Origin of the sequence: Aeromonas sp. FDAARGOS 1408 (assembly GCF_019048665.1) — a bacterium.
In the GTDB taxonomy this organism is placed as follows: domain Bacteria; phylum Pseudomonadota; class Gammaproteobacteria; order Enterobacterales; family Aeromonadaceae; genus Aeromonas; species Aeromonas dhakensis.
This window is the reverse complement of the sequence record NZ_CP077394.1, coordinates 3711956-3769135: the sequence shown is the minus strand read 5'-3', so window position 1 is coordinate 3769135 and position 57180 is coordinate 3711956. Positions and strand designations below refer to the sequence as shown.

Genomic DNA, 57180 nt, shown 5'->3' with positions numbered 1-57180 from the left:
ACCCAGCTGGTGGTGGAGGCTTCCCGTTTTGCCCATATCACGCAGGCGGTTGCCGGTGCGGCGTGTCCGGTTCCCGGCCCCATGGCCGGCTGGAGCGACAATCAGCGCACCCGTGGCCGCCTGGTCACCCCTTCCACCGGTATGAGCATCTCCCTCAATAACGCCAGCAGTTTCGTGATCCGTTTTGATCAGATGGGCAGGCCGCTCGGGAGTTGTGCCACGGGCTGTACCTTGCGGGTCAGCGATGGCCAGGAGACGGGCGGCATCAAGATAGAGTCGGAGGGCTTCATTCATGAGAGCCCCTGATCGCGGTTTTACCCTGATTGAACTCATCGTCGGCATAGTGCTGCTGGCGGTGGCCTTGACCGGCATCCTGGGTCTGCTCGTCAACCAGGCCCCCAGCGCGGTGGATCCGGTGCAGCAGGTGCGGGCGGCTCAGCTGGCCCAGCGGTTGGCCGGCGAGATCCAGCAAAAGTCGTTCGACGAGCAGTCGGATCACAACGGTGGCCGTTATCGCTGTGGCGAGACATTCAATGGCCAGTTTTACGGGGATTGCAGTTGTCCAGTTGGTGTGACTTGCACCCAGAAGCCTCCTGCTCCGGCGATTACTGGTTGGCAGACCAGCCAGTATGGCCCCGATGGTGAGCCCTCTCCCTATGCCTATAACGACGTGGACGATTTCGATACCGCCGGCAGCTGGCAGGATGCCAGCTTCTACACCCAGAGCGGCGGCATCATCGCCAGCGACGAGTATCGCAACTATCAGGTCAGGATTGCGGTGAGCCCGGTCGACTTCAGCGATGGCACCTTCAAGAGCTGTGCGTCCCCCTGTTCGGTGGGCAAACGCATCGATCTGCAGATCAAACTGCCGGATGAGAGCGTGCTCGACTTCTCCTTCTATCGGGGCAACTACTGATGCGGACGGCGGGCGGTTTTACCCTGATCGAACTGGTGATGGTGATCCTGCTGCTGGGGATCATGGCCACCTTCGCCAGCCAGTTCATCGGCATCGGCAGCCAGATCTACGGGGATGCCAGCAGCCGCGAGCAGCTGATGAGCGATGCCCGCTTTGCCATGGAGCGGCTCAACCGCGAGGTACGCAATGCGTTGCCGGGTTCCGAGCGCATCGAGACCCTGGACGGCAGCTGGAGCGACAGCGGCCCCTGCCTGCGCTTCTGGCCCATCAGCACCTCCAGCCGTTACATCGCCCTCAACCGGAATGTGTCCGGCAGCACAACCACCCTCGAATTGGTGATGGCCACCCCCGCCTCGGCCGTCGATCCCTTGAGCCCGGATGCCAGTGCAGTCGCGGTGGGGGATCTGCTGGCCGTCTTCCCGCTGCCCGATGCCAACCAGCCTTCGCTCAGCAATGGTTGCGAGTACGGGCGCTGCGTCGCCAGTGTCACCGAAGTGCTGGCGCCGGTCTCGGGGGCACAGACCCTGCGCTACGCAGCGACCGAGAGTCTGGCCGGCCTCTCCCCTGGTAGCCGGGTCTACTTTGCCCGCGAACAGGTACGCTATTGTGTGCAGGCGGGGTCCATGTACCGCGCCAGCATGGCGCTGAATGGTGCAAGCGCGGCCATGCCGCTGGGGATCCTGATGGCCGACTCCCTGCGGGCCGGCTCTTTCTATCGGGAGGCCACGGCCTTCAACAGCGAAGGGGAGTTCGGTGTGCGGCTGGTGTTCGAGCGCAAGGGGGAAGCGGTCACCTTCAACCACAAGCTGGGGGTGTTCAATGTTCCCTGAGCGGCGCCAGAGCAAGAAGATGGGGGGCAGTGCCCTGATGATCGCCCTGTTCGTGATCGTGGTGATGGCCATGCTGGCGGCGGTCATGGGGCGTTTTCTGCTCGACAGCAGCGAGAAGAACACGGTGGAGGTGCGCAGCGTGCGCGCCCTGCTGGCGGCCCAGAGCGGGCTGGAGCTGGCGCTCTATCGACTGTTCCCCAACCGGACGGCGGCCCAGCCCCAGCCACCGGCACAGTGCGAGCCCAGCAGGACGATCAGTTTCGCCGGCAACCCCGGGCTGGTGGATTGTGAGGCGGTGGTGCAGTGCCGCACCCTGGCGACCAGCTACAACAACGTGACGAGCACCGGCTATCGGCTCGAGAGTGTCGGCACCTGCGGTTTGCGCAATGACCTGACCAGTGCCAGTCCAGACTTCAGGGTGAGCCGCACCCTGATGGTCGAAGCGTATGACGGAGGCTGATGATGAAATGGTTGTGGGCGCTGGCCCTCTTCACTAGCCAGGTCTGGGCCTTCGATCCCATCGATACCGGCACCTTCTTTCCGGCCGTGGTGCAGGGTCATCATGACGACAACAACGATGTTTGCCACCAGATCAGCGGCTATCAGCTGAGCCAGCTCAACAACGCCAAGATCAACGGTACCGGCGGGTTGCCGCTCAACTTCTGCTCCATCCGGCCGGATCAGAACAATACTCCCCGTTGCGATAACGGAGCGGGTGGCTACAAGGTCTGCGCCGTCACCGGCAGCGATATCCGCGGCCTTGCGCTGACAGGCAACAACAAGTTCCCGACCATAGCTGCCAGCAATGACCTGACTTGCTCATCAGGCGCTCAAACTGCCTCCAACGCTGCCTATCGCACCATGAAAGTGGACGGCTGCACCATGACCTTCCCCAGTCGCAGCTCGTATCAGATCAAGACCCTGACTCTGCTTAACAAGGCGACTCTGATACTGGGGGACGGTGACTATTTCATCGACAAGTTGAATATCGACAACGTGACCATTCGCCTCTCCGGTAGCGGCACAACCCGGATCTTTGTCAATCAGGACGTCACTCTGCTCAATACGGTCAGCGTCAACAGCAATGGTCAGGGGAGCCTTGTCTGGGTTAACTACGGCAACATGGTGCTCGATAACGCCACCACATTTTATGGCTATCTCTACACCGACGGCCGCTTGACCATGAACAACAACGCCACCGTCTATGGCAGGGTGACGGCCGGTTACCTGAGCATGGACGCCCAGTCCAGCATCAACGACTACTCGGTGCCGCCGCCGTTGACCTGCTTTACCGACGGTTTCGACAGCGGCCAGATCAACCCGGACAGCTGGGTGGTGGCCCAGCGCAACAACAGTACCCTGCCATCGGTACAGAATGGCCGTCTGCGGCTCACCCAGAACGTCACCGATCAGGCCACCTCGGCGACCTTCCAGCGCCTCTTTCCGGGGGCCGGCAACCTGGTGACGATCGAATTCGATCAATACGCCTACAAGACCTCTGGCACGAGCGGGGCCGATGGTATGGCGGTGGTGCTCTCCGATTCGACCCTGACGCCGCAGCCGGGGGCCTTCGGCGGCCCGCTGGGCTATGGCTACAAGACCGGGATCAGCGGCTTTGCCGGCGGCTGGCTCGGGGTCGGGCTCGATGAATACGGCAACTATGCCAACGAGGGGGGAAGTGCCAACCTGGGGTCGCGGCCGCAGGCGGTCTCCATCCGCGGCTCTGGGTCTGGCACCTCAGGCTACAACTATCTCGCCGGTACCGGCAGCTACCTGAGCCCGACCGTCGACAGCGGCACCAACGGCAACCGGCCCCATCGCTATCGCATCACGGTCGACTCCCGGGTGGCCGGCAGCTCGCTGGCCACGGTGGAGCGGGATACCGGGGCTGGCTACAGCTCCCTGATCGGCCCCCTCAACATGGCGAGCCAGGCCGGTCAGGCGGCGGTGCCGGCCAATTTCCTGCTGTCGCTGACCGGCTCCACCGGCTCGGTGACCAACTACCACGAGATTGACAACGTGCGGATCTGCGCCCTGCGATCCAGCCCGGTGGGCACCCAGATCGATCACTTCGAGTTCGATCACAGCGGCAATGCGCTGACCTGCAACCCGGAAACCCTCACCATCCGTGCCTGTGCCAACCCGGATTGCAGCGTGCTGATCACCGATCCGGTCAGCGCGACCCTGCTCCCCACCACGACGACCAGCGGCGGCTGGGTCGGGGGCAACGTAGTCAACTTCAGCGGTGGCAGCACAACATTGCAGCTCAGAAACACGACGGCAGGCGCGGTCACCGTGGGGGTCAGCGGTTCGACGCCCTCGACCAAGCCGCTCAGCACCACCCTCTGCCGCTCGGGTGGCGGGGCGCTGAGCAGCGCCGCCTGCACCCTCACCTTTGCCGACAGCGGCTTCATCTTCGATGTGCCCGACACCTACTCGAACCAGCCGCAGACGGTGGCCATCAAGGCGGTCAAGAAGAGCGACGTGACCAAGCAGTGCGTACCGGGGTTTGCCAACCAGAGCAAGAGCATCAAGTTCTGGAGCAGCTATGTCTCGCCCGCCAGCAACATCTACAACAGCAGAATGAGCGTCAACAACAGCGTGATCGGCACCAGCCAGGGCAGTGCCACTGCGCTCTCCCTCAGCTTCGATGCCCAGGGGCAGTCGAGCATGACGGTCACCTATCCGGATGCCGGCAAGGTTCAGCTGGATGCCCGCTACGACGGCACCGGCAGTGAAGCTGGCCTGGTGATGCTGGGCTCGGATTCGTTTGTGGCGCGGCCGGTGGGGCTCTGCATCACGACCGCAGCGGCAGCATGTACGGGCAACTATGCCAGCTGCCCGATCTTCAAGAAGGCGGGGGAATCATTTCAGGTCGACATCAAGGCGGTGGCCTGGGAGTCAGCCAACGACGGCGACATCTGCACCGGCAATCTCGCAACCCCCAATTTCTCGCTCAGCGGCATCGCCCTGAGCAATACCCTGGTGGCGCCGACGCCGGGCAGTACCGCCAGTCTGGGTAAAACCAGTTATGACCATGGCGCTGCGGCCAACGGGACGACCAGCATGGAACAGAGCGTCAGCGAGGTGGGGGTGTTCAGGCTGACGGCGACCCCGCCGACCAATGGCTACTTCAATACCACAGTCCCGCCGAGCCAGAGCCAGCCGGTGGGCCGCTTCATCCCGGCCGACTTCGAGCTGGTGAGCGGCGACATAGTACCGGCCTGCGATCCCTTCACATATATGGGGCAGCCCTTCGGGGTTGCGCTGGATGTGCGCGCCCGCAACCTGGCCGGTGCCCAGACGTCGAATTACACGGGGGATTTCGCCAAGGGCAGTGCGTTTATCACTGCGGCCAACAACAAGGATGGCAAGACCTTGTCGAGCCGCCTGCGCAGCCTGCAGCCGCTGCCGTGGCTCGATGGACGAGCCGCCTTTACCGGCAGCAGCGAGTTTGTTCGCGTGTCAGACTCCCAGCCGGATGGCCCCTACAAGTCGCTGCTGTTTGGCCTCTACATGCGGGATAACGATGGCGACAGAAGCCTGATCGCCATGCCCAATTTCAACGATGGGGTGATGGGTGACTGCAGTGGTGGCAGTTGCAACGCCCGCCTGATCGACACAGTGCCGATGCAGGTCTATTTCGGCCGGCTGCTGGCGAAGACCGAGACCGGGGTGGCATCGGCCGCCTTGGCCGTGGCGCAGCAGATGCAGTATTACGAGGCCGGTGGCTGGCAGCAAAACAGGCTGGATCAATGCACCCTGCTGTCGCTGGCCAATCAGGGCTTCAGCTTCTCGGGCGCAGGCCAGAGCCTCGATACTGCCAACAGCGAGCTCAACATAGGGGGCAATCGCAAGATAAAACTGGGGCTGGGCAGCTCGCCACCGGGCGGCATGGCGGCGGTGGCCAAAGATGGCGAGATCCTGCTGCAGTTTGGCAAACCCGAGATGGCGGTGCGCATTCCCTACCGGGTGGAGCTAGCGAAACAGCCGACACAACCACTCTGGCTGTCGGATCCCCAGACCCTGCAGGGGGAGGCCATTTTCGGCTCAAGTCGCGGTAATGACAGAATTATTTATCGGCGCGAAGTGATGCATTGAGCGGGGCTGCGGGGGCGCTGGCTGGCCGCCGACCCCCTATCCCCTTGTTTATTAGCGTTTGCCGGCTTGTGCGGGTGAGTGATGACTCGCATTTTTGTCGCGCCCGATGGGCTGGCGACAGTTTGAGCGCTTGCCGATTGGGGTGGGCATTGGTAAAGTTAGCCGGTTTTCTGCACCTCCAAATTCTTAGGATTTCCCGTAGCCATGTTCAAAAAGCTCAGAGGCGTCTTTTCCAACGATCTGTCGATCGACTTGGGAACTGCCAACACCCTGATCTATGTAAAAGATCAAGGGATCGTCCTTAACGAACCCTCAGTTGTCGCCATTCGCCAAGAGCGCGGGAACGCCAAATCGGTCGCTGCTGTCGGTCATGCCGCCAAGCAGATGCTGGGTCGTACCCCGGGTAACATCTCCGCCATTCGCCCGATGAAAGACGGCGTGATCGCCGACTTCTACGTGACCGAGAAGATGCTGCAGCACTTCATCAAGCAGGTTCACGACAACAACTATTTCCGCCCCAGCCCGCGTGTGCTGGTGTGCGTACCGTGCGGCTCCACCCAGGTGGAACGTCGTGCCATCAAGGAATCCGCTCTGGGCGCCGGCGCCCGCGAGGTTTACCTGATCGATGAACCCATGGCTGCCGCCATCGGTGCCGGCCTGCCGGTCTCCGAAGCGACCGGCTCCATGGTGGTGGACATCGGTGGTGGTACCACCGAAGTGGCCATCATCTCCCTGAACGGTGTGGTTTACTCCCAGTCCGTCCGCATCGGCGGCGACAAGTTCGACGAAGCCATCATCAGCTACGTGCGCCGCAACTACGGCAGCCTGATCGGGGAAGCCACCGCCGAGCGCATCAAGCACGAGATCGGCTCCGCCTATCCGGGCGAAGAGGTGCGCGAGATCGAAGTGCGTGGTCGCAACCTGGCCGAAGGTGTGCCGCGCAGCTTCACCCTGAATTCCAACGAGATCCTGGAAGCGCTGCAAGAGCCGCTGTCCGGTATCGTCTCCGCCGTGATGGTGGCGCTGGAGCAGTCTCCGCCCGAGCTGGCTTCCGACATCTCCGAGCGCGGCATGGTGCTGACCGGTGGTGGTGCCCTGCTCAAAGATATCGACCGTCTGCTGATGGAAGAGACCGGCATCCCTGTGGTGGTGGCCGAAGATCCGCTGACTTGCGTGGCCCGTGGTGGCGGCAAGGCGCTGGAGCTGATCGATATGCACGGTGGCGATCTGTTCCACTACGAATAAGACCCAAAGCCGGCCAGCGTGCCGGCTCTTTTTTGACGACCCATGAAACCCATTTTTGGTAGAGGCCCTTCGCTTCAGTTACGGTTGTTTCTCGCCGTCATCATCTCCATTGCTGCCATCGTAGCGGACTCTCGCTTCGGTGTGTTCAGCCACGTCCGCGTCTACCTCAGCTCACTCGTCAGCCCGCTGCAATACATGGCCAATGCGCCAGGCACCCTGCTTGACACCATGTCGACCCAGGTGCAGACCCGGGCCGGCCTCATCGAGCAGACCAAGCAGCAGGAACAACAGCTGTTCACCTTGCGCTCGCGCCTGCTCAAGATGGATCATCTGGAGCACGAGAACCAGCGCCTGCGCGAGCTGCTCGGTTCGCCGGTGCACAAGGAGTCCCGCAAGATGGTGGCCGAGCTGCTGTCGGTGGATTCCGACCCCTTCAGCCATCAGGTGCTGATCAACAAGGGGGCGCTGGACGGTGTCTACAACGGCCAGCCGGTGATCAACGATCAGGGGGTGATAGGTCAGGTGCTGCACGTGGGTTCCACCACCAGCCGCGTCCTGCTCATCACCGACTCCAGCCACGGTATCCCGGTGCGGGTGCTGCGCAACGACTTGCGCGCCATTGCCTCCGGCAGCGGCGAGCTCGACAAGCTGGAGCTGCGCAACCTGCCGCGCAACACCGACGTGCAGGTCGGCGATCTGCTGGTCACCTCGGGCCTCGGCGGCCGCTTCCCGGAAGGGTATCCGGTGGCGACCGTGACGCGTTCCGACTACGTGGAGGGCAAGCCCTTCGCCCAGGTCGAGGCCAAACCACTGGTGGCGCTGGACCGCCTGCGTTATCTGCTGCTGCTGTGGACCGACAAGAAACCGGAAGTGCATGACGATGAAGAGGCCCCGGCTACTGCGCCGGCGCCTTCTGCTGCGGGAGCGACGCGCTGATGTTACAACCCGCCAGCGGCAGGATCTGGATCTGGATCTCGATCCTGCTGGCTTTGAGCCTGTCGATCCTGCCGCTTCCTTTCCAACTCGAACCCTTCCGGCCTGACTGGCTCGCCATGGTGCTCATCTACTGGGCACTGGCGTTGCCGCACCGGACCAACGTCGGTACCGCCTGGGTGGCGGGCCTGCTGCTGGACGTGCTGCTTGGCAGCACCCTCGGCGTGCGGGCCATGGCGATGGCCATCACCACCTATCTGGCGGCGTTCCAGTTCCAGAAGATCCGCAACTTCTCCCTCTGGCAACAGGCGCTGATCATCGGCTGTCTCTCGCTGGTGGGCAAGGTGACCATCTTCTGGGCCGAACACCTGTTCAGCCGGGCCAGCCTCAATTTCGCCTACTTCTGGTCGACCCTGAGCACCATGCTAATATGGCCCTGGGTCTTCCTGGTCTTGCGCAAGGTGCGCCGGCGCTTCAATATCAAGTGAATGTGAGTAAAAACAACTAATTGTAACCGTACCTCATCTCATCAAGCGATTATGAACAAGCACAACGAACTGCAACTCTATCTCGCCTCGGGCTCACCCCGCCGCCACGAACTGCTGACCCAGCTGGGTTACCGTTTCGAAGTCCTCAAGCTGGATGTGCCGGAACAGCGGGAAGAGGGTGAAAAGCCCCAGGATTACGTGTGCCGGCTGGCCCGCGACAAGGCGATGGCCGGCGTGGCCGCCGCGCCCACGGCGCTGCCGGTACTGGGGGCCGACACCATAGTGGTGCTGGGTGACCGGGTGCTGGAGAAGCCCTCTGATCTGCTCGATGCCAAAGACATGCTGGAGGCGCTCTCCGGCAAGGTGCATCAGGTGATGACGGCGGTGGCACTGGCCACTCCGGAGCGCTGCGATGTGCGGCTGGTCACCACCAACGTGGCCTTTCGCAAGCTGGACGAGGCCGAGATCGAGGCTTACTGGCGTACCGGCGAGCCGTGCGACAAGGCCGGCGCCTATGCTATCCAGGGCATTGCCGGCAAGTTCGTCAGCCGCATCGAGGGGAGCTACAGCGCCGTGGTCGGCCTGCCCCTGCTGGAAACGGATCTGCTGATCAAGCATCATCTGGAACAGATCCGCTAATCCCGTCGCCGCCGTGGTCAGCGCCGCCGCCTCGCTGGCCGGCATGACATTCGAACAGGGCGGCCAGAATTTGAAGCCATCACAGGCAAGGCATAGGTCGGTGACAACCGCCGGCTGTTTCTTACTGCGTTACTCACCGGTTGCGCGCCGGTTTGGCTGCCAGAATTTAAAACTAGAAAGGCAAGGTAACTTATGTCGGTAGAACTGCTGGTAAACGTCACCCCCTCCGAAACCCGGGTCGCCCTGGTCGAAAACGGTCTGCTGCAGGAAGTGCACGTGGAGCGTCAGGCCAAGCGCGGCATCGTCGGCAACATCTACAAGGGCAAGATCAGCCGGGTGCTGCCCGGCATGCAGGCGGCCTTCGTCGACATCGGCATGGACAAGGCCGCCTTCCTGCACGCCTCCGACATCGTCCCCCACACCGAGTGCGTGGCGGTGAAGGAGAAGGAGCAGTTCCAGGCCGGCAACATCGCCGAGCTGGTGCGCCAGGGGCAGGACATCATGGTGCAGGTGGTGAAAGATCCGCTAGGCACCAAGGGGGCCCGCCTCACCACCGACATCACCCTGCCGTCCCGCTATCTGGTGTTCATGCCGGGCAGCGCTCACGTCGGTGTCTCCCAGCGCATCGAATCCGAGGCGGAGCGCGAGCGCCTCAAGCGCACCGTGGCCGGCTATGTGGACGAGCTGGGCGGTTACATCATCCGCACCGCCGCCGAAGGGGTGGGCGAGCAGGAGCTGGAGCAGGATGCCGCCTTCCTCAAACGCCTGTGGCGCAAGATCCTGGAGCGCAAGCAGAAGTACCCCCCCTGCAAGATCCTCTACGAGGATCCCAGCCTGGCCTTTCGGGTTGTGCGCGACTTCGTCGGTGCCGAGCTCGACAAGATCCGGGTGGACTCGCGCCAGAGCTTCGATCAGCTCAAGCGCTTCACCGAGGAGTACGTGCCTGAGCTGGCCGGCAAGCTGGAGTACTACTCCGGCGAATCCCCCATCTTCGATCTCTACGATGTGGAGAACGAGATCCAGCGCGCACTGGAGCGCAAGGTGGAGCTCAAATCCGGCGGCTACCTCATCATCGACCAGACCGAGGCCATGACCACGGTGGACATCAACACCGGGGCCTTCGTCGGCCATCGCAATCTGGAAGAGACCATCTTCAACACCAACGTCGAGGCGACGGCGGCCATCGCCCGCCACCTGCGCCTGCGTAACCTCGGCGGCATCATCATCATCGACTTCATCGACATGCAGTCCGAGGATCACCGCCGCCGGGTGCTGCACAGCCTGGAGCAGGCGCTGTCGAAGGATCGCGCCAAGACCAACGTCAACGGCTTCTCCCAGCTCGGCCTGGTGGAGATGACCCGCAAGCGTACCCGCGAGAGCCTGGAGCATGTGCTCTGCTCCGAGTGTCCCGAGTGCAAGGGGCGCGGTCGGGTCAAGACGGTGGAGTCGGTCTGCTTCGAGATCCTGCGGGAGATCATCCGGGTCAACCGCGCCTACGACGCGGATCAGTTCACCGTCTATGCCGCGCCAGCCGTGGCCGACTATCTGCGGGGCGAGGAGTCCCACAGTCTGGCGGAGCTGGAAGTGTTCATCGGCAAGCAGGTCAGGGTGGTGAGCGAGCCCCTCTGCGGGCAGGAGCAGTTCGACGTGGTGATGATGTAATTGGTCTATCGCTGGCTGAGTCGGGGCTGGTTGGCCCTCGGGGTCTTCTTCGTGCTGCTGGCCATCCTGGTCAGTCTGGTGCGCGTTGGCGGCCCCTTGCTCAATCAGCACAGACAGGCGCTGCTCGATACCCTGCTGGCCGACAGCAAGCTGGAGGCCAGCGTCGATCGCATCGGGCTGGACTGGACCCAGCGTGGCCCGGCCCTCGAGCTGCAGCAGCTGGTGATCGCGCCGAACTCGGGTCGCTTCGCCCTGCGCCTTGGCAAGGTGTGGGCCCACCTCGATTTCTGGCGCTCCCTCAACGAACTCAAGCCGGTATTTGGTCAGCTGATCCTGAGCGATGGCGACATAGCGCTGGATTTGAGTCAGCCTGCGGAGCCGGAAACCGGCGACGGCAGCGACCAGCAGCAGGCCCTGCTGCGCTTTCTGCTGACTCAGCTCTCCACCTTCGATATTCACGACACCCGCCTCAGCCTCACCACGGCGCTGGGGGAGGTGCGGGCCCTCGACATCGCCCAGCTGCGCTGGCAGAACCGCGGCAAGCGCCACCAGGGGGTCGGCAAGGCCTATCTCATCAACGGGGTGGGCGAGAGCACCCTCGATCTCATCGTCGATGTGGATGCCCCCCAGGTGCGGCTCGACCGGCTCAAGGGCCAGCTCTATCTGGGGGCCCGTCAGCTCGACATCAGCCCCATGCTGGCGCGCACCCATGCCGGGGAGCCCAAGGTGAGCGGCCAGCTCGACTTCCAGCTCTGGAGCGAGTTCAAGGCCGGTCAGCTGGGGGACTCGCTGCTGGCGTTTGGCGACAACTACCTCATCTGGCAGGATGAAAAAAAACAGGGTGACCTGCACCGGCTCGGGCTGCAGGGGGGCAAGATCCAGCTGCGCCGGGACGGCAAGGAGTGGCAGTTTGCCAGCCACGACGTCACCTTCAAGCTCGACGGCAAGCCCTGGCTGCACAGCCGGTTGCAGCTCGAGCGAGTCGGCGATCGCATCCAGGGCTATGTGCCGGCCATCGATCTGGACCAGATCGCCAACCTGAGCCAGCTGGTGTCGGGGATCTATCCCGAACTGACCGAGACCCTCAAACGCACCCGCCCGACCGGCAAGATAGAGGATCTGATCCTGCAGGCGGATGCCGGCTGGCAGGGGCTCTCCGTCAGCGGCCAGCTCTCCCACATCAGGGTCAACGCCTGGCACGACGTGCCCGGCGTGCGCGACCTCAACGGCGAGTTCTGGCTCACCCCGACCGGCGGCAGTGCCCGGCTGCAACTGGCAAACGATGCCATAGATCCGGCCCGTCACTTCAAGGAGCCGATCCCCGTTGACCGCTTCTCGGCACGGCTCGACTGGTGGCAGGCGCCGCAGGGCTGGGTGCTCTATGGCCAGGATCTGGTGCTGGACAACCCGGATTTGAGCCTCGCCAGCCGCTTTCGGCTCGAGCTGTTCGAGCACCCCTTCCTCGCCCTGACCGGCCGCATCGACGTCAAGAATGCGGCCAACGCCGATCGCTACTATCCGCTGCAGGTGATGGACAAGAGTCTGGTGGACTACCTGAGCGGGGCCATCAAGGGGGGCAAGGCCAAGGGGGCTGACCTGCTCTGGTATGGCGAGTTCCGCGACTTCCCCTATAGCAAGGGCGAGGGCATCTTCCAGGTGGCGGTGCCGCTCAAGCAGGCCTCCTACGAATTCTTCCCCGGTTGGCAACCGCTTACCGACCTGCAGATCGATCTGCTGTTCCAGAACGCCAGCCTCGACATGAACAGCCGCGCCACCCGGCTCGGCAAGGCCAGCTCCGACTCGGTGCACGCCTGGATCCCGGATCTCTACCCGGGGGCCCACCTCTACGTGGATGCCAAGGTTGAGGGCGAGGGCAAGGCCATCAGCGACTACCTGCAGGACTCGCCGCTCGGCGGCTCGGTCGGTCAGGCGCTGCGGGAGGTGGAGATCCGCGGCCCCATGAAGGGCTCGGTGAAGCTGGATATTCCGCTGGATGGCGAGAGCGAGGTCAAGGCCAGCGGCGACGCCCTGTTCAGCAACAACAAGGTGCGGATCACCAGCCTGGATCTGCCACTGGAGCAGGTGCAGGGGCGGCTCGAGTATGACAACGAGCAGACCCGCTTCAGCAACCTCAAGGCGAGCCTGTGGAACCAGCCGCTCACCCTCGACTATCAGGGCCGCCAGCAGCCCAATCGCTATCAGGTCGATCTCAAGTTCAAGGGGCAGTGGGACAGCCGCCGCCAGCGCCAGGACATCCCGGGGCTGGCCATCCTCAAGGGACGCAGCAACTGGGCCGGCAGCCTGGGACTGACCCTGCCGAGCGATCAGCCGTTCAGCTTCCAGCTGGCGCTCGACTCCAACCTGCAGGGCATGGGACTGGATCTGCCTGCACCGCTCGCAAAGGCGGCCGACAGCCGGCTGCCGCTCAAGGTGACCGCGCGCGGTCGCGATGGCAGTGCCGACATTCGCGCCGTGCTGGGGGCCGATGTCGACATGCAGAGCCGGCTGGTGTACGGCGACGGCGTGCCCTACCTCAGCCGGGTGCGGGTGGACGTGGGTCAGCCCGGTGCCCGGGTGCTGCGCGATCGGCCCATGTTGCTCGCCATCAACCAGCAGCAGGCCGACGTGGCCGGCTGGCTGGCCCGTCTCAAGCAGTGGCTGCCGGCCAGCACGGCGCCGAGCGGTAATGCGGTGGTGGGCCCCTCTTTCTTGCCGCAGGAGTGGTGGGTGGACGGCCAGCTGGCCCGCGCCGACATCGGCAGCGCCAACCTCAAGGCGGTGCACTTCACCGTGGGACCGGTCAATCAGGCCACCGAGGTGATGATCGACAGCCCGGACGTGATGGGGGTGGTGCGCCTGCCGGTCTCCGATCGCCAGCCCATCGATGCCAAGTTCGCCCGTATCTACTGGTCCGGCAAGAGTTCGGATCTGAGCCCGGATCCCGATGCCAGACAGGACAAGGCCATCATGGATGCCATCCCCTGGCTCACCTTCAGCTGTGTGGATTGCCGCTTCGGTGAATTGCCGCTGGGGGAGGTGAAGGGGGAGCTGATCCCGGGGGCCGACAAGCTGAGCCTCAAGGGGCTGGAGATGCGGCTGGCGGGCAGCCAGCTGAGCGGCAGCGCCGAGTGGCTGGCCGGGGCGGACGGCATGCAGACCCGTGCCCGCGCCCACATCAGCAGCAACAACAGCGAGCTGCTGCTCAAGCGGCTCGGCTACACCTCGCCCATCGGCGATGCACCCGGCAAGATGGCGCTGGACTTGAGCTGGCGCGACGTACCCTACCGGCCGAACCTGCCGACCCTGGCCGGCAAGGTCGACTACCAGCTGGAAGGGGGCACCCTGCGCGAGGTCAACGACAAGGGGGCGCGACTGCTCTCCCTGCTCAGCCTCGACTCATTGCTGCGCAAGCTGCGCCTCGATTTTCGCGACGTGTTCGACAAGGGCTTCTACTTCGAGTCCATGTCGGCCTCCGCCAGGATCAAGCAGGGGGTGGTGGAGAACGACGACTTCTACATGAAGGGGGCGGCCGGCAACCTGCGCGGTGAGGGCATCGCCGATCTGGTACGCTGGCGGCTCGACTACGAGCTGAGCTTCTCGCCGAACCTGGGCGGCACCCTGCCGGTGGTGGCGGCCTTCTCGCTGACCCCCATCACCGGGCTCTACGTGCTGGCCCTCTCCAAACTGCTGGAGCCGGTGGTGGACGTGGTCACCCGCATCGATTTTCGGGTCTCAGGCCCGCTCGACGATCCCAAACTGATCGAGGCGGGGCGCAACCGGGCCCGCATCAAGCTCAACCAGCAGCAGAAGGAGGCGGTCGACGCCGTGGCCCCCAACCTGCCGGCGCAGGAAGTAACCCCCTTCCTGCTCAGCCCCAAGCACGCCGGCCCCGCCCAGCGCTGAGCGGGCGGCCCGGCACCATCACAAGGAGTGAGCCATGATCCGACATATCCTGCTGATCGCCTTCAAGCTGGGCACCCAGATCGAACAGATAGACGCGGTGCGCGCCGCCTTTCTCGCCATTCCCCATCAGGTCAGCGGCGTGCTGGCGGTGGAGTGGGGGCGGGACGACAGCCCGGAGGGGCGGGCCGAGGGCTTCACCCACAGCGTGCTGATGACCTTTGCCGACGAGGCGGCCCGCCAGCGTTATCTGCCCCACCCGGATCACGATGTCCTCAAGGCCATCTTCCGTCCGGTGCTGGAACGCATCATAGTGCTGGATTACACCCTGCAGGCCGGCGATGCGGTCACGCTAGGGTCGCAGTCATGATGGACGAGGCTCGTTGGGCCAAGATTCCACCGCTTCAGTTCGCACTGCTGCAGGCAGTGGTGGAACATGGCAAAGCCCATCCCGCCATTGCTGCCGGGGTGGTAGTTGGCTCGCTTGCCAAGGGCACGGCTGACCGGGTATCCGATGTCGATGTCTTGTTGCTGGCAGAGCCGGGTTTTCATCAGCATGGGGAAGCGCTGGTTCGTTCCATTGTCGGTGAACGTGCGGTGTTCCACTGTTGGCAAGGAAGACATGAAGATGTCTGTTCCTACTGGCGTTATATCTTCCTGGATATGTCCAGCATCGAGATCCATATCCTTGATCGCGATGCCGGTTTTCCGCTTGCCAAGCCTTACTTGCCTCTTTTTGATAAAGCCCATTCGCTATCGGCACTGGAGGTCGCGGGGCCTGCTCCCAGCCATTGGGATTTCCCTGCCTACATGGGAGACGGTGATGGTCTGGTGTGGGAGCTGTTCGACTGCCTCAAATGGGCGGAACGGGGCCAGCGGGGATTAGTCAGGCATCATCTGCGTAAACTGTTGGCAGAGATGGATAAAGACCCGAATATTGTGGATCGCGAGTAACGTGGACAAGGAGAGAACCATGTGGTTAGCCGCAATACAGCTGGTATCAGGCCGTCACTGGCAGGATAACCGGGAGCAGATCGCCGCCGAGCTGGCCCTGTTGCCCAGGGAGCGGCCGCTGCTGGTACTGCTGCCGGAGAACTTCGCCCTGTTTGGCGAGCGACAGGGCTATCTGGACGGGGCCGAGACCATAGGTGAGGGCCCGATCCAGCAGCAGCTGGCCGAATGGGCCCGTGACTACGGCATCTGGCTGGTGGCCGGGGCCATGCCGACCACCATCGCCGGTTCCGACCATATCCACACCAGTACCCTGGTGTTCGATCCCAGCGGCGAGCGCAAGGGCCACTACCACAAGATCCACCTGTTCGACGTGGACGTGGCGGACAATCACGGCCGCTATCGGGAGTCGGAGACCTTCAGCCCCGGCGAGGAGCCTGTGCTGGTGGACTCCCCGTTTGGTCCCCTCGGCCTCTCGATCTGTTATGATCTGCGCTTTCCCGAACTGTACCGCCGGCTGGCCCGCGCCGGCGCCCGCGTGCTGCTGGTGCCTGCCGCCTTCACCGCCGTGACCGGCGAGGCGCACTGGGAGCCGCTGCTGAGGGCCCGCGCCATCGAGAACCAGTGCTACGTGGTGGCCGCCAATCAGGGCGGCACCCACGAGACGGGGCGCCAGACCTGGGGGCACAGCATGGTGATCGACCCCTGGGGCCGGGTGCTGGCCAGCCTGGACAGCGGGCGCGGCACCGTGCTGGCACCGCTGGACCAAAGTCTTATGGACGAACTGCAACGCACCATGCCGGTGCTGGGTCATGCCCGTCTGCTATGAACATGTGCAGGTTCGATTCGCCCTGTGGCGGGGGATCGGACGCTTGCAAACCCGATGGTGGGTTGGACGTCCGCTGACGTTTCGCCAAGTGAACCCAGGGTCGGGGATTTAACCGTTACGACATCTCGCATCGAGAGTGGAGAGAAAGATTGAGTCTATTGAGCCAGGTTAGTGCCTCCCTGTTGGCCCCGAACGATCTCGACGAAGGGCGCCTGCAGCAGCTGCTCGGCAGCCTGATGAGCCATCAGGTGGAGTTCGGCGACCTCTATTTCCAGCGCAGCTGGCACGAGTCCTGGATGCTGGAGGACGGCATCGTCAAGGATGGCAGCTACAACATCGATCAGGGGGTGGGGGTGCGCGCCGTCAGCGGCGAGAAGACTGGTTTCGCCTACTCGGACGAACTGAGCCTGCTGGCATTGCAACAGTCGGTGACCGCCGCCCGTGGCATCGCGGCCGCCGGTGCGCAGGGCAAGGTGAAGGCGTGGGCCAGAACCTCGGCAAACCTGCTCTACCCGGCGCTGGATCCGCTGCAGACCCTCGACAAGCAGCAGAAGATCGCCCTGCTGGAGCAGATGGACAAGTTCGCCAGAAGCCTGGATCCCGCCATCAATCAGGTGATGGCCTCCATCAGCGGTGTCTATGAAGAGGTGCTGGTGGCCGCCACCGATGGCACCCTGGCCGCCGACGTGCGCCCCCTGGTGCGCCTCTCGGTGACCGTCATCGCCGAAAAGGGCGAGCGTCGCGAACGCGGCAGTGCCGGTGGCGGTGGCCGCTTCGGCTACGACTATTTCCTCGAACTGGACGGGCTGGAGAGCCGGGCGTTTGGCTATGTGCGCGAGGCGGTGCGCCAGGCGCTGGTCAACCTCGATGCCATCGATGCGCCGGCCGGCACCATGCCGGTGGTGCTCGGTGCCGGCTGGCCCGGCGTGCTGCTGCACGAGGCGGTGGGCCACGGTCTGGAGGGGGATTTCAACCGCAAGGGTTCCTCTGCCTTTGCCGGCCGCATCGGTGAGCAGGTGGCCTCCAAACACTGCACCATCGTCGATGACGGCACCCTGCCGGGTCGGCGCGGCTCCGTCTCCATCGACGACGAGGGGACACCGGGCGGCTACAACGTGCTGATCGAGAACGGCATTCTCAAGGGCTATCTGCAGGACAAGCAGAACGCCCGTCTAATGGGCGTGCCGCTCACCGGCAACGGGCGCCGCGAATCCTACGCCGCCCTGCCGATGCCGCGTATGACCAACACCTACATGCTGGCGGGTCAGTACGATCCGGCCGAGATCATCGCCTCGGTGAAGAAGGGCATTTACGCCCCCAACTTCGGCGGCGGTCAGGTGGATATCACCTCCGGCAAGTTCGTCTTCTCCGCCTCCGAGGCCTACCTCATCGAGGATGGCAAGATCACCGCGCCCATCAAGGGGGCGACCCTGATCGGCAACGGCCCCGAGGCGATGAGCCAGGTTTCCATGGTGGGCAAGGATCTCGCGCTGGATCGCGGGGTCGGGGTCTGTGGCAAGGAGGGGCAGAGTGTGCCGGTCGGTGTCGGCCAGCCCACCCTCAAGCTGGATCAGCTCACCGTGGGCGGCACCCAGTAAGGGCAGTGAGCGGTACTCCCGTGATCGTCAAACCCCGGCCAGGTGCCGGGGTTTTGCTATCAGGGGTCATGGGAAACAAAAAGCCCCGGCAAGGGCCGGGGCTGCAGATGCGAAGCTCGGTCAGTTGACTGAAATGGCGCGGGCGTCGATGAAGAAGCGCGCGTTGCCTTGTTGGTCGACCCTGATCTGGGCAACCAGACGATCGCTCTGTTTGTACTCCCACCGGCTCTTGATCCGGGTCAGAGCGGGGCTGGCGGCACCGACCACGTTCAGATATTCATGAAACAGGCTGTAGCTTCCAATCTCGGTCAGCATCTTTTCCATTTGCACATCTCCTGAAGTGAGTGGGTGTCCATCCACAAACCTACCAAGCACACTCTGAATCGAATCTGTATAAAAAACAAACTAACTCATTTGTGTGTCAGCAACATGATCAGGCGCAAGATCAGAGCCGATTTTTGCGCATTTATGACACCGTTTTCAGTCAGGGCTGGCGCGGATCCTGCAATTGATCAAGGGTGCCGGATACGTGTGGCAACGCGGGTGCCATTTGTACCGCCGGCGCACTGTGGAACACCGGATCCTGCGCCACCTCCTTGATGCCGTTGATGCAGAACTGCATACCCATGCAGACCAGCAAGAAGCCCATGATCCGGGTCATGGCGTCGATGCCGGTGGCGCCCAGGATCTTGCAGACCGGATCCGCCAGCTTGAGCACGCCCCAGCTGAGCAGGCTCATCAGGGCGAAGGCGGTGACCATGGCGGCATAGATGGTGAAGCGGTTGTATTCGTCCGGCAGCTCGGCGATCTGGGCGGCGCCGCTGATCACCAGCGCCATGGTACCCGGCCCGCACATGCTGGGCATGGTGAGCGGCACGAAGGCGATGCTCTGGTTGATGTCGACTCCGTCCGCCTGGCTGGGGGCCGGGAACAGCATGCGAAAGCCGATGAAGGCAATGATGAGACCGCCGGCCAGGCGCAGGCCGGGAATGGAGATCCCGAACAGATCCAGGATGGAGGAGCCGATGAAGAAGCTGACACAGAGGGTGGCAAACAGATAGATGGCGGCCAGGTTGATCTGGCGGCGCACGTGTTCGCGCGACATCCCCTTGCTCAGCCCCAGCAGCAGGGTGGCCGTGGTGGGCGGGTTGACCATGGGCAGCAGCGCCAGCAAGGCGAGAAATACGACCTGAAAGAACATCATGAACCTCGAATGACTGGGGGGCGGAGTAGTCCCGGGCCGTCGAGGGGCCCGAGAGGGAGGCTATCTTATGTCGGCCGACCTGAACACAGGCGGTATGAAAAAAGCCCCGCACTGGGCGGGGCTCAGGAGGATTCAGGCGGCCTGCGGCGCGCTCTGGCGCTGACTGCGCTGCTGCAGCCAGAGCCACAGGCCGATGGCAAAGCCCAGCACCGACAGGCTGACCACATAGTGGGAGGGGGCCAGCATGTCGCTCTTCATCCACAGGGTCACCAGCATGGGGGTGAGGCCGCCGAAGATGGCGTAGGCCACGTTGTAGGAGAACGACAGCCCGGAAAAGCGCACCACCGCCGGGAAGGCGTTGACCATGACGTAGGGCACGGCGCCGACGATCCCTACCGCAAAACCGGCCAGGACATAGAGCGGCACCAGCTGGCTGGTGTCACTCGCCAGCCCGTGATAGAAGGCGTAGCTGGCGCCAGCCAGCAGCAATGAACCCAGCATGAAGGTGGGGCCGCTGCCGAGGGCATCGATGAGCCGGCCATAGACGATGCAACCCAGCGTCAGGGCCAGGATGGCCAGCGAGTTGGCGGTCAGTGCATCGGCCGGGCTGATGCCGTGCACCTTCTGCAGGTAGGTGGGGGTCATCAGGATCACCACCACTATGCCGGCGGAGAGCAGCCAGGTGAGCAGCATGGAAATCACGACGCTGCCCTTGTGGCTGCGCAGCACCGTCTTGAGTGGCAGCTCTTCCGCCAGCGCCTTGTTGGCCTGCATCTCGGCAAAGACCGGGGTCTCGTGCAGCCAGCGGCGCAGGTACATGGCGACGATGCCGAACACCCCGCCAAGCACGAAGGCCAGACGCCAGCCCCAGTCGCTCACCTCGCTCGGGCTCATGCCGCGGTTGATGGCGGTGGCCACCAGGGAGCCGAGCAGGATGCCGGCCGTCAATCCCGCGGTGAGGGTGCCGCAGGCGACCCCGATCCGGCGGGCGGGTACGTGCTCCGCGACGAACACCCAGGCGCCGGGCACTTCACCCCCGATGGCGGCCCCTTGCAGGATCCGCAGCAGCAGCAACAGCAGGGGGGCGGCGATGCCGAGCACGGCGTAGGTGGGCAGCAGGCCGATCAGCAGGGTGGGCAGCGCCATCATGATGATGCTCAGGGTGAACATCCGCTTGCGGCCGATGAGATCGCCAAAGTGAGCCATGATGATGCCGCCCAGCGGACGAGCCAGATAGCCAGCGGCGAAGATGCCGAAGGTCTGGAACTGGCGCAGCCACTCGGGAATGTCGGCGGGGAAGAAGAGCTCGCCGATCACCACGGCGAAGAAGACGAAGATGATGAAGTCGTAAAATTCGAGGGCACCGCCCAGCGCCGCCAGGCTCAGGGTCTTGTAGTCCTGTCGGTTGAGGGGACGGCTGTGGTCGTAAGCTTGCGTGACTGTCGTCATATCCTTATGTTTCCCATCGTCTTTTTAGTTATTGTTCCCCATCCTTGCAGGGGACACGCTCACTACCGAGGGTATGCTTTTGCATCCCGACCTGTAAATCGCACAATTCGCAACACTGTCTTGCAGCTTTTTGGTGCGGCAAGGCGAGGGCGGGCAACGCGCCTGGGGCGAATGACAACCAAGGTGCGCCGGCTGGCCGCCAGTGCCCGGCCACCGGATTGCTGGAGATATCATGACGAAGACCAAGGTGCTGCTCTCCTGGAGCAGCGGCAAGGACAGCGCCTGGGCGCTGCACACACTGCGGCAGGATCCTGCCATCGAGGTGGTGGGCCTGTTCACCACCCTCAACCAGGCGTTCGAGCGGGTGGCCATGCACGGGGTGCGCAAGCAGTTGCTGCTGGCGCAGGCCGAGTGCGTGGGATTGCCGCTGACCACCATCGACCTGCCCTGGCCCTGCAGCAATGAGGATTACGCCCGCATCATGACCGACTTCATCGCCGACGTGGTGGCGCAAGGGATCCGCCACATGGCGTTCGGCGATCTCTTTCTCGAAGACGTGCGTGCCTATCGGGAGCGGCAGCTGGCGGGGACGGGGATCACGCCGTTGTTTCCGCTGTGGGGCAGCAAGACAGGCGAGCTGGCGCACCAGATGATGGCGGCAGGGCTCAGGGCCAGGATCAGCACCCTGGATCCGCGCAAGCTGCCTGCCACCCTCGGCGGGCATGAGTTTGATGCGGCCTTGCTGGCGGCGCTGCCCGACGGGGTGGACCCGTGCGGCGAGAACGGCGAGTTTCATACCCTGGCCTGGGATGGCCCCATGTTCCGCCAACCGCTGGCCATCCGGACCGGCGAGACGGTGGAGCGGGACGGCTTCGTCTTCACCGATCTGCTGCCCGCCACCACCTAGTCGCGGTTGGCCTCCCGCTCGCCCTTGTCGTCGTTGTAGCGCAGGGCGATCTCGTGGAACTGCTGGTGGATGGAGGCAAAGGCGTCCGTGATGTCGGGGTCGAAGTGGTTGCCCCGCCCCGCCAGTATGATGGGCACCACCTCCTGGTGGGACATGGCGGCCTTGTAGCAGCGCTTGCTGATGAGGGCGTCGTACACGTCGGCCAGCGCCATCAGCCGGGCCGAGAGGGGGATCTCGTCGCCGATCAGACCGTAGGGATAACCGGTGCCGTCCCACTTCTCGTGGTGGTAGCAGGCGATCTCCTTGGCCAGCCGCAGGAATTCCACCTCCACCCCGAGCGCCTCCTCGGCGTGGACGATGGCCTCCTTGCCGAGGATGGAGTGGTGCTTCATCTGGGCAAACTCCTCTTCATCCAGCTTGCCGGGTTTGAGCAGGATGCGGTCCGGTACGCCGACCTTGCCGATGTCGTGCAGGGGGGCCGACTTGAACAGCAGATCTATGGTCTTGGGGGTCAGCTCGGCATGGAAGCGGGGGTGATCGCAGAGGGTCTCCGCCAGCAGCCGCACATAGTGCTGGGTACGCAATATGTGGTTGCCGGTCTCGTTGTCGCGGGTTTCGGCCAGCGAGGCGAGTGAGTGGATGGTGATGTTCTGGATCAGCTCGTTCTCCCGGGTGCGCCGCTCCACCTCCTGCTCCAGATAGGCGTTCTGATCGTGCAGCAGATCCCGCGCTGTTTTCAGCTCCAGGTGGTTTCTGACCCTGGCCAGCACGATGGCGGGGGAGATCGGCTTGTGGATGTAGTCGACGGCCCCGAGTGCCAGGCCGTGCGCCTCCGCGCTCTCCTCCACCTGGGCGGTCAGGAAGATCACCGGGATCTCCCGCGCCTGCGGCATCTCCTGCAGTGCCTGCATCACCTGGTAGCCATCCATCTGGGGCATCACCACGTCGAGCAGGATCAAGTCCACCCGGGGGCCGGTCGATAGGATCTCCAGCGCCCGCTGGCCGCTGATGGCTATCTTGACCCGATAGTGGGGGCTGAGCAGGGCGCTGAGCAGGGAGAGGTTCTCCGGCGTGTCGTCGACCACCAGCAGGGTGGGTTTGGTATCTGGATCCAGCAAGTTGAGCATGATGGTGCCCTCACTCTTGGTTGAACAGATCGGGTCTGAGGGCCCGGACTTGTTGCAGATGAGCCAGTGCATCGTCGAAACGAAAACGGCTCATGGCCTCACCGATGGCTGGCGCTCTCTCCCCCAGCAGGGGAGTGAGCCGGGCCTGATGGCGCTGAAACAGGGTGAAGGCTTCGGCATCATCCTCCAGCAGCAGCCCGGTGAGCCGGTTCAGCAGGGGAGCGGTATCGATCTTCTCCTGTTCTGGCTGCTCGGGTACTTCGTCTGGCAGCAACTGCAGCAGCCCCTGCGCCAGTTGTGCTTGCAGTTGCAGCCCCTGTTCTACCAGTGGCAGCAGAGCGGCAGCCTCGTCGCCCCGGGTGATGGCGTTTTCCAGTGTGGCCGCGATCTCCTGCAATGATTCGGCGCCCAGGGTGGCCGCTATTCCCTTGAGGGTATGGGCATGCCGGTGTGCCTCTTCCCGTTCGTCTGCCTGCAAAGCGGTCAGCAGGCTTGCCATGGGTTGCGTACCCTGCTGGGCGAAGCGCAGCAGCAGATCCTGATACCAGCCCCAGTTGTTCATCAGCCGCTGCAAGGCCCGCTCGGCATTGAGCCCGAGCTCGCACAGCTGTGGCAGCAACGACGATGCCGGGGGCGGTTGCGACGTTTTGAATCTGGCCCCGACCTCGCGGCTGAAGGAGGTTGCCCAGCGTTGCAGGGCGTCATAGAGCTTGTCGGGATCGATAGGCTTGGCGATGTGATCGTCCATGCCGGCGGCGAGGCAGCGCTCGCGATCGCCGGCCATGACGTTGGCGGTCATCGCCAGGATCGGAATGTGTTGCCCGGTTCCCTCCTGCTGGCGCAGTTGCCGGGTGGCGGCCAGCCCATCCATCACCGGCATTTGCATGTCCATCAGGATCAGGTCGTAGAGGGCCTTGGTCGCCATATCCAGGGCGATGGCACCATTGCTGGCCACGCTCACTTTGGCGCCGACCGCCTGCAGCAGCTCCAGCGCCACCTGTTGATTGAGCTCGTTGTCTTCCGCCAGCAGGATCCGCAGACCGTCGAAGCGATAGTGATGGGTCGCCTGATGCTTGAAGGAGAGGGTCGCGGCCTGTTGCCCGAACAGGCCGATGACGGTATCGAACAGCACGGAGGCGCAGACCGGCTTGACCAGTACCCGATCAAAACCGGCAGCATCGGCCTCGCGAAAGATCTCCTCGCGCCCGTAGCCGGTCACCATGACCCGGTAGGGGCGCCGGCCCGCACCTCGGGCGATGAGACGACGCCCCGTCTCGATGCCGTCCAGTCCCGGCATGCGCCAGTCCAGCAGCACCACCTCATAGGGGGTTCCCTGCTGCTCGGCATCCGCGATCATCTGCAGGGCTTGTTGGCCGGACTCTGCAGTGTCCACCACAAAGCTCATGCCGCGCAGCAGGGCGGCCAGTATGGTACGGGCACTGGCGCTGTCGTCGGCCACCAGCATGCGGCGGCCGCGTAGATCCAGGCTCGGCAGATAGCGGGATCTGCGCCTGCCGCGGCCGAGCCTGGCGGTGAACCAGAAGGTGCTGCCCTGGCCCGGCTCGCTCTGCACGCCCACCTCGCCCCCCATCAGGCCCGCCAGCTTGCGGCAAATGGCAAGGCCAAGCCCGGTGCCGCCGTACTTGCGGGTGGTGGAGCTGTCCGCCTGCTGGAAGGACTGGAACAGCCGCTGCTGCTGCTCCTGGCTCATGCCGATCCCGGTATCCTGCACCGAGCAGTGCAGCAGCACCTCCTGCGGCAGCTTCTCCAGACAGCGGACCTTGACCAGGATCTCTCCCTGCTCGGTGAACTTGACCGCGTTGTTGGCGTAGTTGATGAGGATCTGGCCGAGACGCAGGGGATCGCCATAGAGCAGGGTGTCGAGCTGGTGGTCGACCTCGAACAACAGCTCTATGCCCTTGGCTTCTGCCTTTTCACCCACCAGGGTGGCGAGGTTTTCCAGCACGTGGTCGAGATCGAACTCGATCCGTTCCAGATCCAGCTTGCCCGCCTCGATCTTCGAGAAATCCAGGATGTCGTTGATGATGCCGAGCAGGTGCTGCGCGGCACGCTGGATCTTGCTGACATAGTCGAGCTGCTGCGGATCGAGCCGGGTCTGCAGGGCGAGGTGGGACATGCCGAGGATGGCGTTCATGGGGGTGCGGATCTCGTGGCTCATGTTGGCGAGAAATTCGCTTTTGGCCCGGGTCGCGCTCTCCGCCAGTTCATAGGCCTGCTCCAGCTCCTGGTTCTTGGCCTGCATCACTGCAAACAGCTCTTCCCGAGTCGGTTCGGCGAACTGCTGCTGCATCTGTTGTTGCCGCCCGGCATCTGGCCAGTGCGGCAACCGGCAGACCAGGGCGAGGAGATTGTCGGCGTGCACCTCCAGCCGGATGCTGCCCGGATGCATGTCGGCAGGGGCGGGGGAGAGCGGGACATCGGCCGTGAGGGTGAGCCATAGCTCCTGCGCCTCTGGTTCCAGCCACAGCTGCAGTTGCAGTGGATCCGAGGTCGTCATCAGCTGGCGCACCAGCTCTGAGGTTGCCCCTGCCAGCGGGGCAACGAAGGTCGGCGATTTGTCGAGGCAGGTGAGCACCTGGATCACCTTGCGCCGGGCGGTGAGGGCCGCCGCAGGGCCGGACAACAGGGTTTCACCGATCAGTTGCCGCATCTACTTCTCCTCTGCCGGCAGCACGCGCAACACGATGCAGCTGGCATCGTCGGTGCTGCGGCCGCTGTGGGCGATGACCTGGTGGGCCAGCGTGGCGGGCTCGGCGGCAAGATCCAGTGCGCCGTCGCGCAGGTTGAGGGATTCGCTGATGCCGTCCGAGTAGAGCATCACCACGTCTCCGGCGACGAGGGGCTGGCGCTGCAGCAGGGGGGTGGGGAAACGCTCTCCCAGCACCCCGTCGCGGGAGATGCCGCGCCAGGGGTCGTGACCGCGCAGACAGATGCGAGTATTGCCGATGCCGGCATAGCTCAGTTCACCCCGCTCGCCGTTGACCAGCGCCACGCCGGCGGCGGCGCCCCGGGTACCGATGCAGCGCTGGTGCAGCAGTTGCAGCAGACGGGCGGGTTCCTGTTCACGGGTCTGCTGCAACGTCGCCTCCAATATCTGTACCAGCTGGTTGGCAGAGGCGCCGTGACCGCTCACGTCGATCAGGACCAGCGACACCCCCTCGGGCCCCGGCCGGATGAACGCCAGATCGCCGGAGACCCGCTCCGGGTAGCAGGGGCGGTTCTCGCTGGCCCATGCCAGGCCAAGGCCGGCATGCTGCTGCCCCGTGCACGAGAGGGGAGAAACCGGCCTTGGCTCCACGGGGGCCGCACCCAGCCACTTGCGGGCCTGCACCAGGGTACCCCCCTCCGGCGGGGTGCTGATGGTGAGTTCAGACATCATGCGCTGCACGCCGGGCAGCCCCAGCCCCAGGGTACCCGAGGTGCTGTAGTGCTCCTGCATGGCTTGATGTATGTCGGGGATGCCGGGGCCCTGATCGCGGGCGATGATGTCGATGCAGGGGCGTCCTCTGGGATGGTGGAGGGTGAGGGTGATCTCCCCCCGTTCGGCATACTTCAGGATGTTGCTGCCAAGCTCGGAGACCACGGTGGAGAGCATGGTGCGATCCACCTCGGAGAGGTCGGCGATGAAGGGGAGGCGACGCACCGCCATCACCGTCAGGTGCAGATCGATGTCGTGACGCAATGGGTAGCGGGCCTGCTGGGTGCTCAGCTCCTGCTCCATGGTGCCTACTCCTCGCCCTTGAGGGTACGGGCATGGGCGAAGGCGTCGTCCATGTCGAGAAAGCAGCGCAGCGGCCCCGGCTCGGCGTCGGCCAGCGCCAGGAAGGCGGCGATCCCCGCATTCAGCCCTACCAGCAGGCAGACGGCTCCCAGCAGGCGACACACCTCGGCCAGTTTGCGAACCTGCCGAAACTCGTGGTGATCGAGCAGCATGACCCCTGAGAAATCGAGCAGCACCGCGTGCTGGCACCCCTGCACCAGCCGCAGGGAGAGTGCCTGCGTCAGTTGCTGCATGCCTTCGTCACCGAGGTCTGGCCGCATGCTGACGACGATGCAGCCAGCCACGTCGGCGATGCCCAGATCGTTGTTGAGCAGCATGATCGGTGCTCCTAGAGGGTGGATCCGACCCGCTTGAGGGCTATCTCGAACGCATCCCGCAGGGTCGCCGTGGTGCGGATGTCACCGACCGAGACACCCAGTTCCACCATGGTACGGGCGATGGCTGGCGAGACGCCGGAGATGATGGCCTCGCACCCCATGAACTGGGTGGCCTTGGTGATCTTGATCAGCTGATTGGCGACGCCGGTGTCCACGGTGGCGACCCCGGCGATGTCCAGCACGAAGACCCGGGCCCGGGTCTCGGCTATCTTGGTCAGCGACTTGTTCATCACGTCGGCGGTGCGCATGGAGTCGATGATCCCCACCAGCGGCAGCAGCAGGATCCCGTCCCAGATGGGGGTCACCGGGGTCGACATCTCCTGCAGCGACTTGTGCAGCTCCTCGCGCACCCTGGCGGCCTCTTCGGCCTCCTCCATGGCGCGCTTGAGCTGATGATGCTGCTCCACCTGAGCCGTGATGTCGGTGGCAAACTTGACGATCTTGCTGGGTTTGCCGGTCAGATCCAGCACCGGGTTGTAGGATCCCTGGATCCAGACCTCCTGCCCCTGCTTGCCGATCCGGCAGAACTCTCCCGCCAGGTATTCGCCGCGGCGCAGGGTCTCCCAGAAGGCGCCATAATCGGCCGACTGGGCATAATCAGGGTCAACCAGCAGCCTGTGGTGTTTGCCTTTCAGCTCATCCAGCTGATAACCCACGATCTCGAGAAAGCGCGGGTTGGCATCGAGAATGGTGCCATCCAGCGAGAACTCCACCTTGCCCATGACCCGGCTCAGGGCGTTGAGCTGCCCCTCGAAATTGGCGTTGAGCTGTTTCTGCTCGGTCAGATCCATGCTGTATTCGATGATCCGGCTCAGCGCGCCCTGTTCGTCCAGCAGAGGGCTGCAACTGCCCCGCAGCCAGATGTCCCGGCCGTGCCGATCCAGCCGGTGAAACTCTCCCTCCTGCTCCCTGCCCGCCTTCAACGCCTCCCAGTGGGCGGCATGGGCAGGCGAGTCGAGCACGTCGTGCGGCAACAGCATGGCGTAATGCTGGCCCTTGAGCTCGCTTAGCTGATAGCCCATGATGGCGAGAAAACGCGGGTTGGCGTCCAGGATCTGCCCGTCAGGAGAGAGTTCGAGTCTGGCCATCAGCTGGTCGATGGCATCGAGCCTGGCCTGGGGTGAAGAGGGAGTCGCTGTGTTCGGGTGGGCAACGGCGGTGTGCACGTCCATGGCATCTCCAATAAAAGGCGCAATTGACTTGAATGTCACTAGAAAGCGTACAGCAGTTATAGCCCACCGGGGCGAGAGCGTGGGACAAGAAGTGCCGAAAGAACCTGTCTGTGGGTGGGCCTTGGGCCTGGGGGCTTCGTCATGAACCTCCTGTATCGCGACTACCCCCAGGGTGCACTCACGTCCCTTCACTATCACGAGGGCCCGCAGTTTTGCTACCTGCATCGGGGCGGTGGCGTGATCAGCAGTGAGGGGACAGGCGTGCTGCTGGTGGCGGGTCAGCTCTGTCTGATCCCGGCCGGACTTGCCCATGAGTTCAGGGTGCTGCGCCACTCCCAACTCAGTCTGGTCTATCTGGATGACCTGGATGGAGGGGGCGAGTTGACGATCCGCCAGGTGAGCCCGCTGCTGGTCGGCCTGTTCGAACGGCTGGCAGACATGGCGGAGCCGGGCCTCAGGGATGCCTATCTGACGGTACTGGCAGCCGAACTGAGACAGACGCCGGCGGCAACCGGATTCATGTTGAGCGCGGGGCTGGATGTGCGGCTGCTGCGGGTGCTGGAGCAGGTCTGCAGGCGCCCTTCCATCGAATACGGGCTCGCGGAACTGGCTGCCGGTTCAGGCGCCTCGGTGCGCACCCTCAACCGGCTGTTCAGCCAGCAACTGGGCTGCAGCTTTCGACAATGGCGGCAACAGGTGGTGATGGGTCGGGCCCGCCAGTTGCAGCAACAGGGCCAGCCGCTGTCGCGGATAGCCCTTGAGCTGGGATACGGGGATTTCAGCGCCTTTTCTCACGCCTTCAATCGCTGCTTGCGGGAACCGACGGGGCCGTGAGGCGGGAGCCGAGATCCCGGTCGGCCGGCTCCCCCGCCAGCAGGCAGGTCAGTTCATCGGTGTGGCTCAGGCGTTCGCCCTGAAAGGTAAACAGGGCGCTCACCTTGCACTCGATCCGTGCGCCGTCGTGACGCCAGGCCCGCACCCGATGCAGGGAGTGCACCCGGTTTCCCTCTGCCAGCAGCGAAACAAAACGGATCTCGCAGCGGGCCAGGCTCTGGCGCAGGGCCAACAGGTGTTGTTCAAAGGCGGCGCGATCCAGCCGCTGCTCATCCACCAGCTGGACATAGTCCGGGCAGAACCAGTGATCGAGTTCGGCCGGGGTGAAATCGGGGTCGCAGATGACCCGGTTGAGGCAGGCTTGCAGCCGTTGCTTGTAATCCATGATGGGCTCCTGAGTGGATGGGAGCGGCCAGTATGGGGCCTGTGGTCTGCTCCGACCTTGGCATCTACGCCATCCTGTTTGGCGATTGCGCCAAAATGGGGGCTTGCGGTGGTGATGCGTGCTACCTGGCCCTGTTTTGTGGCGGGTTTCACGGTTTCCTGTGCCGGCATGGGGCAGGATCGGCCCCCTGTTTCCTTCATGTGACGAGTCGTATCATGTCCGCATTGCCCCGTTTTGCCCTGCTTGCCTCCCTGGTTGCCGCCAGCCTGACCCTGCCTGCCGTGGCCGTCGAAGCTCCGGTCAGCCCTGCCGGTGTCACTGCGGTGACCCTGTCCCAGCAGGCGCCCATTCACTGGGTGTCGGTGGAGCAGATAGCCAGGAGCCTGGATGGGTTGCCGCCGATGGCGGTCGGTTTTGACATCGACGACACCCTGCTCTTCTCCAGCCCGGGGTTTTATCGCGGCAAGCAGGAGTTCTCCCCCAACGACGAGAGCTACCTGAAGAACCCGGCCTTCTGGGAGAAGATGAACAACGGTTGGGACGCCTTCAGCGTGCCGAAAGAGGTGGGCAAGGCGCTCATCGCCATGCACCTCCAGCGCGGCGATCACATCTATTTCGTTACCGGCCGTTCGGCCACCAGGACCGAGACCGTCAGCCAGACCCTGCAGCAGACCATGGGGATCCCCGTCGATCGGCTCAACCCGGTGATCTTCGCTGGTGACCAGCCGGGTCAGAACACCAAGGTGCAGTGGCTCAAGGAGAAGCAGATGAAGGTCTTCTACGGCGATGCCGATGGCGACATCAAGGCCGCACAGGAGATCGGCATTCGCGGCATCCGGCTGCTGCGCGCGGCCAACTCCACCTACCGGCCGCTGCCGCTGGCTGGCGCGTTGGGGGAGGAGGTGATCGTCAACTCCCAGTACTGATGTTTATCCCTGCATGAGAAAAGGGGCCGGATCCTGTCAGGATCCGGCCCCTTTTTTGGGCGTCTAGCGGGCGGCGAAGGTGTTGCAGCTGGCGGGCTTGCCGCTGTCGAAGCCGCGCTTGAACCAGGCGTAGCGCTGGGCCGAGCTGCCGTGGGTGAAGCTGTCCGGGATCACCCGGCCCTGGCTCTGCTGCTGCAGACGATCGTCGCCGATGGCCTGGGCGGCGTTGAGCGCCTCCTCCAGATCGCCGGTTTCCAGCACCTGTTCCCGCTCCATGTAGTGGCCCCAGACGCCGGCAAAACAGTCGGCCTGCAACTCGAGTTTGACCGACAGCTTGTTCTGCTCGGCCCGGCTCAGCCCTTGCTGCTGTTCACGCATCTTGCGCTCGATGCCGAGCAGGTTCTGCACGTGGTGGCCCACCTCGTGTGCCACCACGTAGCCCTGGGCGAAGTCGCCGTCAGCCCCCAGCTTGTCGCGCATCTCCTGATAGAAGGAGAGATCGATGTAGACGGTGCGATCCGCCGGGCAGTAGAAGGGGCCCATCACCGACTGGCCCTGGCCGCAGCCGGTCCGGGTTGCGCCGCGATAAAGCACCAGTTTGGGGGCCTGATAGCGGCTGCCGCTCTGCTGGAAGATTTCGCCCCAGGCATCCTCGGTGGAGGCAAGCATTACCGAGGTGAATCTGGCGAGGGGATCCTTGGCCGGTTGAGACATCTCCTGACGCTGGGGCTGGTTCTGGGTGGTCGGTTCGCTGAGCAGGGGGGAGAGGTCCACCCCGTAGTAGCCGGCCACCATGACCACTACCAGCAGGATCAGACGCCCCTTGCCGCCGATGGGGATGCCGCCCCCGCCGCCCTGCTGGCGCCTGTCTTCCACATTGTTGCTCTCACGGCGATCTTGCCAGCGCATATGCTTGCTCCCCTGCTGTCCGGTGGCAGTAATGATAATGGCTGGCGGGGTGGCTTGCCTAACGGGAGCAGGCCGGCGACCGGATCGCCGGCGGCGGGCGTTTATTCGGCCCAGGGCATCTCGGGCAGGGAGTCCAGAAACTGGCCGTAGCGATCGAGGTTGAAGGGGCCCTGATCCGCTTCCATCGCCATCAGTTCGGCCCCCAAGGCACAGGCGATATATTGCAGCGCCTCTTCACGGGGAGTGCCCTTCATCACCAGCCGCATCAGGGTCGCCTTGACCTGCAGCGGGTGGCCGTCGCTCAGCTGGTTGTCGACCATCTCCAGCAGGGTTTGTTCGTCGAAGAACTCGGTGGGTTCGCTCATGTGCTGTGCCTCGTCATGTCATAAAGGATGCCAGTATAGCGAGATAGCTATTAACGCATTGAAATATTTCGATAAAAACATTCGGTAGGGGCGGTTTTTGTTACCCATAATTAATGTGGGTTTGCTGTCGGCAAACGACAACCATCATAAAATCGCATGGACGGATATCAATATGCCCACCATAGACTCACTGTTATCCAAGCCCCAGAACCTGCCCAACGTGCCGGAAGTCATGCGCGAACTGGTGCAGACCTTCAACGAGAAAGAGCCGGATATCCTGCTGATTGCCAAGAAGATCAACAAGGATCCGGTGATCTCCGCCAAGCTGCTGCGGCTGGCCAACTCCGCCAAGTTTGGCGGCAGTCGCCAGGTCGCCACCGTCAACGAGGCCGTGGTGCGGCTCGGGGTCGACGTGGTGCGCAACATGGTGCTCGCCTGTGGCCTGACCGGTTCCATCAATGCGGTGCCCGGCATCGATCTCAAACATTTCTGGGGCAAGGTATTCGACGTGGCCGAACTGGCCAGACGGCTGGCCAAGCTCAAGGGCATGAAGGGGGAAGAGGTATTCACCTGCGCCCTGCTCTACGACATGGGGCGGCTCATCATGCACGTGGGGCTGCCGGAGAACATGGTGAACCACATCAAGGATCTGGAGCCCAGCAAGGGGCGCGCCAAGGCCGAGGAGCTGGTGGTCGGCTTCAACTATGCCCAGACCGGGGCCGAGATGGCCAGGCGTTGGCAATTCCCCTTGAGCATCTGCCATGCGGTGGAGTATCACTACAACCCTCTGCTGGCCAAGGAGTTATCTGTCGAGGCCGCCCTCATCCATCTGGCCATCGCCCTGGCGGCGCAGTCCGACGTGGGGGAGGAGGCGCCGCCCGAGTGGCCCACCCAGGTGGCCGAGCGGCTCGGTCTCTCGTGGCCCGATTGCGCCGCCGTGTTCGTCGCGCTGCGCGAGCAGGGCAACGGCTATGCCGGCTTGCTGGCGGCCTGACGCCACCCATTTCATCGACCAGGGCCGCACCGCGGCCCTTTTTCATGGTGACGGCCTTGCCAATGAGCAGTTGCGGGGGCAGTCTTGGGGCCTGTCTCTTCTAAGCGAGCCCTTGTCATGATCCTCTCCGAGCGCCTGGAACTGCGTGAACTGGCGGTTGCCGATGCCCCCTTCATTCTCGAACTGCTCAACGATCCCGACTTTCACCGCTACATCGGCGATCGGGGCATCCGCACCCTGCAGGATGCTGAAAACTACATCCAGCAGGGGCCGGCGGTCAGCTATGCCCGTCACGGTCACGGTCTCTACCTGGTGGCAAGGCGCAGCGACGGCGCCAAGCTCGGCATCTGCGGCCTGATCAAGCGCGATACCCTGCCTTGTGAAGACATAGGCTACGCCTTCCTGCCCGCCTGGCGCGGTCAGGGTTATGGCATCGAAGCGGCGCAGGCGGCGCTGCAGGACGGTCGGGAGCGGCTCGGCATCGAGCGAGTGGTAGCCATCGTCACCTCGGGCAACGCGCGTTCGGTGGCGCTGCTGGCCAAGCTGGGGCTGGTGCAGAGCCGGTTGGTCAAACTGGCCGAGGATACGGATGAGTGTCTGTTGCTGGAGGCTGAAGGGAGAGAGGCTTGCCCGCTCTGAAGGGCTGTGGCATGGCTGGCAGGATATCAGCAGGGCCGGGGGAGTGAGGCAAAGAGGCCGCCGTGAGTTGCGGCCTGTCTGCATCGGGCGCTGCCGGTGGGCAGGCAGGATCAGTTGAGCTCTTCGATGGAGAACTCGCCGGCAATGCCGTCACAGGAGACTGCGAAGCCGCCGCTGAAACGGGTGCTGAACTGGATCAGAAACGCATCATAGTCGTGCTCTTGCACGGGCAGGTTGATGGGCTTGCTGCGACGCAGGGGTTTGCGAGTTTGTACGCTTTTCATCATGGTATTTCTCTATATAAATTAAGTTTTTGCTCCTTGTATTGGCAAATGTCAGGTCGATGGGCGCGGTCAGCAAAATAGCGGACGAGCGCGCAGGAATACCCAGCCCGGTTCAGGGGCGTCTGCACTTTCAAGGAATGCGCCAAGGACCACGCGGATGCATGATGCTACTTGGGAGTGGGCAGATCGGGTCTGCACCGTGAGAGCCGGGCAACGCAGGCGGACAGCCTGAACGGTTCTCAGGGCGAGTAAATCAGAAGAAGGTTATGCGGGTACTGACAGGATTCATCGTGAGGTGAAGCATTGCAGGGCAAACATAAACAGGGCTGATTAACTAGCCGGCGCGCATTCTCTCCTCGACATGGGTAAAAAGCAAACAATTATTTGCAGTTTTTCCTTCACGGCCGTCTGTCGGCCACAAAAAGGGCTCCCTAAGGAGCCCTTTTTTTCATCATCAGGTGACCATCAGCCGATGGCTCAGTAGTCGCCGCAGGCCTTCTTGGCTGCGGTGATCATGGGGGTGATGGTCATGCCCTGTACCACGATGGAGAACATCACCACCGAGTAGGTCATCACCAGGATCACCTGCCGCAGGTCGACGCCGTGCTCCGGCAGCATCATGACGCCGGAGGGGAGCGCCAGCGCCATGGCCATGGCCAGCCCGCCGCGCAGACCGCCCCAGGTGAGGATCCGCACCGAAAACTTGTTGTAGCTGCGGAACTTGCGGAAGGCCACATAGGGCAGCGACACGCTGATGAAGCGGGCGGCCAGGCAGAGCGGCACCGCGATGACCAGCAAGATCCAGTCTTGCCAGGCCAGATCCAGCAGCACCAGCGCCAGACCGATCAGCAGGAACAGCAGGGCGTTGAGGAACTGGTCCATCAACTCCCAGAAGTGATCCAGGTGATGGCTGCTCTGCTCGGAGAAGCCGCTGTGACGGGTCCAGTTGCCGATCATGATGCCGGTCACCACCATGGCCAGGGCGCCGGAGACGCCGATCATGTTGGCGAAGGCGAAACCGGCGGTCGGGATGCAGAGGGTCAGCAGCAGTTCCAGCGAACCGTCATCGGTGGCGCTGATCATCACGTGAGCGATGAGACCCAGCACGGCACCGAACAGGATGCCGCCGAGGGCCTCATGCAGGAACAGGCCGGCCACGCTGCCGAAGGTGGGCTCGACGCCGCCAAACGCCACGGCAAACACGGTGGCGAAGATGACGAGGCCAACACCGTCGTTGAACAGCGACTCCCCCTCGATCTGGATGGCGATCTGGGGTGGTGCCTTCATCTTCTTGACGATGGCCAGCACGGCGATGGGGTCGGTGGGGGAGATCAGGGCACCGAACAACATGCAGTAGACCAGCGGCACGTCCCAACCCAGCAGTTTGGCGATGAACCAGAAGCCATAGCCGATGAGGAAGGTGGAGAGCAGGGTCGCCAATATGGCCAGAATGGTGATTTCCCACTTCTGGCTGCGCAGGGCTTTCAGGTTGATCCCGAGACCACCGGCGAACAGCAGGAAGCCCAGGATCCCCTTCAGCAGGAAATTCTGGAAGTCGATGCTCTCCATGGTCTTGACGGCCAGGGGTTCCAGGTTGAACCAGCCCAGCTTACCGAACAGCACCATCAGCGCGGAGATCAGCATGGAGCCCGCAGTGATGGCGATGGTGGTCTGGATCTTCACAACATACTGATTGGCAAAGGCGATAAAGATCGCCAACGCTGCCAGGAAGCAGAGTGTGTAGTAGACGCTCATAGTTATTTTTCTCTTTAGTAAACAGCAAGCACGTATCCCTATTGAGGACGGGCATAGGGTACTCTTGGGTTACATGTTACTCATTACCCATTTGTGAGTATATAGAGCGCCAATATAGACAGATAGACGGCTAGATTTCCATTTGATTTGTTTGCTGTTAGGATGCTGTTTACGCAGTTGCATGGATGTAAGAGGAACGAGCGGTGTCGAACAAAAAGTCGGATGTGACAAACAAGCTGGAAGCCTGTCTCAAGGAGCGGATCCTGATCATCGACGGGGCCATGGGCACCATGATCCAGGGCTACAAGCTCGGTGAGGCGGACTACCGGGGGGAGCGGTTTGCCGACTGGCATACCGACATCAAGGGCAACAACGATCTGCTGGTGTTGAGTCGCCCCTCTGTCATTCGCGAGATCCACGATCAGTACTGTGCCGCCGGCGCCGACATCCTCGAGACCAACACCTTCAACGCCACCCGCATCGCTATGGCCGACTACGAGATGGAAGATCTCTCGGCCGAGATCAACCGCGAGGCGGCCCGGCTGGCCCGCGCGGTGGCGGATGAGTGGACCGCCAAAGAGCCCCACAAGCCGCGCTTCGTGGCCGGGGTGCTGGGGCCCACCAACCGTACCGCCTCCATCTCGCCGGACGTGAACGACCCCGGCAAGCGCAACGTCACCTATGACCAGCTGGTGGCCGCCTACACCGAATCGACCCATGCCCTGATCGAGGGCGGTGCCGACATCATCCTGATCGAGACCATCTTCGATACCCTCAACGCCAAGGCGGCCGCCTTCGCGGTGGACCTGGTGTTCGAGGAGCTGGGCTACAGCCTGCCGGTGATGATCTCCGGCACCATCACGGACGCCTCCGGCCGCACTCTCTCGGGCCAGACTACCGAGGCCTTCTATCATTCGCTGCGTCACGTCAAACCCGTCTCCTTCGGCCTCAACTGCGCGCTGGGGCCAGATGAGCTGCGCCAGTACGTGGAGGAGCTGTCTCGCATCAGCGAAACCTTCGTGAGTGCCCACCCCAACGCCGGCCTGCCCAATGCGTTTGGCGAGTACGACCTCGATGCCGCCGAGATGGCGGAGCATATCCGCGAGTGGGCGCAAAGCGGCTTTCTCAACCTGGTGGGTGGCTGCTGCGGCACCACCCCGGCCCATATCCGCGCCATGGCGGACGCGGTGGCGGGCATCAAGCCCCGCGCCTTGCCGGACCTGCCGGTGGCTTGCCGTCTGTCGGGCCTGGAGCCCCTCATCATCACGGCGGACTCCATGTTCGTGAACGTGGGTGAGCGCACCAACGTCACCGGCTCGGCCAAGTTCAAGCGGCTCATCAAAGAGGGTCTCTACGACGAGGCGCTGGACGTCGCCAAGCAGCAGGTGGAGAACGGTGCCCAGATCATCGACATCAACATGGACGAGGGGATGCTGGACGCCGAGGCGGCCATGGTGCGCTTCCTGAACCTCATCGCCGGCGAGCCGGATATTGCCCGGGTGCCGGTGATGATCGACTCCTCCAAGTGGGAAGTGCTGGAGGCCGGTCTCAAGTGCGTGCAGGGCAAGCCGGTGGTCAACTCCATCTCCATGAAGGAGGGAGTGGACAAGTTCATCGAGCAGGCGAAACTGCTGCGCCGCTACGGCGCCGCCGTCATCGTCATGGCGTTCGACGAGGTGGGGCAGGCCGATACCCGCGCCCGCAAGTTCGAGATCTGTCAGCGCGCCTACCGCATCCTGGTGGATCAGGTGGGCTTCCCGCCGGAAGACATCATCTTCGACCCCAACATCTTCGCGGTGGCGACCGGCATCGACGAGCACAACAACTACGCGGTGGACTTCATCGACGCGGTGAAGGACATCAAGGATAACCTGCCCCACGCCATGATCTCCGGCGGTGTCTCCAACGTCTCCTTCTCGTTTAGGGGCAACGAGCCGGTGCGCGAGGCGATCCACGCCGTCTTCCTCTACCACGCCATCAAGAACGGGATGGACATGGGGATCGTCAACGCCGGCCAGCTCGCCATCTATGAAGACATCCCGGCCGAGCTCAAAGAGAAGGTCGAGGCGGTGGTGCTCAACCTCAATGACAACGCCACCGAGGAGCTGCTGGCCATCGCCGAGAAGTACCGCGGCGCAGGCGCCCAGGCCGAAGATCCGCGGGAGCAGGAGTGGCGCAGCTGGCCGGTGGGCAAGCGGCTGGAACACGCCCTGGTCAAGGGCATCACCGACTTCATCGAGGAGGACACCGAAGAGGCGCGCGCCCAGGCCGAGCGGCCGCTGCACGTCATCGAGGGGCCGCTGATGGACGGCATGAACGTGGTGGGCGATCTGTTCGGCGCCGGCAAGATGTTCCTGCCCCAGGTGGTGAAGTCGGCCCGGGTCATGAAGCGGGCGGTGGCCTACCTGCAGCCCTATATCGAGGCGGAGAAGTCCGGCGGCTCCAGCAACGGCAAGATCGTGCTCGCCACCGTGAAGGGGGACGTACACGACATCGGCAAGAACATCGTCGGCGTGGTGCTGCAGTGCAACAACTTCGAGATCATCGATCTCGGGGTCATGGTGCCTTGCGAGACCATCCTCAAGACGGCGCGGGAGGTGGGGGCTGACATTATAGGCCTGTCGGGCCTCATCACCCCGTCGCTGGACGAGATGGTGCACGTGGCCAAAGAGATGGAGCGCCAGGGCTTCAAGCTGCCGCTGCTCATCGGCGGCGCCACCACCTCCAAGGCCCACACCGCGGTGAAGATAGAGCAGAACTACTCCGAGCCCGTGGTTTATGTCTCCAACGCCTCCCGCGCCGTGGGGGTGGCCCAGAGCCTGCTCAGCCCGGATCTCAAGGAGGCGTTTGTCGCCCGCATCGACAAGGAGTACGAGATTGCCCGCGAGCAGCATGCCCGCAAGCAGCCGCGCTCGCGCCCCATCACGCTGGCGGAGGCCCGTGCCAACCGTCATCAGCTGGACTGGGTGGGCTATCAGCCACCAAAGCCCCGGGAGCCCGGCGTGCAGAAGTTCGAGAACGTACCCATCTCCGTGCTGCGCCCCTACATCGACTGGACGCCGTTCTTCCTCAGCTGGGAGCTGGCGGGCAAGTTCCCCCGCATCCTGGAAGATGAAGTGGTGGGGGAGGAGGCGACGCGCCTCTTTGCCGACGCCAACGCCATGCTGGATCAGTTGGAGAAAGATCAGAGCGTGCGCTGCGCTGGCATCATAGGCTTGTTCCCCGCCAACGCCGTGGGGGACAGCATCGAGGTCTACACCGACGAGTCGCGCACTGAAGTGAAAAAAGTGCTGCACCACCTGCGCCAGCAGAGCGAGAAGCAGGGTTTCCCCAACTACTGTCTGGCGGACTATGTGGCGCCGAAGGAGAGCGGCAAGCCCGACTGGATCGGCGCCTTCGCGGTGACCGGCGGCATCGGCGAGGAGGCCATCGCCAAGGCCTACAAGGCGGATCACGACGACTACAACGCCATCCTCATTCAGGCGGTGTGCGATCGTCTGGCAGAGGCGTTTGCCGAATACCTGCACGAGCAGGTGCGCAAAGTGCACTGGGGCTATGCCCCGGACGAGGCGCTCAGCAACGAGGAGCTGATCCGCGAGAACTATCGCGGCATACGCCCGGCACCCGGCTACCCCGCCTGCCCGGAGCACACCGAGAAGGGGAGCATCTGGGAGCTGCTGGACGTGGAGCAGGCCATCGGCATGCAGCTCACCGAGTCCTACGCCATGTGGCCGGGGGCGGCGGTGTCCGGCTGGTACTTCTCCCACCCCGACAGCAAGTACTTCGCGGTGGCCCAGATCCAGCGGGATCAGGTGGAGGACTACGCCGTGCGCAAGGGCATGACCCTGGCAGAGGCCGAACGCTGGTTGGGGCCGAACCTGCACTGAGGCGTCGGCCCGATTGATCCTCGCTGAAGGGGGTGGCATCCAGACACGGGAGACAGACCAGTCTGGTGCCGCCGTTTGACAAGCGGGTGACAGCGGGATGGCAGCGCACGTTTCTGTGTGGTTTGTCTTGTTGTCAGGAGAAACAATTGGCGTTGTCTTGGCGCTGTGGCACTTTATACTCTCCCGCCCCATCCTGCCCAGGCACTGCCTCCTAGCGGAATTGTCATGAAGATCGCCATTTTATCCCGTGAGCCGAAAAACTACTCCACCCGCCGTCTGGTCGAGGTGGCGCAGGCGCGCGGTCATCAGGTCGAGGTGCTCGACACCCTGCGCTGTTACATGAACATCGCCTCCCACAACCCCTCCATCCATTACGAAGGACGGGAGCTGGAGAGCTATGATGCGGTGATCCCGCGCATCGGGGCCAGCATCACCTTCTACGGCACCGCCGTGCTGCGCCAGTTCGAGATGATGAACACCATGGCGCTCAACAGCTCGGTGGCCATCTCCCGCTCCCGCGACAAGCTGCGGGCCATGCAACTGCTCTCCCGCCACGGCATCGGCCTGCCGGTGACCGGCTATGCCCACAGCACCCACGACGTGCCCGACCTCATCACCATGGTGGGCGGTGCGCCCCTGGTGGTGAAGCTGCTGGAGGGAACCCAGGGGATCGGCGTGGTGTTGTGCGAAACCCAGAAGGCCGCCGAGAGCGTGATCGAGGCCTTCATCCAGACCAACAACAACATCCTGGTGCAGGAGTACATCCGCGAGGCCAACGGCGCCGACATCCGCTGTCTGGTGGTCAACGGCAAGGTGGTGGCGGCCATGCGTCGCCAGGCCCAGCCGGGGGAGTTTCGCTCCAACCTGCATCGGGGCGGCACCGCCGAGGCGATCAAGATAAGCCCGGAAGAGCGGGCCACCGCGGTGCAGGCCGCCAAGATCATGGGGCTGGACGTGGCCGGGGTGGATATCCTGCGCAGTGCCCGCGGCCCGCTGGTGCTGGAGGTCAATTCCTCCCCCGGCCTGCAAGGGGTGGAGGCTGCCTCCGGCAAGGACGTGGCCGGCAAGATCATCGAGTTTCTCGAGCTCAAGGCGAGTCGCAAGCACAAGCCGGCGGAGTGACGCCAAGCCTGCCGCCAACGCATTGCAAACAGGGCGCCTTCGGGCGCCCTGTTGTTATCTGGCGGGTGCCACAGCACCCTCATCCTAAGGGAGAGGGAACAGTTCGGTGGTGCTGGGTCATCGTCGCTGTGTGGTTGTCACCGCGAGCTGCGATGGCTTGCCAGGGGGAGCCTCCCTTCTCCCACCATTTTGAATAGACGGGGAGAAGGGCTGGGGATGAGGAGCGCTATGCCTTACCTTGCGCGGGGTCGTTGGTGATCATCGCCAATCGGGCGCTGAAGATGCCCTCTTCCAGCCGGGTCTCTATCTGCCAGCCCAGCTTCTCGCAGATGCGCTGGATGATGGTGAGGCCGCAGCCGTAGCCGAGGATCTGATCCGGCGCGGCGGCGGTGGGGTTGCTGATGGTGAGCAGGGGGCCGGCCAGCTCGATGTCGATATGGCCATCGGCGTAGCTGAGGGCATTCTTCAGCAGGTTGCCGAGCGCAATGGCGAGCAGGGAGAGGGGGGCCAGCGCCTCGCTCTCATCGTCCAGCTGCAACCGGATATCCAGCTCCTCCCGCTGCAGCAGCGGGGCGAGGCGGGCCAGCTCCCGGCGAATGAGCGGTGCCACCTGCTGGGGCGGGCGTTCCACCTCTTCCTTGCGGCCCAGCAGCAGAAAAGTCTCGGTGAGCAGCGCCATCTCGTCGGCGGCGGCGCGAATGCGGGTGGTGGCGCGGGCGGCGGGGGCGGGCAGATCGCTCACCTTGCCGAGCAGGGCGGCCGAGCCCTGGATCACCATGTTGGGGGTGCGCAGCTCGTGACTGGCGAAGCGGCTGAACTCCTGCTCGCGGGCAAATACCGCGGCCACCTCCTGCTTGCCGGCCAGCAGTGCCAGCTCTATGTCCCTGAGCTCCTGCCAGGGGGCATCGGGTACGAAGTCCGCCTGATCCGGGGTGAGGTGAGCAACCCGCTGCTGCAGCCGCTGCAGCGGCCGGGTGATGTGGCGCACCAGCCAGATGCCGAAGCCGATGCAGCCGAGCAGCAGGGTCAGCCCGATCAGCCGGGTGGCCAGGTGCAGCTGATCCTCGTAGGGATCCAGGTAGTCGTCGGCGTCGTCGTTGAACACCAGATAGAGCAGCCCCTTACCGGACGGATGGGGCCGCACCAGGAAGTGCTTGTCCTCGTCCCCCAGCACGTGTTCGTAGAAGCCCGGGCTTCGGTAGGGCTTGAGCCAGATCGGCAGGCGGCCGGCCTCGGTCCAGTAGCTGGAGAACTGGCGCGGGCTGGGGGCGGGGGCCGCCATGCCGAGCCGCAACCAGTCGTCGCTGTAGCGGGTCACCTCCGCCTCCAGCCAGTGACGCAGGCTGAGTTCCTCCATCTTGTCCTCCGCCACCACCATCAGCAGGCTGATGATGATCAGCAGCAGCAGGCCGGCACCGCTCAGGGTGAGGATCAGGCGACGGCGCAGGCTGGGCAGGCTCATAACGGCCTCCCTGCGGGCTGGTTCAGGCAGCGCTGGCGGCCCATCATGGGGTCACCAGTCGATAACCCTGGCCGTGCAGGGTTTCCAGCATGGGAGCAGGGAAGGGCTTGTCGAGGGCGTTGCGCAGGGCATAGATGTGGCTGCGCAGGGCGTCGGAGTCCGGCTCCTCGTCGCCCCAGACGGTGTCGAGCACCTCCTGGCGGGTGACCAGCGCGGGGGCCCGGCGGGCCAGCAGGGTGAGGATCTGGAACGGGATCTTGCCGAGCTTGAGCTCGACCCCGGCCCGGGTGGCGCGGCCGCTGGCGGGATCCAGGGTCAGCTCGCCCACGCACAGGGCCCCCATGTCGCTGCGGGGGCCGCGCAGGGCCAGCGCCTGCAGCCGCACTTCCAGCTCCTCCATGGCGAACGGCTTGACCAGATAGTCGTCGCCGCCGGCCTTGAAGCCCGCCAGCTTGTCATCCAGGCTGTCGCGGGCGGTGAGAAACAGCACCGGGGTCGGGATCCCCTGCTCCCGCAGGCGGGCTACCGTGCTGAGGCCGTCGAGGCGCGGCATCATGACGTCCATGATGATGACATCGAAGCGCTGCTCGGCCAGCAACTGCAGGGCCGCCTGGCCGTGGTAGGCGCAGTCCAGCCGGTGGCCCGCCAGCTCCAGATAATCCATGATGGTTTCCGCGACCTGGGGATTGTCTTCCACCACCAGTATTTTCATGCTTTGATCTCCTGGTTCCGACCGCCATTTCACGGTCATCTCACACCGGATGAGGCATCCTGTGTGGCAGTGTAACCCCGAGGATCCCCGATGAAGAAGTCTCTCTGCACTCTCCTGCTGCTGATCTTGCTGCCATTCGGCGCTGCGCAGTCGGCGGAGTTCAAATTGACCGGCCGCACCACCTGGCAGCTGGGCCAGCTGATGGTCAACGGCATTCCCTTTGTGCTCGACGAACAGACCCGTTTCAAGGACGGGCTGAGAGAGGACGATCTCGGCGGCACCTGGGTCGACCTGGAAGGGGTGGTCGAGGGCGAACTGCGGCTTATTCGGGAGGTCGAGAAGCTGGAGGAGGATGACGAGATGGATCTGGAAGGGCCGGTGGAGCAGGGGCGGATCTGGGGTTATGTCACCTCGGACGACAGTCTGGCTCCGTTCGAAGGACGCTGGCTGGAGCTGGAGTGCAAGTTTGACGGCATGCGCCTGAGCCGCTGCCGCGAGGATGATTGACGCACGGCAAGACGAACCGGGCGGAAAAAACCACTCAGCGGGCCCATAGTTAAACCTCGCACGGTTTCACTATGGGCCTTTTGCTATGACACGCACCTCCCTCCTGCTGCTGGCGCTGCCGCTCTGCGCTCTGGCCGCCGATGGCGAACTCTGGCTGGTGGAGCTGGAACACAACGATGGCCTGCGCCTGCAGTTTCAGGGGGCCGAACTCGAGCTCGGCAATGCCGCGCTGAGCGGGGTGGCAGGCAACGATGAACTCAGACCCGGCATGCGTCTGGCCATCCTCAGCCGTGACGGAGTCGCCGAGCGCATTGGCATGGCCGACGCCATCGCCGGATTCTTGCCGACCAGCCAGTGGCGCCGGGCCGAAGCCTCCCTGCTGGCCGTCACGGGCCGCGCCCTGCGGTTGCAGGGGCTTGGCGTGCTGTCCTTCGATGACGATACTCGCTGGCTGAATGGCAGCCCGGCCGACCTGCAACCGGGCCGCAAACTGGTGCTCAGTCGTAACCTGCAGGGCCGCCTGACCGAGATCCTGATAGCCAATCCGGAAGATGAACCAGAATAAGAGCCATGTCATCCCGCTACTTAATATATATATTGCTAAATTAGAAATATCTATTTGTCTATATTCTGAAGTATGATTAAGTGATGAATAAAATAATAAAGTGAATGCTCTGATATTATTTTTATTAATATCAAAAAGCCTTCAATTAATTACTTTATTAATGTTATACATGCATCAAAACGTGGTCTGGATCGCATATTGAAGCCAATATGACTGATATTGTCGTACTCACATGTCACCTGCGGATATATAAGCGTTGGTGAATGTATGTCAATGTTTAAATATATTGGGGTTGCTATGCAAAAACTAAAAATAACTGGCTTGTCATTGATCATATCCGGCCTGCTGATGGCCCAGGCTCACGCGGCAGAGCCCGTCTATCCAGACCAGTTGCGCCTGTTCTCGCTGGGTCAGGAGGTCTGTGGCGACAAGTATCGCCCTATTACTCGAGAAGAAGCGCAGAGCGTTAAAAGTAATATTGTCAATATGATGGGCCAGTGGCAAATAAGCGGTCTGGCCAACGGCTGGGTAATAATGGGACCGGGTTATAATGGTGAAATAAAACCTGGCTCGGCGTCCAATACCTGGTGTTACCCGGTCAATCCTGTTACCGGAGAAATACCCACCTTGTCAGCCCTGGATATTCCAGATGGTGATGAGGTGGATGTGCAGTGGCGACTGGTACACGACAGCGCGAATTTCATCAAGCCAACCAGCTATCTGGCGCATTATCTCGGTTATGCCTGGGTGGGCGGCAATCACAGCCAATATGTCGGTGAAGACATGGATGTGACCCGCGATGGCGATGGCTGGGTGATCCGTGGCAACAATGACGGCGGTTGCGAGGGTTATCGTTGTGGCGAGAAGACGTCCATCAAGGTCAGCAATTTTGCGTACAATTTGGACCCCGACAGCTTCAAACATGGTGACGTGACCCAGTCTGATCGCCAACTGGTCAAGACGGTGGTGGGCTGGGCGATCAACGACAGTGACACCCCGCAATCCGGGTATGACGTCACCCTGCGTTACGATACCGCCACCAACTGGTCCAAGACCAATACCTATGGCCTGAGCGAGAAGGTGACTACCAAGAACAAGTTCAAGTGGCCACTGGTAGGGGAAACCGAACTCTCCATCGAGATTGCGGCCAACCAGTCATGGGCATCCCAGAACGGGGGTTCTACCACCACCTCCCTGTCGCAATCCGTGCGGCCGACGGTGCCGGCCCGCTCCAAGATCCCGGTGAAGATCGAGCTCTACAAGGCTGATATCTCCTATCCCTATGAGTTCAAGGCCGATGTCAGTTATGACCTGACCCTGAGTGGCTTCCTGCGTTGGGGTGGCAATGCCTGGTATACCCATCCGGACAATCGCCCGAACTGGAACCACACCTTCGTCATCGGACCGTACAAGGACAAGGCGAGCAGCATTCGCTACCAGTGGGACAAGCGTTACATCCCGGGTGAAGTGAAGTGGTGGGACTGGAACTGGACCATCCAGCAGAACGGCCTGTCTACCATGCAGAACAACCTGGCCAGAGTGCTGCGCCCGGTGCGGGCGGGGATCACCGGCGATTTCAGCGCCGAGAGCCAGTTTGCTGGCAATATCGAAATCGGTGCGCCCGTGCCCCTCGCGGCGGATGGCAAGGCGCCTCGAGCTCTCAGCGCGAGAAGGGGAGAACAGGGCCTGCGACTGGAGATCCCGCTCGATGCGCAAGAGCTCTCCGGGCTTGGCTTCAGCAATGTCAGCCTGAGCGTGACGCCAGCAGCAAATCAATAACGGCAGTGCGTTGTAGTGATGGAACCGGGCCTCTGGCCCGGTTTTCGTTTGCACTGGTCGGGCTTGTTAAAGGCTTGTGCTTTCCATTTCCCCACTTATACTGGCGCCATCTTGTCGGAGTGCTGACCGTCGAACGACGCTAAGCTGAGACCGTTAATTCGGGATCCGTGGAACCTGATCAGGTTAAGACCTGCGAAGGGAAACAAGGGTAACTTGCGGGTTACCGCGCCGGGGCAAACTCTCGCTCATCAGGAGCAGGGCCCCACCCATCAAGGGTTCCGCCCGCGATGGTTCAGGCGCACAGAGGGGGAGGCCGTCCCGTCCGGTTGTCCATAGGACGCCGGGTTTCCAGACTAGGGAAACACCGGGATGGCAGAGCTGGGAAGATCCATGCCCGACTCACTCCCCCCTGCACACCCCGTCGCAAGTTCATCTTCTCCTCGAACTCCAGACAAGCAAACACCCATAACTTCAACCAGTTAATGTGAGTTTTGCTATGTCTACCAATGTTTCTGATACCACCAAATCCAGCCGCCGCGAGCAGCGCTCCAGCGCCCAGACCTTTATCGACAACCTCAAGGGGATGGCTCACCCCAACTCCCGCCGCATCTTTATCCAGGGTTCTCGCCCCGATATCCGGGTGCCCCTGCGGGAAATCCAGCTGGCCGACACCTTCGTCGGCGGCACCAAGGAAGCCCCCCAGTTCGAGCCCAACGAGCCGGTGCCGGTTTACGACACCTCGGGCCCCTATGGGGAAGAGGCTGCCCCCATCGACGTGCGCCGCGGCCTGCCACGCCTGCGCGAACAGTGGGTGCTGGAGCGCGCTGACACCGAGGCGCTGGAGGGGCTGAGCTCCACTTTCACTCAGGAGCGCCTGGCCGACGAGGGGCTGGATCACCTGCGCTTCGAACACCTGCCGAGCGCTCGCCGCGCCAAGCCGGGCCGCCGGGTGACCCAGCTGCACTACGCCCGCGCCGGCATCGTCACCCCCGAGATGGAATTTATCGCCCTGCGCGAGAACATGGGCCGCGAGCGGGTGCGCTCCGAGCTCTTGCGCACCCAGCACCCGGGTCAGGGCTTTGGCGCCAGACTGCCCCAGAACATCACCCCTGAGTTCGTGCGCGATGAAGTGGCCGCCGGCCGCGCCATCATCCCCAGCAACATCAACCACCCGGAAGCCGAGCCCATGATCATCGGCCGCAACTTCCTGGTGAAGATCAACGCCAACATCGGCAACTCGGCGGTCACCTCCAGCATCGAAGAGGAGGTGGAGAAGCTGGTGTGGTCCACCCGCTGGGGCGCCGACACCGTGATGGATCTCTCCACCGGCCGCTATATCCACGAGACCCGTGAGTGGATCCTGCGCAACAGTCCGGTCCCCATCGGTACAGTGCCCATCTACCAGGCGCTGGAGAAGACCAACGGCATTGCCGAAGACCTCACCTGGGAGCTGTTCCGCGACACCCTGCTCGAACAAGCCGAGCAGGGGGTGGACTACTTCACCATCCACGCCGGCGTCTTGCTGCGTTTCGTGCCCATGACCGCCAAGCGCCTCACCGGCATCGTCTCCCGCGGCGGCAGCATCATGGCCAAGTGGTGCCTGTCCCACCACAAGGAGAACTTCCTCTACGAGCACTTCCGCGAAATCTGCGAGATCTGCGCCGCCTACGATGTGAGCTTGTCGCTGGGTGACGGCCTGCGTCCGGGCTCTGTCTATGACGCCAACGACGAGGCCCAGTTCGCCGAACTGCGCACCCTGGGCGAGCTCACCAAGATCGCCTGGGAATACGACGTGCAGGTGATGATCGAGGGCCCCGGCCACGTGCCCATGCACATGATCGAGCGCAACATGACCGAGCAGCTGGAGCACTGCCATGAGGCGCCCTTCTATACCCTGGGCCCGCTCACCACCGACATTGCCCCGGGTTACGATCACTTCACCTCCGGCATCGGCGCCGCGCTCATCGGCTGGTACGGCTGCGCCATGCTCTGCTACGTGACCCCCAAGGAGCACCTGGGCCTTCCCAACAAGGAGGACGTGAAGCAGGGGCTCATCACCTACAAGATCGCCGCCCACGCCGCTGACCTTGCCAAGGGCCACCCGGGCGCCCAGATCCGCGACAACGCCATGTCCAAGGCGCGCTTCGAGTTCCGCTGGGAGGATCAGTTCAACCTGGCGCTGGATCCCGACACCGCCCGTGCCTACCACGACGAGACCCTGCCCCAGGAGTCCGGCAAGGTGGCCCACTTCTGTTCCATGTGCGGGCCCAAGTTCTGCTCCATGAAGATCACCCAGGACGTGCGCGACTACGCCGCCAAGCTGGAAGCGGTGGAGATCAAGCTGGTCGGCATGGATGGCCAGCAGGAGCGGGTCGTCGCCGAGGTGGAGAGCGGCATGGCCCGGATGGCTGAAACCTTCAAGGAGACCGGCGGCGAGATCTACCACCAGGCGGCGACCCTGATGCAGGCCGCAGGGGAGGAGGCGTGAGCAGCGAGCGCGGGGCTGTCAGCCCCGCCGACCTGTCCGCCGTGACAGCGGCTCCGCGCCCCGTGGTCTGGACCATAGCAGGTTCCGACTCCGGTGGCGGTGCCGGCATTCAGGCCGACTTGCACACATTGCACGATCTTGGCGTGCACGGCTGCTCCGTCATCTCCGCCATCACGGCCCAGAACTCGGTGGCGGTGAAGATGGTCGACCCCGTGTTGATGCAGACCTTCACCGCCCAGATCGACGCCCTCGGCGTCGATCTGCCGCCCGCTGCCATCAAGATCGGCCTGCTGCCGACCCGGCTGCACGTGGAGGTGCTGGCCCGTCGACTGGCAGCCATCGAGGCCCCTTTCGTGGTCTACGACCCGGTGGCCATCGCCAGCACCGGCACCCCGATGGCGGAGCCCAATATGCTGGTGGCGGTGCGCGAACAGCTGCTGCCACGTCTGTCGCTCATCACCCCCAACGGTCCCGAGCTGGAGGCCCTGACCGGCTTGCCGGTCAGCAGCCCCGAGCTGGTGCGCCTCGCCGCACGGCGGCTCCGTGAACTCGGCGCGCGCGCCGTGCTGGTCAAGGGGGGCCACCTTGAGTGGGGCGGGGATCTCTGCCTCGACTACTACCAGGACGAGACCCGCGAATTCTGGCTCGCCGCGCCGCGCCTCGATACCCGCCACGGCCACGGCACCGGCTGCTGCTACGCCAGCGCCATCGCCGCCGTGGTGGCGCAGGATTATCCGGTGGAAGACGCCATCACCCTGGCGCGTGCCTACCTGCAACAGGGGCTGGCGGCGGCGCAGGGGGTGGGGGCAGGCCCGGGCCCCCTCGCCCACCTCGGCTGGCCTGCCGATCTTGCCCACTTTCCCCGCGCCGTGCTGGCGGGATCAGCGCTCGATCGTCGCTTCGGACTTTATGAGGCGAGCAGCGCCCGCCTGCCGGATGGCCCCTTTGCCGCAACCGAACAGCATCTGGGCCTCTATCCGGTGGTGGACTCGGTCAAGTGGCTGCGCCGCCTGCTGGGGGCCGGGGTCAAGACCATCCAGCTGCGGATCAAGAATCTGCCCGCCGCCCAGGTGGCACCGGCCATTCGCGATGCGGTAGCGCTCGGTCGCCGCCATGGGGCGCGGCTCTTTATCAACGACTACTGGCAACAGGCCATCGAGACGGGTGCCTGGGGCGTGCATCTGGGGCAGGAGGACATGGAGACCGCCGATCTCGCTGCCATTCAGGCGGCCGGGCTGCGCCTTGGCATCTCCACTCACGGCTACTTCGAGCTGATGAGGGCCCGCGAGCTGACCCCCTCCTATATAGCGCTGGGTCATATCTTCCCGACCAACACCAAGGCCATGCCTTCGCGCCCGCAGGGGCTGGTGCGGCTGCATCGCTACCGCGCCCTGATGTGCGACTGGCCGACGGTGGCCATCGGAGGCATCAGCGAGGAGCGGGTGGCGGCGGTCAAGGGGAGCGGGGTCGGCAGCATCGCGCTGGTCTCGGCCATCACTGCTAGCGACGACTGGCAGGGGGCGACCGAACGGCTGCTCGCTGCCGTGGGGGCGGGGGATGAGCCACGCTCGGCCACTGACATAAGAGAGGTGGAACATGCGCTCTGATGAGGCGTCTCTTAGTGACAAAGAGTATCTGAGATACGGCCGTCAGCTGATGCTGGCGGAAGTAGGGGAGGCGGGTCAGGCGCGGCTGAAAGATAAGTCCGTGCTGATCGTCGGCCTCGGCGGGCTGGGCTCACCGCTCGCCCTCTATCTGGCCGGGGCCGGGGTGGGCACCTTGTGGCTGGCCGATGGCGATACGGTGGATTCCAGCAACTTGCCGCGCCAAATCCTGTTCGATAGCGAGGCGGTCAACCACTCCAAGGCGGAGCTGGCCCGCGAGCGGTTGGCGGCCCATAACCCGCTGGTGGAGCTGATCGCCATTAACCAGCGGCTCGATGCCGCCAGCCTGCCGGAGTTTGTGGCCGAGGTAGATCTGGTGATCGACTGCTGCGACAACCTCGCCACCCGCCAGGCCATCAACGCCGCCTGCGTGGCTCAGGGCAAGCCCTGGGTCTGTGCCGCCGCAGTGGGTTGGCAGGGGCAGCTGATGGCGCGAACCAGCAGTGAGCACGCCTGCTACGCCTGCCTCTATCCGCTGGATACCAAGCTCGCCCAGAGCTGCGAGACCAGCGGCGTCACCGGCCCGCTGGTCGGAGTGATGGGCTCTTTGCAGGCGCTGGAGGCACTGAAACTGCTGCTCGGTTTGCCAAGTCCGGTGGCCGGCACATTGCGCCGCTTCGATGCGTTGACCCATCAGTGGCAGACCCTCACTCTGGCTCCCGACCCCGATTGCCCGGTTTGCGGGCAGCACAAGGAGATCACCCCATGACCTTGACCATTCGACTCAACGATAAAGCCCAGCCGCTGGCGGCAGGGCAGAGCGTGGCCGACCTGCTGGCGGCGCAAGACGTTAATCCACAGGGGGTGGCGGTAGCCCTTAACGGAGCCGTGCTGCCCCGAGGCCGCTGGGCCGAGACCCGTCTCAATGACGGGGACGAACTTCATCTCTTCACCGCCATTGCGGGAGGCTGATCCATGATGCTTGCGTTCCCAGCTTCGAGTGCTCTGCCTTGCGGCGGAACTTCATCTCTTCTTACCACTGTGGCGGGAGGCTGACATGCTCAAAATTGCCGATCACACCTTCTCTTCGCGCCTCTTTACCGGCACCGGCAAGTTTGCCCGACCGGAACTGATGGCCGCCGCCATCGAGGCGAGCGGCTCCCAACTGGTCACCATGGCCATCAAGCGGCTCGAACCGGGCAAGGCCCACGACGATATCCTGAGCCCCTTGCTGCAACTCGGGGTCAAGCTGCTGCCCAACACCTCCGGCGCCAAGACCGCCGCCGAGGCGGTGTTTGCCGCCCACCTAGCCCGCGAGGCGCTGGGGACGAACTGGTTGAAGCTGGAGATCCACCCTGATCCCCGTTACCTCTTGCCCGATCCCATCGAGACGCTGAAAGCCGCCGAGCAGCTGGTGAAAGAGGGCTTTGTGGTACTGCCCTACTGCGGCGCCGACCCCGTGCTCTGCAAGCGGCTGGAAGAGGTGGGCTGCGCCGCCGTGATGCCGCTCGGCGCGCCCATCGGTTCCAATCAGGGGCTGGTGACCCGGGAGTTTCTCGCCATAATCGTCGAGCAGGCCAATGTGCCCGTGGTGGTGGATGCGGGGATCGGTGCGCCGAGCCATGCCGCCGCCGCCTTTGAGCTGGGCGCCGACGCCGTGCTGGTCAACACCGCCATCGCGGTGAGCGGCGATCCGGTCGCCATGGGCCGCGCCTTTGCGTTGGCCTGTGAGGCAGGCCGTAGCGCCTATGAAGCCGGTCTCGGCGCCCGCGCCCTGCAGGCGCAAGCCTCCAGCCCGCTCACCGATTTTCTGGGGGCGTTATGAGTCATGATGCTGGTGCTATGGGTCGCTCCGAGCCTTTTGCACAACCCCAAGTACGCCCGAGTGATAGCTCCCCTCTCCCTCTGGGAGAGGGGGTGAGGGCAGAGGCTGATTCGGTGCTTGAAGGGGGCGAGTTCTGCGCTCCTCCCCCTCCCAAGGGGGAGGCCGGGAGGGGGTTGGATTTTGCCAATCGCTGGCAGGAGCTGGAGTGGGACGATATCGGCATGCAGATCCGCGCCAAGACCGCCGCCGATGTGGCACGCGCCCTGAGTGCCCCGCGCCGCACTCTGGCCGATTTTATGGCGCTGATCTCTCCGGCCGCCGAGGCGTTTTTGCCGCAGATGGCGGCCGAGGCCGAGCGGCTGACCCGCCAGCGCTTTGGCAACACCATCGGCTTCTATGTGCCGCTCTATCTGTCGAACCTCTGCGCCAACGACTGCACCTACTGCGGCTTCTCCATGAGCAACCGCCTGAAGCGCAAGACCCTGAGTCTGGAGGAGATAGAACGCGAGTGCCTCGCCATCAAGGCGCGCGGCTTCGACAGCGTGCTGCTGGTGACCGGCGAGCACGAGCACAAGGTGGGGCTCGGCTATTTTCGCGAAGTGATGCCCATCATTCGCCGCCACTTCAGCACGGTGGCGATGGAGGTGCAGCCCCTCTCGCAAGACGAATATGCCGAGCTCAAGACCCTCGGCCTCGATTCGGTCATGGTCTATCAGGAGACCTACCACGCCCCCACCTACGCGCGCCACCATCTGCGTGGCAACAAGCGGGACATCGCATGGCGCCTCGCCACGCCGGATCGGCTGGGCCGCGCCGGTATTGACAAAATAGGGTTGGGGGCGCTGATCGGTCTCTCATCGGACTGGCGCGCCGACAGCTACTTTGTCGCCGAGCATCTGAGCTGGCTTGAGCGCCACCACTGGCAGAGCCGTTATTCGCTCTCCTTCCCGCGCCTGCGCCCCTGCACCGGCGGGCTGGAGCCTGCCGTCATCATGTCGGATCGCCAGCTGGCCCAGCTTATCTGCGCCTGGCGCCTCTTCTCGCCGACCCTGGACCTGTCCCTCTCCACCCGCGAATCGGCTACGTTTCGCAACGGCGCGGTGCGTCTTGGCATCACCCAGATGTCGGCAGAGTCGCGCACCCAGCCGGGTGGCTATGCCGAGGGAGATGCTGAGGAGCTGGAGCAGTTCGCCATCCACGACGACCGCCCGGTGGGGGAAGTGGCCGCCGCCGTGCGGCAGGCGGGGTTGCAGCCGGTGTTTAAAGACTGGGAACCCTTCTTGGGACGATAGGGGCGGCCACGCCCCCCTTTGCCGGTGGCATCCGGGGCGTTCAGCCAGACTCCGTGCCTGTGGCGAGCAGGCACGGCTGCGCCGCGCAGTCGTAGGGTCGATTAGCCGGTAGGCGTAATCGTCCGGGGGGATAGTCGATGGCACGGCTTCGCCGTGCAGGACGCGAGGCCGCTGGCCTCGAAGGGGGGTCGCCCGCCCTTCGGGCTTGGGCGAGTGACTTTTCTTTGCGTGGCCAAAGAAAAGTCACCAAAAGAAAGGCCACCCCCGCTTATTCGCCCGACTTAAGTCGGGTTCCTTCGACTCACCCGCTTGTCCGACGGCACGCGCCGACGAGCCGTCCATGGCCCGGCGCCGCTCGCTCGACATCCTGTCTCGCGGCCTGGACAAGCGTGCTCGCCTCAGCGAATAAGAGGGGGGAGAAAAACGTATTCAGCATAGTTCCCTGGCTGCTATCAACTACCACTGATAAGGTGATTTTGGATACCTTAAGATGGAACTGTACTGCGTAGCGCTATAACTTCATTTCTTAGATCATTTAAAGCAGGGATGAAGTTTGAGTAATCATGATTTGTGTTGTCATACTCTATATATCGGATGTTATATGCTTTTTGGATAGCGTTAACAATCGATGAATGCTCACCACTAGGCATCAAGGCATAGTGTGGATGTGCACATTTAATTGATATGTTGGTATTCTCTAAAATTAACTGTATATCAGGGTCTGTTAAACTACACCCTATGAATAAGATAGTGTGAGTGAGAAATAATCCGTCTAGCAAATGATAGAAGTTCTGGTGCTGACTCTTTGTGTTGAAATATTGAGAGCGAGTTAAAACCAACCTTTCAGGCTCTTTTACGCAACCATGCGCCTTTATAATTACTCGATTTGGAGAGCGAATATCATCTAAGGTGTTTTCATCATAGTATCTTTTAACAACATAGCCATTTTCGCCATCGATAGGTCCACACTCTTTTTCATATATAACATCATAGTTGGTTTGTATTACTATTTTTGCATCAAGTTCGTGAACGATCTTGTGAAGCTCTGATGGCGTATATCTTGGAGTCAAAAAGTGTTGTCTAAAAAAGTCTTTAGAATCAGGGATGTTGATGTCTGAGAATATTAGCTCTGCAGCATTCAAATAATCCATTGAGTCTATTTTTTCTTTGGAGAGTCGCTTTATATCGTCTGTTAAATTTAACTCTCTGACAGCATCTTCTAAGAAATCTTTCCATGACGGTGGCTTTTTACCTCCATCACCCTTACTTGTAGATGATGCCCCGGCGCCTAAAAAAATAATACAGCGTCTATCAGCAATTTCTCTAATTAAAGATGGGCTCCACCTCATATCACTCACCTATATTGCTCAGAATTCTTGCTGTGATTTGCTTCAGAATGGTGTGATATTTTTTAGATTGAGAGTAATGACTTCCAACTAGCCCATCCGCACTAACAAGCGCTCCGATTGGCGCGTTCACTGCTTGTGCTAAAGGAATAAGGCTGAACATGTTTGGTATTTCTCCAAGGTTCATTTTTGTACCTTTTTTAGTATACCTACCCAAGCTCTCCTTTACTTTTACTGGGAAGTCTTTTGTTATGTTTTCGAAAGCCTTGGTTGGTCGGCGTTCACCACCAGTATATTTTGCTATATATGCTTGAATGGTATATCCCAAGAAGCCTGATTCAATGCTTAGTTTCTTTGGGATACCATATTTGTTTATTGCGCCATTATATTTCTTTTCACAGTTTGAAATAGCATTACTATAATCCAAAATCCATGTGTCAAACCAATCGCCAATGTTTTTCAGACCGATAATACTAAATATATCTGCTCCCATGGGGGCAACAAAATGGTTTGATGCTACAAGGCATGTTCTATTTAAAGAACCTAAGCTTGGACCTAAGTCAAATATAATGAAGTCATAATCATCTTTAAAGTGGTTGCATAAAGTATTAGCCCAAGTAGTTCTTCTTAGACCCTCTATTTCTCCTGCGGCAGAATCCCTCCATGCTTGACTTAGTCTCTCTTCAATAATGGATATTCTTGGATGCCCAGGAATGAGGTCAAACATGAATCTATTTTCATTTTTACTAATGGGGGTGACATTTAGGTTAAGGCTGGAGTCACCAAATTCAATAGGCTCAAGAACTGTCAAAATAGTATCTATTTTATTGGGGTTCTTATCATAAATATCAACTGCTCTATCTTCCCCTAAAACTAGGATAGTTGTGTTGCATTGAGGGTCACAGTCAATCACTAGAATTTTTTTGTTGTGATCACTTGCTAATGAATATGAAATATTACAAGTTAGAGTGGTTTTTCCAACACCACCTTTGTTATTAAAAAATGATATTGATTTCATTGTGTTGACCATAAACATTAATAGACCATGGAGACATGATATCCCTAACTGTTTGTGGTGGTCTAGTCTGACGTGATTTATATTTTTAAATTTTTGGCCTAGGTCACCTTTGATTAGATAGTAGTGGTGACGACTAATGGCACCTGTGTATTCGCATTTGGTGACATAAATTGTTCCCACAAAGACTTTGTGAATTGATGGTTGGCTTAGGAGGGGAATATGACATTCAGTTATGTATATCGCTAATGGAATCACTTCGCATGTACAAGGGCATAGATATGCGCATCAAGAGGCAGGCCATGTAGAAAGATGCGATTCCTTGCCCGGCACTCAAAGGTGGCCCCTGCGGCGATGGCGACGGCTTCGCTGGCGATGTTGCCCACCCCCATCACGATCTCCAGCCGAAATAGCCCCAACCGTTCAAAACCAAAGTCACGCAGCAGGATGACTGCTTGCCGGGCGATGCCTTGTCCTTGGCGGGACTGTCGCACCCAGTAGCCGATATTGCCGTAGCGATGATGGGGGGCCAGCTGGTTGATACCGGCGCCACCCAGCAGCTGGCCGGTGGCGGCGCAGAACATGCCCATGTCAAAGGCGCGCCCTGCCGCGCGATCCTGATCGCAGGTGGCAAACCAGGCCAGCGCCTGCTCCCGGTTGAACGAGGGAGTGCACCAGCTCATCCAGCGGCCGACCGTGTCGATGGATTCGTGGGCCGCGCGGACAAAGTCATCGGCATCGCTCTGCTTGAAGGGGCGGATCACGATCTGGGTGTTGGCAAGGGTGGTGAGCTGCATAGGGCTTCCTGCTTGAGGGAGGCTATGGGGCGGCGCTGCTCAGTTGCTTGAGGTAAGCGGTCAGCGAGAATGGCTGAGCAAATTCCTTCATGCCTGCCAGCCTGTCCAACTCTGCTTGGCTGACTTGCTGCAACTGGTTTTGCTGGGCTGTCGTTAGGGTGGTGGCTCTCGCCTTGATCAGGGTGTCGAGAAAGGTGCGGTCTCCCTCTACTGCTTGATGAAATGCCTTGAGCGCCAGCGCATCGACCTCTGCTGCGGTGCAGCGTTCCATGCTCTTTTCATGCAGATAGATAAGCGCGGTTACTTGTTGGTCTCTTTCCAGTGACCAGAAGGCGTCGCTTTTCGCGGGCAGTGCGGCGCTGTGTTGTGACTTGATGGCTTCGCACCGTTCAAACGCCGGATCCAAATCATGCAGTGACAAGGCCATGCTGCTTTGGCAAATGAAGAGCAGCAGAAATGTAAATTTACTTGTTATATGAGGCATGAACACATTTCCAGAACTGGGATTCTTTGCCTGCTGAAGACCATGCCATGGGTTCAACAACCTGGTTTAGTTTGTGGCGCAGGATATTGGGAATGCCTTCCATTGCTTGGCCATATAACTCCCAGTCGTAATCATTGATGTTGTAAACCACGTCTTTGGCACTTCGCGGGTCGCTGAAAATCGTATAAAGCGGTGTGGTGGAAACAGCGACCGCCAGTTGATTGGCACTGTCTACCAGCTGGTCCATTTGCTCTAGAGCATCGATTGAACGGGTGCTCAATGTCAGTCCTTTGATCGGACATGTAGCTATCCCCATGATACTCTCCTGTAGTTGGATATTAATGAGACCAGAATGGATATCATTTATACGGCAAGTGATCAAATAAAAAACAGCTGAACGAGGGCCATGTTGCCTGTATCAGGCGGAACAGCGAACTTAAGAGGTAGGCCATTATTATGATGTTGCTGGTTGTTGCGTTGATTGCATGTAGCTACTTCTTGTCCGGTTGGGGGCGCCTTGCGGACAGGCGTTTTGTATGTGGATCATCCTTGATGCTTCTGTACCTTGCCCTCTATTATTTTTTTCCTTCTGATATCGTTGGTGGTTCGATTTATCTTGGGCGATTGGGGCAATATCTACCGGTTTTGTCATACGTCGCCATATTATTTGGCGAAGCTGCCTTTCCCTCCAACAATTCAAGGTATGTCCCTTGGATCGGCGTTGGCGGGCTGATTGCGTCCTCTTTCTATCACGTAATGTTCTTCGTAATTTAATCGTGTCGTGGGGTGACAGCTTGCCCCACATCGGAGCGAGATATTCGGCTGTTTGCGTTGCTTGTTCGCCAGTCTCTGTCGCCCGGTGGTGGTGGGCACATCGACCCCGCAGGGGTTTGTCTCTAGCATAAGGAGGATGCGGGGCAGGGGCTCCGCCATGCGGGTGGTGGTTGATGCCCGTTTATTGGACTTCTGGCGGAGAGAAAAGATGAAGCTGCGTTCCTTGTTGATGGTGGGGGCCCTGCTGCTGGGCGGCTGTGCGGTTAATCCCTACGGTGGAACTCAGGCCCCGGTGAGCGA

General features: G+C 62.3%; 52 protein-coding genes and 1 riboswitch (2 of these 53 only partly in view). Of the genes, 32 read left to right on the top strand and 20 right to left on the bottom strand.

Annotated elements, in window-relative coordinates; translation table 11 throughout:
* From I6L38_RS17345 to tldD, 15 genes are all read left to right on the top strand, one after another.
* Positions 1 to 306, top strand: partial view of a prepilin-type N-terminal cleavage/methylation domain-containing protein gene (locus I6L38_RS17345; RefSeq protein ID WP_095591861.1) — the 3' portion only. 192 nt of this gene lie to the left of the window's left edge; only the last 306 of its 498 coding nucleotides appear in the window; its start codon lies beyond the left edge, outside the window; it ends in the stop codon at positions 304 to 306.
* Positions 293 to 916: a prepilin-type N-terminal cleavage/methylation domain-containing protein gene (locus tag I6L38_RS17340; RefSeq protein ID WP_201882124.1), complete on the top strand. Its 624-nt coding sequence runs from the start codon at positions 293 to 295 to the stop codon at positions 914 to 916. Before I6L38_RS17345 ends, I6L38_RS17340 begins: the two co-directional genes overlap by 14 nt.
* Positions 916 to 1746, top strand: a complete 831-nt coding sequence (locus tag I6L38_RS17335; RefSeq protein WP_201882122.1) for a PilW family protein — start codon at positions 916 to 918, stop codon at positions 1744 to 1746. The genes I6L38_RS17340 and I6L38_RS17335 overlap by 1 nt, the downstream gene beginning before the upstream one ends.
* The gene (locus tag I6L38_RS17330) at positions 1736 to 2206 is read left to right on the top strand and encodes a hypothetical protein (protein WP_017764675.1); all 471 of its coding nucleotides are present in this window, start codon (positions 1736 to 1738) and stop codon (positions 2204 to 2206) included. The genes I6L38_RS17335 and I6L38_RS17330 overlap by 11 nt, the downstream gene beginning before the upstream one ends.
* On the top strand, positions 2206 to 5847 hold the full coding sequence (locus I6L38_RS17325) for a DUF6701 domain-containing protein (protein WP_270829044.1): 3642 nt from the start codon (positions 2206 to 2208) through the stop codon (positions 5845 to 5847). Before I6L38_RS17330 ends, I6L38_RS17325 begins: the two co-directional genes overlap by 1 nt.
* 204 nt (positions 5848 to 6051) lie before the next feature.
* Complete coding sequence (locus tag I6L38_RS17320) at positions 6052 to 7092, top strand: rod shape-determining protein (RefSeq protein ID WP_005308111.1); 1041 nt, start codon at positions 6052 to 6054, stop codon at positions 7090 to 7092.
* 42 nt (positions 7093 to 7134) lie between these two features.
* Complete coding sequence (gene mreC / locus I6L38_RS17315; protein WP_005308113.1) at positions 7135 to 8028, top strand: rod shape-determining protein MreC; 894 nt, start codon at positions 7135 to 7137, stop codon at positions 8026 to 8028.
* Complete coding sequence (mreD, locus tag I6L38_RS17310; protein ID WP_005308115.1) at positions 8028 to 8513, top strand: rod shape-determining protein MreD; 486 nt, start codon at positions 8028 to 8030, stop codon at positions 8511 to 8513. The genes mreC and mreD overlap by 1 nt, the downstream gene beginning before the upstream one ends.
* Before the next feature lie 51 nt (positions 8514 to 8564).
* Positions 8565 to 9152, top strand: coding sequence for a nucleoside triphosphate pyrophosphatase (locus I6L38_RS17305; protein ID WP_005308118.1), 588 nt, complete (start codon positions 8565 to 8567; stop codon positions 9150 to 9152).
* 192 nt (positions 9153 to 9344) lie between these two features.
* Positions 9345 to 10814: a ribonuclease G gene (gene rng, locus I6L38_RS17300; protein ID WP_005308119.1), complete on the top strand. Its 1470-nt coding sequence runs from the start codon at positions 9345 to 9347 to the stop codon at positions 10812 to 10814.
* On the top strand, positions 10815 to 14717 hold the full coding sequence (locus tag I6L38_RS17295) for a YhdP family protein (protein WP_216988785.1): 3903 nt from the start codon (positions 10815 to 10817) through the stop codon (positions 14715 to 14717).
* Positions 14718 to 14751: 34 nt separating this feature from the next.
* Positions 14752 to 15084, top strand: a complete 333-nt coding sequence (locus I6L38_RS17290) for a Dabb family protein (protein WP_216988784.1) — start codon at positions 14752 to 14754, stop codon at positions 15082 to 15084.
* Positions 15081 to 15668 carry a nucleotidyltransferase domain-containing protein gene (locus I6L38_RS17285; protein ID WP_054543927.1) on the top strand — a complete coding sequence of 196 codons (588 nt, stop codon included), beginning with the start codon at positions 15081 to 15083 and terminating at the stop codon, positions 15666 to 15668. The genes I6L38_RS17290 and I6L38_RS17285 overlap by 4 nt, the downstream gene beginning before the upstream one ends.
* A gap of 19 nt (positions 15669 to 15687) precedes the next feature.
* Positions 15688 to 16494, top strand: coding sequence for a carbon-nitrogen hydrolase family protein (locus I6L38_RS17280; protein ID WP_216988783.1), 807 nt, complete (start codon positions 15688 to 15690; stop codon positions 16492 to 16494).
* A 149-nt stretch (positions 16495 to 16643) separates the two neighbouring features.
* Positions 16644 to 18092 carry a metalloprotease TldD gene (gene tldD / locus I6L38_RS17275; protein WP_201971479.1) on the top strand — a complete coding sequence of 483 codons (1449 nt, stop codon included), beginning with the start codon at positions 16644 to 16646 and terminating at the stop codon, positions 18090 to 18092.
* A gap of 120 nt (positions 18093 to 18212) precedes the next feature.
* On the opposite strand, the gene I6L38_RS17270 is transcribed toward tldD, so the two are convergent.
* From I6L38_RS17270 to I6L38_RS17260, 3 genes are all read right to left on the bottom strand, one after another.
* Positions 18213 to 18416, bottom strand: a complete 204-nt coding sequence (locus I6L38_RS17270) for a hypothetical protein (RefSeq protein ID WP_005308127.1) — start codon at positions 18414 to 18416, stop codon at positions 18213 to 18215.
* A 160-nt stretch (positions 18417 to 18576) separates the two neighbouring features.
* Complete coding sequence (locus I6L38_RS17265) at positions 18577 to 19293, bottom strand: MarC family NAAT transporter (RefSeq protein WP_201882111.1); 717 nt, start codon at positions 19291 to 19293, stop codon at positions 18577 to 18579.
* A gap of 135 nt (positions 19294 to 19428) precedes the next feature.
* Positions 19429 to 20745, bottom strand: coding sequence for an MFS transporter (locus tag I6L38_RS17260; RefSeq protein ID WP_010635359.1), 1317 nt, complete (start codon positions 20743 to 20745; stop codon positions 19429 to 19431).
* A 232-nt stretch (positions 20746 to 20977) separates the two neighbouring features.
* Between I6L38_RS17260 and I6L38_RS17255 the strand changes: the two genes are divergently transcribed.
* Complete coding sequence (locus I6L38_RS17255; RefSeq protein WP_201882110.1) at positions 20978 to 21652, top strand: adenine nucleotide alpha hydrolase; 675 nt, start codon at positions 20978 to 20980, stop codon at positions 21650 to 21652.
* Here the strand turns inward: I6L38_RS17255 and I6L38_RS17250 are convergent.
* Genes I6L38_RS17250 through I6L38_RS17230 form a run of 5 tightly spaced genes read right to left on the bottom strand, consistent with a single transcriptional unit; the run spans position 21649 to position 28130 of the window.
* The gene (locus I6L38_RS17250; protein ID WP_019840512.1) at positions 21649 to 22851 is read right to left on the bottom strand and encodes an HD-GYP domain-containing protein; all 1203 of its coding nucleotides are present in this window, start codon (positions 22849 to 22851) and stop codon (positions 21649 to 21651) included. The two genes, I6L38_RS17255 and I6L38_RS17250, sit on opposite strands and share 4 nt — an antisense overlap.
* On the bottom strand, positions 22790 to 25450 hold the full coding sequence (locus I6L38_RS17245) for a response regulator (RefSeq protein ID WP_201882109.1): 2661 nt from the start codon (positions 25448 to 25450) through the stop codon (positions 22790 to 22792). Before I6L38_RS17245 ends, I6L38_RS17250 begins: the two co-directional genes overlap by 62 nt.
* On the bottom strand, positions 25451 to 26521 hold the full coding sequence (locus I6L38_RS17240) for an ATP-binding SpoIIE family protein phosphatase (protein ID WP_043170671.1): 1071 nt from the start codon (positions 26519 to 26521) through the stop codon (positions 25451 to 25453). It abuts the gene before it with no gap.
* A gap of 5 nt (positions 26522 to 26526) precedes the next feature.
* The gene (locus I6L38_RS17235) at positions 26527 to 26898 is read right to left on the bottom strand and encodes an anti-anti-sigma factor (protein ID WP_216988782.1); all 372 of its coding nucleotides are present in this window, start codon (positions 26896 to 26898) and stop codon (positions 26527 to 26529) included.
* Positions 26899 to 26909: 11 nt separating this feature from the next.
* On the bottom strand, positions 26910 to 28130 hold the full coding sequence (locus I6L38_RS17230; protein WP_010635353.1) for a PAS domain-containing protein: 1221 nt from the start codon (positions 28128 to 28130) through the stop codon (positions 26910 to 26912).
* Positions 28131 to 28271: 141 nt separating this feature from the next.
* Between I6L38_RS17230 and I6L38_RS17225 the strand changes: the two genes are divergently transcribed.
* Positions 28272 to 28964, top strand: a complete 693-nt coding sequence (locus I6L38_RS17225) for an AraC family transcriptional regulator (protein WP_216988781.1) — start codon at positions 28272 to 28274, stop codon at positions 28962 to 28964.
* Here I6L38_RS17225 and I6L38_RS17220 read toward each other — a convergent pair.
* Positions 28930 to 29349 (bottom strand): nuclear transport factor 2 family protein, encoded by a 420-nt coding sequence (locus I6L38_RS17220; RefSeq protein WP_216988780.1) that lies wholly within the window; start codon positions 29347 to 29349, stop codon positions 28930 to 28932. The genes I6L38_RS17225 and I6L38_RS17220 overlap by 35 nt on opposite strands.
* Before the next feature lie 215 nt (positions 29350 to 29564).
* Here I6L38_RS17220 and aphA point away from each other — a divergent pair, with 215 nt between their 5' ends.
* Positions 29565 to 30275 (top strand): acid phosphatase AphA, encoded by a 711-nt coding sequence (gene aphA, locus I6L38_RS17215; RefSeq protein WP_216988779.1) that lies wholly within the window; start codon positions 29565 to 29567, stop codon positions 30273 to 30275.
* 63 nt (positions 30276 to 30338) lie between these two features.
* Here aphA and I6L38_RS17210 read toward each other — a convergent pair whose 3' ends face one another.
* The gene (locus I6L38_RS17210) at positions 30339 to 31184 is read right to left on the bottom strand and encodes a neutral zinc metallopeptidase (protein ID WP_216988778.1); all 846 of its coding nucleotides are present in this window, start codon (positions 31182 to 31184) and stop codon (positions 30339 to 30341) included.
* Between the two features lie 101 nt (positions 31185 to 31285).
* Positions 31286 to 31549, bottom strand: coding sequence for a hypothetical protein (locus I6L38_RS17205; protein WP_194760372.1), 264 nt, complete (start codon positions 31547 to 31549; stop codon positions 31286 to 31288).
* 172 nt (positions 31550 to 31721) lie between these two features.
* Between I6L38_RS17205 and I6L38_RS17200 the strand changes: the two genes are divergently transcribed.
* Positions 31722 to 32543, top strand: a complete 822-nt coding sequence (locus tag I6L38_RS17200; RefSeq protein ID WP_216988777.1) for an HDOD domain-containing protein — start codon at positions 31722 to 31724, stop codon at positions 32541 to 32543.
* A 117-nt stretch (positions 32544 to 32660) separates the two neighbouring features.
* Positions 32661 to 33182, top strand: a complete 522-nt coding sequence (locus I6L38_RS17195; RefSeq protein ID WP_216988776.1) for a GNAT family N-acetyltransferase — start codon at positions 32661 to 32663, stop codon at positions 33180 to 33182.
* 110 nt (positions 33183 to 33292) lie between these two features.
* Here the strand turns inward: I6L38_RS17195 and I6L38_RS17190 are convergent, their stop codons facing one another.
* Together I6L38_RS17190 and I6L38_RS17185 are read right to left on the bottom strand one after the other, a co-directional pair.
* A complete protein-coding gene (locus I6L38_RS17190; protein WP_005308161.1) occupies positions 33293 to 33469 on the bottom strand; it encodes a hypothetical protein in 177 nt (58 codons plus the stop codon).
* A 474-nt stretch (positions 33470 to 33943) separates the two neighbouring features.
* Positions 33944 to 35221, bottom strand: coding sequence for a sodium:proton antiporter (locus tag I6L38_RS17185; protein WP_005308162.1), 1278 nt, complete (start codon positions 35219 to 35221; stop codon positions 33944 to 33946).
* Positions 35222 to 35424: 203 nt separating this feature from the next.
* Between I6L38_RS17185 and metH the strand changes: the two genes are divergently transcribed.
* Positions 35425 to 39108 (top strand): methionine synthase, encoded by a 3684-nt coding sequence (gene metH, locus I6L38_RS17180; protein ID WP_216988775.1) that lies wholly within the window; start codon positions 35425 to 35427, stop codon positions 39106 to 39108.
* A 225-nt stretch (positions 39109 to 39333) separates the two neighbouring features.
* On the top strand, positions 39334 to 40230 hold the full coding sequence (rimK, locus tag I6L38_RS17175) for a 30S ribosomal protein S6--L-glutamate ligase (protein WP_005308166.1): 897 nt from the start codon (positions 39334 to 39336) through the stop codon (positions 40228 to 40230).
* A 226-nt stretch (positions 40231 to 40456) separates the two neighbouring features.
* Here the strand turns inward: rimK and I6L38_RS17170 are convergent, their stop codons facing one another.
* Together I6L38_RS17170 and I6L38_RS17165 are read right to left on the bottom strand one after the other, a co-directional pair.
* Positions 40457 to 41692: a HAMP domain-containing sensor histidine kinase gene (locus I6L38_RS17170; RefSeq protein ID WP_043170692.1), complete on the bottom strand. Its 1236-nt coding sequence runs from the start codon at positions 41690 to 41692 to the stop codon at positions 40457 to 40459.
* Between the two features lie 43 nt (positions 41693 to 41735).
* Positions 41736 to 42404 (bottom strand): response regulator transcription factor, encoded by a 669-nt coding sequence (locus I6L38_RS17165; RefSeq protein ID WP_010635346.1) that lies wholly within the window; start codon positions 42402 to 42404, stop codon positions 41736 to 41738.
* Between the two features lie 90 nt (positions 42405 to 42494).
* Between I6L38_RS17165 and I6L38_RS17160 the strand changes: the two genes are divergently transcribed.
* The 9 genes from I6L38_RS17160 to thiH all read left to right on the top strand — a co-directional run bounded on the left by I6L38_RS17160 (position 42495) and on the right by thiH (position 52464).
* Positions 42495 to 42911 (top strand): hypothetical protein, encoded by a 417-nt coding sequence (locus tag I6L38_RS17160; protein WP_010635345.1) that lies wholly within the window; start codon positions 42495 to 42497, stop codon positions 42909 to 42911.
* A gap of 85 nt (positions 42912 to 42996) precedes the next feature.
* Positions 42997 to 43476: a hypothetical protein gene (locus tag I6L38_RS17155; RefSeq protein WP_043170693.1), complete on the top strand. Its 480-nt coding sequence runs from the start codon at positions 42997 to 42999 to the stop codon at positions 43474 to 43476.
* 297 nt (positions 43477 to 43773) lie between these two features.
* Positions 43774 to 45255 (top strand): beta-barrel pore-forming toxin aerolysin, encoded by a 1482-nt coding sequence (gene aerA / locus I6L38_RS17150; protein ID WP_017787365.1) that lies wholly within the window; start codon positions 43774 to 43776, stop codon positions 45253 to 45255.
* A gap of 105 nt (positions 45256 to 45360) precedes the next feature.
* Positions 45361 to 45474, top strand: a riboswitch (TPP riboswitch).
* A gap of 277 nt (positions 45475 to 45751) precedes the next feature.
* Positions 45752 to 47743, top strand: coding sequence for a phosphomethylpyrimidine synthase ThiC (gene thiC / locus I6L38_RS17145; protein ID WP_302055688.1), 1992 nt, complete (start codon positions 45752 to 45754; stop codon positions 47741 to 47743).
* On the top strand, positions 47740 to 49350 hold the full coding sequence (thiE, locus tag I6L38_RS17140) for a thiamine phosphate synthase (RefSeq protein WP_216988774.1): 1611 nt from the start codon (positions 47740 to 47742) through the stop codon (positions 49348 to 49350). Before thiC ends, thiE begins: the two co-directional genes overlap by 4 nt.
* Positions 49340 to 50116: a HesA/MoeB/ThiF family protein gene (locus tag I6L38_RS17135; protein ID WP_216988773.1), complete on the top strand. Its 777-nt coding sequence runs from the start codon at positions 49340 to 49342 to the stop codon at positions 50114 to 50116. Before thiE ends, I6L38_RS17135 begins: the two co-directional genes overlap by 11 nt.
* On the top strand, positions 50113 to 50319 hold the full coding sequence (gene thiS, locus I6L38_RS17130; protein ID WP_005357774.1) for a sulfur carrier protein ThiS: 207 nt from the start codon (positions 50113 to 50115) through the stop codon (positions 50317 to 50319). Before I6L38_RS17135 ends, thiS begins: the two co-directional genes overlap by 4 nt.
* 85 nt (positions 50320 to 50404) lie before the next feature.
* Complete coding sequence (locus I6L38_RS17125) at positions 50405 to 51172, top strand: thiazole synthase (protein ID WP_216988772.1); 768 nt, start codon at positions 50405 to 50407, stop codon at positions 51170 to 51172.
* A gap of 17 nt (positions 51173 to 51189) precedes the next feature.
* Positions 51190 to 52464 (top strand): 2-iminoacetate synthase ThiH, encoded by a 1275-nt coding sequence (gene thiH, locus I6L38_RS17120; RefSeq protein WP_302055698.1) that lies wholly within the window; start codon positions 51190 to 51192, stop codon positions 52462 to 52464.
* Positions 52465 to 52949: 485 nt separating this feature from the next.
* Here thiH and I6L38_RS17115 read toward each other — a convergent pair whose 3' ends face one another.
* From I6L38_RS17115 to I6L38_RS17095, 5 genes are all read right to left on the bottom strand, one after another.
* A complete protein-coding gene (locus I6L38_RS17115) occupies positions 52950 to 53813 on the bottom strand; it encodes an SIR2 family protein (protein WP_216988770.1) in 864 nt (287 codons plus the stop codon).
* A 1-nt stretch (position 53814) separates the two neighbouring features.
* Positions 53815 to 54828, bottom strand: a complete 1014-nt coding sequence (locus I6L38_RS17110) for a ParA family protein (protein ID WP_216988769.1) — start codon at positions 54826 to 54828, stop codon at positions 53815 to 53817.
* A gap of 251 nt (positions 54829 to 55079) precedes the next feature.
* Positions 55080 to 55622, bottom strand: coding sequence for a GNAT family N-acetyltransferase (locus I6L38_RS17105; RefSeq protein ID WP_201899827.1), 543 nt, complete (start codon positions 55620 to 55622; stop codon positions 55080 to 55082).
* A 22-nt stretch (positions 55623 to 55644) separates the two neighbouring features.
* A complete protein-coding gene (locus tag I6L38_RS17100) occupies positions 55645 to 56106 on the bottom strand; it encodes a hypothetical protein (protein WP_254204168.1) in 462 nt (153 codons plus the stop codon).
* On the bottom strand, positions 56087 to 56422 hold the full coding sequence (locus tag I6L38_RS17095) for a hypothetical protein (protein ID WP_042009055.1): 336 nt from the start codon (positions 56420 to 56422) through the stop codon (positions 56087 to 56089). Before I6L38_RS17095 ends, I6L38_RS17100 begins: the two co-directional genes overlap by 20 nt.
* 666 nt (positions 56423 to 57088) lie before the next feature.
* Between I6L38_RS17095 and I6L38_RS17090 the strand changes: the two genes are divergently transcribed.
* Positions 57089 to 57180, top strand: the 5' portion of a protein-coding gene (locus I6L38_RS17090; protein ID WP_216988768.1) for a penicillin-binding protein activator LpoB. It continues 490 nt past the right edge of the window; only the first 92 of its 582 coding nucleotides appear in the window; it begins with the start codon at positions 57089 to 57091; its stop codon lies off the right edge, out of view.

Coding starts and splice junctions, on each gene's coding strand:
- rimK (WP_005308166.1), top strand. CDS start 39,334: ATGAAGATCGCCATTTTATCCCGTGAGCCGAAAAACTACTCCACCCGC.
- I6L38_RS17220 (WP_216988780.1), bottom strand. CDS start 29,349: ATGGATTACAAGCAACGGCTGCAAGCCTGCCTCAACCGGGTCATCTGC.
- I6L38_RS17270 (WP_005308127.1), bottom strand. CDS start 18,416: ATGGAAAAGATGCTGACCGAGATTGGAAGCTACAGCCTGTTTCATGAA.
- rng (WP_005308119.1), top strand. CDS start 9,345: ATGTCGGTAGAACTGCTGGTAAACGTCACCCCCTCCGAAACCCGGGTC.
- I6L38_RS17125 (WP_216988772.1), top strand. CDS start 50,405: ATGCTCAAAATTGCCGATCACACCTTCTCTTCGCGCCTCTTTACCGGC.
- I6L38_RS17195 (WP_216988776.1), top strand. CDS start 32,661: ATGATCCTCTCCGAGCGCCTGGAACTGCGTGAACTGGCGGTTGCCGAT.
- I6L38_RS17190 (WP_005308161.1), bottom strand. CDS start 33,469: ATGATGAAAAGCGTACAAACTCGCAAACCCCTGCGTCGCAGCAAGCCC.
- I6L38_RS17320 (WP_005308111.1), top strand. CDS start 6,052: ATGTTCAAAAAGCTCAGAGGCGTCTTTTCCAACGATCTGTCGATCGAC.
- I6L38_RS17210 (WP_216988778.1), bottom strand. CDS start 31,184: ATGCGCTGGCAAGATCGCCGTGAGAGCAACAATGTGGAAGACAGGCGC.
- I6L38_RS17205 (WP_194760372.1), bottom strand. CDS start 31,549: ATGAGCGAACCCACCGAGTTCTTCGACGAACAAACCCTGCTGGAGATG.
- I6L38_RS17100 (WP_254204168.1), bottom strand. CDS start 56,106: ATGCCTCATATAACAAGTAAATTTACATTTCTGCTGCTCTTCATTTGC.
- I6L38_RS17255 (WP_201882110.1), top strand. CDS start 20,978: ATGACGAAGACCAAGGTGCTGCTCTCCTGGAGCAGCGGCAAGGACAGC.
- I6L38_RS17185 (WP_005308162.1), bottom strand. CDS start 35,221: ATGAGCGTCTACTACACACTCTGCTTCCTGGCAGCGTTGGCGATCTTT.
- I6L38_RS17280 (WP_216988783.1), top strand. CDS start 15,688: ATGTGGTTAGCCGCAATACAGCTGGTATCAGGCCGTCACTGGCAGGAT.
- I6L38_RS17225 (WP_216988781.1), top strand. CDS start 28,272: ATGAACCTCCTGTATCGCGACTACCCCCAGGGTGCACTCACGTCCCTT.
- I6L38_RS17135 (WP_216988773.1), top strand. CDS start 49,340: ATGCGCTCTGATGAGGCGTCTCTTAGTGACAAAGAGTATCTGAGATAC.
- I6L38_RS17285 (WP_054543927.1), top strand. CDS start 15,081: ATGATGGACGAGGCTCGTTGGGCCAAGATTCCACCGCTTCAGTTCGCA.
- mreC (WP_005308113.1), top strand. CDS start 7,135: ATGAAACCCATTTTTGGTAGAGGCCCTTCGCTTCAGTTACGGTTGTTT.
- mreD (WP_005308115.1), top strand. CDS start 8,028: ATGTTACAACCCGCCAGCGGCAGGATCTGGATCTGGATCTCGATCCTG.
- I6L38_RS17105 (WP_201899827.1), bottom strand. CDS start 55,622: ATGCAGCTCACCACCCTTGCCAACACCCAGATCGTGATCCGCCCCTTC.
- thiS (WP_005357774.1), top strand. CDS start 50,113: ATGACCTTGACCATTCGACTCAACGATAAAGCCCAGCCGCTGGCGGCA.
- I6L38_RS17245 (WP_201882109.1), bottom strand. CDS start 25,450: ATGCGGCAACTGATCGGTGAAACCCTGTTGTCCGGCCCTGCGGCGGCC.
- I6L38_RS17200 (WP_216988777.1), top strand. CDS start 31,722: ATGCCCACCATAGACTCACTGTTATCCAAGCCCCAGAACCTGCCCAAC.
- I6L38_RS17235 (WP_216988782.1), bottom strand. CDS start 26,898: ATGCTGCTCAACAACGATCTGGGCATCGCCGACGTGGCTGGCTGCATC.
- I6L38_RS17115 (WP_216988770.1), bottom strand. CDS start 53,813: ATGAGGTGGAGCCCATCTTTAATTAGAGAAATTGCTGATAGACGCTGT.
- I6L38_RS17250 (WP_019840512.1), bottom strand. CDS start 22,851: ATGCACTGGCTCATCTGCAACAAGTCCGGGCCCTCAGACCCGATCTGT.
- thiH (WP_302055698.1), top strand. CDS start 51,190: ATGGGTCGCTCCGAGCCTTTTGCACAACCCCAAGTACGCCCGAGTGAT.
- I6L38_RS17110 (WP_216988769.1), bottom strand. CDS start 54,828: ATGAAATCAATATCATTTTTTAATAACAAAGGTGGTGTTGGAAAAACC.
- I6L38_RS17340 (WP_201882124.1), top strand. CDS start 293: ATGAGAGCCCCTGATCGCGGTTTTACCCTGATTGAACTCATCGTCGGC.
- I6L38_RS17155 (WP_043170693.1), top strand. CDS start 42,997: ATGACACGCACCTCCCTCCTGCTGCTGGCGCTGCCGCTCTGCGCTCTG.
- I6L38_RS17260 (WP_010635359.1), bottom strand. CDS start 20,745: ATGACGACAGTCACGCAAGCTTACGACCACAGCCGTCCCCTCAACCGA.
- aphA (WP_216988779.1), top strand. CDS start 29,565: ATGTCCGCATTGCCCCGTTTTGCCCTGCTTGCCTCCCTGGTTGCCGCC.
- I6L38_RS17170 (WP_043170692.1), bottom strand. CDS start 41,692: ATGAGCCTGCCCAGCCTGCGCCGTCGCCTGATCCTCACCCTGAGCGGT.
- I6L38_RS17325 (WP_270829044.1), top strand. CDS start 2,206: ATGATGAAATGGTTGTGGGCGCTGGCCCTCTTCACTAGCCAGGTCTGG.
- I6L38_RS17095 (WP_042009055.1), bottom strand. CDS start 56,422: ATGGGGATAGCTACATGTCCGATCAAAGGACTGACATTGAGCACCCGT.
- I6L38_RS17265 (WP_201882111.1), bottom strand. CDS start 19,293: ATGTTCTTTCAGGTCGTATTTCTCGCCTTGCTGGCGCTGCTGCCCATG.
- I6L38_RS17240 (WP_043170671.1), bottom strand. CDS start 26,521: ATGGAGCAGGAGCTGAGCACCCAGCAGGCCCGCTACCCATTGCGTCAC.
- aerA (WP_017787365.1), top strand. CDS start 43,774: ATGCAAAAACTAAAAATAACTGGCTTGTCATTGATCATATCCGGCCTG.
- I6L38_RS17160 (WP_010635345.1), top strand. CDS start 42,495: ATGAAGAAGTCTCTCTGCACTCTCCTGCTGCTGATCTTGCTGCCATTC.
- I6L38_RS17165 (WP_010635346.1), bottom strand. CDS start 42,404: ATGAAAATACTGGTGGTGGAAGACAATCCCCAGGTCGCGGAAACCATC.
- I6L38_RS17330 (WP_017764675.1), top strand. CDS start 1,736: ATGTTCCCTGAGCGGCGCCAGAGCAAGAAGATGGGGGGCAGTGCCCTG.
- I6L38_RS17230 (WP_010635353.1), bottom strand. CDS start 28,130: ATGGACGTGCACACCGCCGTTGCCCACCCGAACACAGCGACTCCCTCT.
- thiC (WP_302055688.1), top strand. CDS start 45,752: ATGTCTACCAATGTTTCTGATACCACCAAATCCAGCCGCCGCGAGCAG.
- I6L38_RS17335 (WP_201882122.1), top strand. CDS start 916: ATGCGGACGGCGGGCGGTTTTACCCTGATCGAACTGGTGATGGTGATC.
- I6L38_RS17290 (WP_216988784.1), top strand. CDS start 14,752: ATGATCCGACATATCCTGCTGATCGCCTTCAAGCTGGGCACCCAGATC.
- I6L38_RS17305 (WP_005308118.1), top strand. CDS start 8,565: ATGAACAAGCACAACGAACTGCAACTCTATCTCGCCTCGGGCTCACCC.